Genomic DNA, 56,418 nt, shown 5'->3' on the forward strand with positions numbered 1-56,418 from the left:
CGCCGAACTGCGCGAGCGTGCGTGCGAACGACTCGCTGACCATTGCCGCCTGGCGCAGCGCCAGCATGGTCGCGGCGTTCTCCCGGTAGAAGGTCCAGTACTGCCGGACGTGCCAGCGCACGGCCGCCGGGTCGCTGAAGTCGTTCAGGTGGTCCTCGCTGTCGGCGCTCTCGTCGCCGGACGCCGCGATGTCGGCCATGAGCGCTTCGAGAAGCTCTTCCTTGCCCGCGAAGTGGTTGTAGAACGACCCCGCGGCCCGGCCCGCCTCGGCGGTGATGTCGGTGATCTTCGTGTTCAGGTAGCCCTTCCGGGCGAAGACGCGCTTGGCCGCGGCCTTGAGCGCGACCTCGGTCTCCGCGGCCTTTTCCTTGCGGCTCGTCGCCGTCATCGCCACCTCCCTTGACATAGGACGCTAGCAGCGTCATTCTGAATCTAGATTCACTGAACTTAAATTCACTGGGAGGGCGACATGGACACACGGGTGCTGATCGCGGGAGCGGGACCGACCGGGCTGACACTGGCCATCGAGCTGGCGCGGCGCGACGTCGCCGTGCGGATCATCGACAAGGCCGAGACGTACTTCGTGGGCTCGCGCGGCGACGGGATGCAGCCGCGCACGCTGGAGGTGTTCGAGGACCTGGGCGTGCTCGACGCGGTGCTGGCCGCGGGCATGGCCCCGGTGCCGATGAAGATCCACCTCGGCGGCGAGGTGGTGGGCGAGCGGATGATGTTCGACCCCGTCGAGCCGACGCCGTCGCGGCCGTACGCGACCGGCTGGTTCCTGGGCCAGTCGCAGACCGAGGGCATCCTGCGCGACCGGCTGGCCGAGTACGGCGTGCGGGTCGAGCTCGCGACCGCGCTGACCGGCTTCGCCCAGGACGCCGACGGCGTCACGGCGACGTTGAGCACGGGCGAAACCGTCCGCGCGGAGTACCTGGTCGGCGCGGACGGCGGCAAGAGCTTCGTGCGCAAGACGCTGGGGATCGCGTTCGAGGGCACGACCGACGAGTCGATCCGGATGCTGCTCGGCGACGTCCGGGCCGAGGGGCTCGACCGGAACTACGGCCACTGGTTCGCGACCCCGGACGAGCCGATGAGCGGCATGATGTTCAGCCCGCTGCCGGGTACGCCGCACTTCCAGTTCGGCGCCTCCCTCGGCGACGGCGAGACCGACGTCGAGACGGCGTTGCCCGCGGTCCAGGCCCGGCTCGACACGCTGAGCGGCGGCACGGTCAAGCTGTCCGACCTGGTCTGGTCGACGGTGTGGCGGCCGAACATCCGCTTGGCGGCCCGCTTCCGCGACGGCCGGGTGTTCCTGGCCGGGGACGCGGCGCACGTCCACCCGCCGACCGGCGGGCAGGGGCTGAACACCGGTGTCCAGGACGGCTACAACCTGGGCTGGAAGCTCGCGGACGGGGCACCGGAGCTGCTGGACAGCTACGAGATCGAGCGGCGCACGGTCGCGGCCCGGGTGCTCGGGGTGACGGCCGGGATCCTGCAGAAGTACGTCGACGGGGACGACGACGCCCACCACCGCGGCGAAGAGACGAACCAGCTGAACATCACCTACCGCGGCGGCCCGCTGTCACCGGCCGGGACGGGCGCGCTGCGGCCGGGCGACCGGGCGCCGGACGCCCCGCTGGCCGACGCGAACGGCAAGCGGGTGCGGCTGTTCGAGCTGTTCCGCGGCCCGCACGCGACGGAGCTGCTGTTCGGGGCGGGCGAGACGCCGGGGTACCGGATCCTGCCGGCGGGGAGCGTGGCCACGGGAATGGACCTGGTCGACGACGGCGGCCACGCCTACGCGGCCTACGAGGCTTCGGATGGCTGCCGGGTGCTCATCCGGCCGGACGGATACGTCTGGTCGATGTCCTGAGACTCACCGGCCGGAACGCAGTGAATGACTCATTCCTGGCGTCGGATGCAAGGAATGAGTCATTCAAGACGTTGCCGGGGTGCGGCTCAGGCGTGGAGGGCCTTGGCGGCGGAGTCCACCGCGGCCCAGGAGGCGCGCCAGGTCGCGCGGGCCTCGGCGCGGCGGCTCAGCTCGCGCTCGGCGATGCGGCCCGCGACGAACCCCATCGGGCCGTCCGCCGACTCCAGGATCGTGCGCATCCGCTCGGCCGCGATCACCGCGTCCTGGTGCTCGCCGAGCACGGTCTGGAAGTCCTTCGTCGCCTTGAGCAGCTGCTTGATCTTCGCCGTCTGCTTCTTCTTCACCGACGTCTGGGCCAGCTCGGCCGCGTAACGCAGCTTCTTGCCGTGGATGCGCAGCGCGTGCAGGTCGTCGTCCGGCGGGTCGGCGGGCAGGGCGCGGACGGCCTTGGCGAGCTTGCGGTGCGGCTTCGCCAGCCCGGTGATCAGGTCGTGCGGCCGGGTGACGGCCGGGGCGGACTCCGCCCGGGTCAGCAGGCTCACCTCGCGCAGCAACGTCGAGTACCGGGCACTCGACAGCGCCCGCGTCAGGCGGCGCTTCGCCGTGGCTCGCTCGGTGACGAACTTCGACACCAGGCGACGGCCCGCCGCCTGGTCGCGGACCTCGAAGCCGGCGATGACCTCGCGCAGGTGCCCGATCAGCACGTCGTAGTCGCGCACCTCGCCGAGGGACTGGCCGAGCCAGCCCAGCTCCGCGCGCACCGGTTCGGCGCCGTCGCCGACCAGCTCGCCGGACAGCTTCAGCACGCTGCGCATCCGCCGCAGGGCGACGCGCATCTGGTGCAGGTCTTCCGGGTCCACGCCGGAGCGCGTGCCGGGTTCGTGCGCGAGCAGCGCGCGGATCTCCCGGTCGAGCTTGGCGCGGACGTGGTGGACCGCCGGGTCGGCCGGACGCGCTTCGACGGGCGCGTCCGGCAGGCCCAGCTCAGCCGGCGTCCGGCGGAACGATTCGGTGGTCACCCCTGGATGGTAGGTGACCGATCGCCCTCAGTCGTTGGCGTGCAGCGCCGCGTTCAGTTCGACGCCGGAGCCGGTCCGCGGCACGACCTCGACCGCGCCGTTCGCGGAGTTGCGGCGGAACACCGCGCCCGAAATGCCGTTGAGCTCGCGGGCCTTGACGACCTTGCCCTCGACGAGGACCTTCGTGCCCGCCGTGACGTACAGGCCCGCCTCGACGACCGAGTCGTCACCCAGCGAGATGCCCACGCCGCCGTTCGCGCCGATCAGGCAGCGCTCGCCCAGGGAGATCGTTTCCTTGCCGCCGCCGGACAGCGTGCCCATGATCGACGCGCCGCCGCCGACATCCGAGCCGTCGCCCACGACCACGCCGGCCGAAATCCGGCCCTCGACCATCGACGCGCCGAGCGTGCCGGCGTTGAAGTTGACGAAGCCCTCGTGCATCACGGTCGTGCCGGAGGCCAGGTGCGCGCCCAGCCGGACGCGGTCGGCGTCGCCGATCCGGACCCCCGAGGGCAGGACGTAGTCGACCATGCGCGGGAACTTGTCGACGCTGTAGACGGTCACCGGGCCGCGCGCCCGCAGCCGCAGCCGGGTCGTCTCGAAGCCTTCGACCGGGCACGGGCCGTGGTTGGTCCACACGACGTTGGCCAGCAGGCCGAACATGCCGTCGAGGTTCTGGCCGTGCGGGCGGACCAGCCGGTGCGAGAGCAGGTGCAGCCGCAGGTACATGTCGTGGGTGTCCGCGGGCGCGTCGGCGAGCCTGCCGATCGTGGTGCGCACGGCGACGACCTCGACCCCGCGGTCGGTGTCCGGGCCGAGCAGCGCCGCGGCGGCCTCGCCGAGCAGCTCCTTCGCCTCGTCCGCGCCGAGTCGCTCGGTGCCGGCGGTGCCACCGTCGGTCAGCTTCGGGTGCGGGTACCAGGTGTCGAGGACCGTCCCGTCGGTGGTGACGGTGGCCAGCCCGACGCCGCTGGCGCCGGTCGTTTCGGGGTTCGGGCTCTGCTCGCTCACGACCTTCACCGTAGTGGAGTGACGCGGATCAACCACTCGTGGGCCGGGCGTCTACCTGCTTCTTCAGGCCCGCGAGGGCGCCGGCGATGTCGACGAGCGCCTGCGAGCAGGGACCGCCCGCGGCCGGGACCGTGGTGCAGCCCGCGCCCCGGAACGACCCGACGGCCTGCTCCAGCTTGCCGGCCTCGGCGACCAGCTGCGGGTCGCGGTCGTCCGCGCGCTTGCGGGCCGCGCCCGGCACGTTGGCGACCTCCGTGACGTACTTCTCACAGCCCTTCGGCAGCTGGGTGCGCGGGCTGGCGTAGCACTGGTCGACGGTCAGCGCGTCCAGCTTGGTCGGGAGCGCGTCCGGCCCGGGCTCCCCGGCCCGGGGCCGGGGCGCCGGGCCGGCCTCGTTCCCGCAGCCCGACAGGACCAGGACCAGCAACGCGCCGCCCACGGCGACCGGGAACTTAGGCACACCCCCACGGTAGCGTGCGGGGCATGAGCCTCGACCTGCACGCCGACCCGGTGGACCTGACCGCAGCGCTGGTGGACATCTTCAGCGTGTCCGGCGCCGAGGCCGAGATCGCGACCGCGGTGCAGGACGCGTTGCGGGCGCAGGCCCCGCACCTCGAGGTCGTCCGCAACGGCGACACCGTCCTCGCGCGGACCAGCCTCGGCCGCGCGTCGCGGGTCGTGCTCGCCGGGCACCTGGACACCGTGCCCGAAAACGGCAACCTGCCTTCGCGGCGTGAAGGCACCGGGGACGAAGAGATCCTGCACGGCCTCGGCACGGTCGACATGAAGGGTGGCGACGCGGTCTTCCTGCACCTGGCGGCCACGCTGCCCGCGCCCAAGCACGACGTCACCTTCGTGTTCTACGACAACGAAGAGGTCGAAGCGGTCAAGAACGGCCTCGGCCGGATCGAGCGCGAGCTGCCGGAGTGGCTGGCCGGCGACCTGGCGATCGTCGGTGAGCCGTCGAACGGCGTGATCGAGGCCGGCTGCCAGGGCACCATGCGCGTCGAGCTGCGGCTGGCGGGGAAGCGGGCGCACACCGCCCGGGCGTGGATGGGCGAGAACGCGATCCACGCGCTCGCCGAGCCGCTGCGCCGGCTGGCGGAGTACACCCCGCGGATCGTCGACATCGACGGCCTGACCTACCGCGAAGGCCTCCAGGCGACGGCGATCAGCGGCGGCGTGGCGGGCAACGTGGTCCCGGACGCGGCGGTGCTGACGGTGAACCACCGCTTCGCCCCGGACCGCGACCCGGCGGCGGCAGAGCGTCACCTGCGCGAGGTTTTCGACGGTTTCGAACTGTCCGTTGTGGACCTTTCCCCGGGCGCGCTGCCGGGCCTGTCGGCCCCGGCGGCGGCGGAACTGGTGACGGCGGCGGGCGGCCGCGCGGCGGCCAAGCTGGGCTGGACCGACGTGGCGCGCTTCGCGGCACGCGGCATGCCGGCGGTGAACTTCGGCCCGGGCAACCCGACGTTGGCGCACACGAAGCAGGAGAACGTCCGGACGGCGGAGATCCGCCAGGTGACCGAGGTGCTCCGCAAGTTCCTGGCCTGAGTTCCCGGCGCGCGATACACCGAACGTCGCAGCCGGTGCTGTGGTCGTGGTCACAGTCGCGGCGCCGACCTGCGGTGACGCTCCGCCACCGCAGGTCACCGCAACTTTTCCCGCTCGCGGCCCGTATGTCTTTCTGAAGCCGCACCCCGGGAGGACCCATGCCGAAAACCGCGAGACGAGCCGCGGCGGTGGCCGTGCTCGCCCTGGCGGTGGGTGCGGGGGTGGCCGCCTGCGGGGAAGGGCAGCCCGTGGCCGCGCCGGCGGCCGGGCCGATCCGCACCGCCATCGGGGACGCCACCTCGATCCCGCCGCCGCCGGCCGAGCGGGAGCCCGTGACGCAGAGCGCGCCCGTCGCCGAGGCCGCCATCACCTTCCCGCGGACCGGGTCCGGGCAGTGGATGTTCACCCCCGGCAACGACGAGGTCGCCGGGACGTCCGGCCGGCTGATGCGCTACCGGATCGCCGTCGAGACCGACATCGACGGCGTCGGGCCCGCCGAGTTCGCCAAGGACATCCGCACCATCCTCGGCGACCCGCGCGGCTGGACCGCCGGCGGCCAGTGGCGGCTGCAGCAGGTCGGGCCGGCCGACATGGCCGACTTCACCATCTACCTCGCCACCCCGGCCAGCCGCGACAGGCTGTGCGGCGGCACGCCGGACAGCTACACCTCCTGCCGCAACGGCAGCAACGTCGTGCTCAACGTCGCCCGCTGGGCCAACGCCGTCCCGAACTACGGCGCCCCGCTCGAGGCCTACCGGCAGTACATGGTCACCCACGAGACCGGGCACCGGCTCGGCCAGGGCCACGAGCTGTGCCCGGGCCCGGGCCGGCCGGCGCCGGTGATGGAGCAGCAGACGCTCGGGCTGCACGGCTGCGTCCCGAACCCGTGGCCGTTCCCGGACGGCGGCGGCCGCGAATACGCCGGCCCGCCGGGCGAGTACGACGACCCGATCCCGGCCGGCGACTCCTAGCGGCCCTGCAGGGACTTGACGTTGTCGCCGAACGTCCAGCCCTTCGAGCCGTCCCAGTTGATCGACCAGTCCATCAGGCCCTTGAGGCCCGGAACCGACCGCCACGCCTGGGAAACCAGGCTCGGCGACAGGTACCCGCCGCCCGCGCCCGGCTGGGCGGGCAGGCCCGGCACCTGCTTGTCGTAGGGCACGCGGATCGTCGTGCCCTGCACGACCAGGCCCTGGTTCAGGCACTGCGTCTGCACGGTGAAGCCCTGCACGGTCCCGGCCTGGTAGGAATCGCCGGAGCAGCCGTACATGGATCCGTTGTAGTACTGCATGTTCAGCCACCACAGGCGGCCGTTGTCCGCGTACTTCTTGATGATCGGCAGGTACGCGCCCCAGATCGAGCCGTAGGCGACGCTGCCGCCGGTCACGTACGCGGTCTCGGGCGCCATCGTGAGCCCGAAGTTCGACGGCATCCGCGCGAGCACGCCGTCGATGATGCGGATCAGGTTCGACTGCGACGCCGAGAGCGTCTTGATGTTCCCGCTGTTCGTCAGGCCGGTCTCGATGTCGATGTCGATCCCGTCGAAGTTGTACTGCTTCAGGATCGGCACGACCGTGGCGACGAACCGGTCGGCCACCGCCGACGACGAGAGGTCGATCCCGGCGGCCGCGCCGCCGATGGACAGCAGGATCGTCGCGCCCGCGGCCTTCGCCGCGCACATCTCGGCGGGCGTCGACACCTTCACGCCGGCGTCCATCCCGTTCTCCCACAACACCGTGCCGTCGGAGCGGATCACCGGGAAGGCGGCGTTGACGACGTTGTAGCCGTGCTGCGCCATGCGGCTGTCGGTGATCGGGACCCAGCCCAGCCCGGGGTGGACGCCGTTCGCGGCGCCGTCCCAGTTTTCCCAGTACCCCTGGAGGACCTTGCCCGTGGGCCGCGATTTCACCGCGCACGTGTCGGCCTGCACCGCCCCCTGCGCGGGGGCCGGCACGAGCAGCGGGACGGCCAGCACCGCGGCCAGAAGGGTTCCGAACAAGCGGGTTCTGCGACCGGACATACCGGCTCCCATCGTCGTTGAGGGGCGTACGCGGCGTGTCCGTCCACGATAGGGACCGCGGGAAAGGGCTGACTACCTGCGAACGGGTGGTCTAGACAACTCGGGGGCGCCCCGTGCGGGACGCCCCCGAGTGAACGGTCAGACGGTCAGCGTCCAGGAGGACAGGTAACCGGTGTCGGCCGGGCCGACGTCCTTGATGCGGAGCTGCCACGCACCGTTCGCGGCCTCCGAAGAGGCGTTGACGGTGTAGGTGGCGTCGAGGTTCGGCGTCGAGTCGCTGCTGGAGTTCTTCAGCCGGTACGCCGTGCCGTCCGGAGCGACCAGGTCGAGGACCAGGTCACCGCGGTAGGTGTGGGTGATGTGCACCTCGACCTTGGTGGCGTTCGACGCGTTGCGCGCGCAGCCGCCGACGGTCGCCGGGCTGTTCACCGCGGCACCCGGGTAGTCCGGGATGTCCAGCCGCGTCGAGTTGGTCACCGGCGCGCAGGACGAGCTGCCGACGCCGAGCGAGAACGTCGCCGTGTGGTCGGCGTTCGCGCCGTCCGCGGTGACCGTGATCGGGAAGGTGCCGGTCGGCGTCGACGCGGACGTCGTGATGGTCAGCGTCGAACTGCCGCCCGAGGAGATGGTGGCCGGGCTGAACGACGCCGTCGCGCCCGCGGGCAGGCCGGAGGCGGACAGCGAAATCGACTGCGCCGAGCCGGAAGTCGTCGCGGTGCCGACGGCGACCTGCAACGACTGTCCGGGTTGGACAGTGCCGGACGCCGGGTTCAGCGAGACGGAGAAGTCGTTGCCCTGGGTGGTGGCGACGGCCAGCTTCCACAGCGCGTACCCGATCGCGTCGCTGTTCTTCTCCAGCGGCGGGTCCGGGATGTTCGCCGTCGTGTCACAGGCGCGGTGGTAGCAGTTGTCGAACGGCGAACCGGCGGTGCCGCCCCACTTCTGCGCCTGCGCCGAGCTCTTGATGTCGCCGGCGCCGGTGGCCAGGCCGCCGACCGGGATGCCCGCGCTCTTGAAGGACGCGTGGTCGGACCGGCCGTCGCCTTCGCTGTCGCCCTCGGTCTGGATGCCGATGGAGGCGAAGTACTCGTCGAAGATCGCCTTGACCGAAGCGACGTCGTCGTAGACGAAGTAGCCCCAGTTCTTCGACCCGATCATGTCGAAGTTGAGGTAGGTCTTGATCTTCGTGCGCTCACTGCTGGGCAGGTTGTTGACGTAGTACTTCGAACCGATCAGGCCGGACTCTTCGTCGGCCCACCAGCCGAACCGGACGCGCTTGGCCATCGCCGGGTTGGTCCGGGCGAGCGTCAGCGCGACCTCGAGGATCGACGCGCTGCCCGAGCCGTTGTCGTTGATGCCGGGGCCGGCGCTGACGGAGTCGAGGTGCGCACCGAGCATGATGACCTGGCTCGCGTCGCCCTGCGGCCACTCCGCGATGAGGTTCTGCGACTGCCCGAGGCAGCTGGTGCAGGTCTGGCGGGTCGTGGTGTACCCGGCGTTCTTGAGCAGGTTTTCCACGTAGGACACCGACGCCGCGTACCCGCCGCCGCGCGCCGAGCGGGTGCCGCCGTTGTTGTTGGCGATGGTCTGCAGCTGGTTGAGGTGGCCCTTGATGTTGGCCAGCGAGATGTCCGGTGCGGCGAGGGTCGTGGCGGCGGTGGCTGTGGCGCCACCGGGCGCACTGACCACACCCAAGACGGCGGCGAGGGCGGTGACCCCGGCGCCGAGTCGTGTCTTCCACTTCATGGCGGTGAATTCCTTCGGTGGGGGTTGGGGACAACGACCGTGAAGGCCGCACCTGGCTGGTGCGGCCTTCACGGGGTCGGGGGTGCTACACGGTCAACGTCCAGGAGGACAGGTAACCGGTGTCGGCCGGGCCGACGTCCTTGATCTGCAGCTTCCACGCGCCGTTCGCGGCTTCCGAAGAAGCGTTGACGGTGTAGGTGGTGTTGATGTTCGGCGTCGAGCTGCTGCTGGAGTTCTTCATGCGGTAGCTGGTGCCGTCCGGAGCGACCAGGTCGAGGACCAGGTCACCGCTGTAGGTGTGGGTGATGTGCACCTCGACCTTGGTGGTGCCGGACGCGTTGCGCGCGCAGCCGGCCACGGTGCTGGTGCTGCTGACCGCGGCACCCGGGTAGTCCGGGATGTCCAGCCGGGTCGAGTTGGTCACCGGGGCGCACGACGACGTGGTCCCGACCGTCAGGGCGTACGTCGCGGTGTGGTCGGTGCTGGCCCCGTCGGCGGTGATGGTGATCGGGAAGCTGCCGGTCGGGGTCGACGACGTCGTCGCGATGGTCAGCGTCGAGCTGCCACCGGAGGAGATGGTGGCGGGGCTGAACGTCGCGGTCGCGCCGGCGGGCAGGCCCGAGGCGGACAGCGTGATCGACTGGGCCGCGCCCGAGGTGATCGCGGTGCTGATCGTGGTGGTCGCCGAGGCGCCCGGCTGCACGGAACCCGAAGCCGGGTTCAGCGCGACGGAGAAGTCCGGGCCACCGCCGCTGCACGACGTCGGCTCACCGCTGGCGGTGGTGACGGAGACGGCGTCCCACGCGGCCTTGGTGGCGTTGTACTCGGTGCAGCTGCCCGGGAAGAGCGCGATCGCGGCTTCGAGGGTCGCCTTGCGGGCGGCCTTGTGGTTCCACGACGAGGTCTTCTTCAGCAGGCCGTTGTAGAAGATCTTGCCGGCCTTCTGGATGCCGATGCCGGTGACCGACGAGCTGTTGCAGGTCGGGCTGGCGGGCTTGCCGCCGCCCGGGTTCGAGCCCTCGGCCAGCAGGTAGAACCAGTGGTTCTGCGGGCCCGCCGCCGCGTGCACCTCGGTGCTCGGGATCGACGACGAGTAGCAGTTCGGGTCCCCGACCTTGGACGGCTGGTACATGTAGCGGATCGGGCCCTGGCCGACCAGGTTGACGCCCTCGCCGACCTCGTAGTCCGGGGTGTCCTTGGCGTTGTTCGCGTACGCCTCGGTCAGCGCGCCGAAGATGTCACCGGTCGACTCGTTCATGCCGCCGTTCTCGTTGCCGGAACCGGCACCGCCCGGCGTGAACTGGAAGACGCCGTGGCCGAACTCGTGGCCGACGACGTCCATCGAAGTGGCCTGGCGCTGGTTGTCCTGCGAGTGCCCGAAGTGCGTCGACGAGCCGTTCCAGTAGGCGTTGACGTCGGACAGGCCGACGCTGGCGGGGTAGCCGGTGCCGCTGCCGTTGATGCCGTTGCGGCCGAGCCAGTCGGCGAGCATCTTCCACTCGGTCTGGACGCTGTAGAGGACGTCGACGCAGCCGGTCTCGAGGTCCGTGCCGGAGCCGTTGCCCCAGTTGTTGTCCGGTCCACTGTAGACGGAGCCGCCCTCGCGGCCGCAGCTGATGCCGGTGCGGCCCGGGTCACGCATCGTGTAGGTGCTGCCGGACTGCGTCGTGTCGATGGCGACGTTCCCGACGTAGTAGCTGTTGCCCGTGCCGGCGACGTTCACCGTGGCGGGCTGCGCCTGGCCCTTCGCCCCGGAGGCGAACGTCCGCACGTCGTCCCGCTTGTCGAGCACCGCACCGGTCGCCGCGTCGACGAACACGTGCAGGTTGCTCGGTGCCGTGGCGGTGCGCCCGGCGACGACGACTTCGTAGGCCAGCTTCGGGCTCGTCCCGGCCAGCACCACCTTCTCCGGCGTGCTCACACTGTCCACAGTGGGCAGTTGGGCGCGGGCGGTGGCGGCGGCCTTCGCCGCGTCGACCAGGGCTTGGGTCCCGACGGTGATGGCCGCGGTCTCGGCCGCACTGGTGCCGCGGACGCGCCCGGCGCCGTCCGCGACGACCACCGCGTCCCCGCCCACGACCCGGAGGCCCTGGTAAGTGCGCTGGTAGGCGCCGTAGAAGAGGCCACCGCCCCCGGCGGTGAGGCCGATCCGCTGGAACGATTCGGCCGGGCCGCGGCGCAGGGCGTCGAGACCGCTGGCGGCCGCCTGGTCGGCGGCGCGGGCGGCGGCCGCTTCGGGAGCGGCGGGCTGGGCTTGGGAAGCTGCGTTCGCCGGGGTCACCGGTAACGCGAGCGTCATGGCGAGCCCGGCGGCAGCCGCCAAGCCCGTGCTGAACCCACGATGGGTCATCGAGGTCTTCCTTCCATGAAGGCAGAATCGAGGTCCGGTAAGGGAAAGGGAGAGGTGTCCGGCGTGCTAACAGGAGGTATGCGTCCGGACGCATCCGAGTAAAGGATCAGCGGATCGGGGCGTCAATGCGCCGAACGGACCAACGGCACGTTCCGGATTATCGAATCAATTCGTACAAACCCCGCCGCAGCAGGGGATTCGCCCCGCGTTCCGCGTCGGAACGACTTTCGTAGGGATTGTCGGCGACACCATCCGAACGCCGGATGATCTCGATCAACGGGATTCGTTAGTACCGCTCAGAATCGCTTCAGCCGTCTTCCGCGCCCAGTGCGATGAGCCCGTTCCGCAGCACGTCCGCCGCCTCCGCCTGCTTCCCGGTCTCGCCGAGCAGTTCGCTCAACGGCCGCAGCGCGCGGACCAGCACCCCGCGCGCACCCAGGCCGGTGGCCAGCTCGACGGCGGCCCGCAGGTCCTCGGCCGCACGCCGCGCGTCGCCGCGGGCCCTGGCCAGCGAACCCAGCTGCAGCCGCAGCTCCGCGGCCAGCGCCGTACCCGCCACGATCGCCGGGCGGACCTGGTCGAGCAGCGTCGCCGCCGTCTCCAGCCGGCCCGCCGCGAGGTATTCCGCGGCCAGCTCGACGGTGATGGCCGGGACGTCGTCCGGCCACGCCGTCTCCCGCGCCGCCCCGAGGTCGGCCAGCGCGCCCTCGACGTCACCCGACCGGCCGCGGACCCGGGCCCTGGCCAGCAGGCAGTACGCCATCGCCGGGTGCAGCGCCCGTTCCTGCATCAGGTCGTAGGCCGCGGCGACCGACGCGGCCGCGTCGGCGAACCGGTCCGCCGCCAGGTGGCTGCGGCACACCTCGACGTGACTGCGGGTCAGCTCCGCGAGCACCGCCGGGCCGCCCCGGGCGAGCCGCAACGCCGAGCCGGCGTACTCGGCCGCCCGCTCCAGGTCGCCCTGGCGCAGGTGCCGCTCGGCCAGGCAGGCCCGCAGCGTCAGCAGCATCGACGGCTGCGGGTAGCCGTCGCGCAGCAGCTCGGCGTGGCAGGTTTCCAGCAGGTGCACCGAATACTGCACCTCACCCCATCCGGTGAGCACCGCCGCGCGCAGCGGCACGACCATCGCCCGCACGGGTGGCGGCTCGCCCGACAGGGCCGTCTCGGCATCCGCGACGTACTTGGTGCGGACGTCGCCGGTCGAGTACCCGGCCAGCCAGAGCAACGCGATCCCCACCTGCCGCGGCCGGTCGAGGCGCTCGGCACGGCGCCGGATCCGCTGCATCCGCGGGGTCGCGCGGCGGGCGTCGCCGGCCAGGAACCGGTCCGCCGTCTCGATCAGCTCGAGGTCGAGCTCGATCAGCTCCCGCGGCGACCGGCCGCCGAGCAGTTCGCCCGCGTCGATGCCGAGTTGCTGGGCGAAGAACCGCAGCGCGTCTCCCGACGGAGTCCGCGCGCCGGTCTCGACCGACGACACGTACGCCGCGGAGTACTGCGGCCCGGCGAGTTCGCGCTGCGTGAGCCCGCGTTCGGTGCGCAGCTCACGCAGGCGTTCGCCGACGCTCTCGCTCACACAGGTGCCTTTCCGCCGTGGAGGTCCAGGGTAAGCCGCGCGGTGGTGGCGTCCACCACCGCGCGGCGTGGATCAGCAGGCGCCGCTGTCGCTCCAGACGGCCCAGGAGCCGGGCGCGCCGGGCTCGGCCCCGGTCGAGTACCACAGCGACGTCCACTTGTGACCGTTGTGGCCCACGACGTCGTTCGGCACGTACGCCTTGGCGGAGTCCCACTCGGCGAGGCCGTCGCAGCCCGTCGGCGGCGGGGTGCCGGTGCCGACGGTGAGCGAGAACTGCGCGGTGTGGTCGGCGTCGGTGCCGTCGCCGGTGACCGTCACCTGGCTGGTGCCCTCCGGCGTGGTCGCCGAGGTGGTGATGGTCAGCGTCGACGTGCCGCCGGACTGGACGCTCGCCGGGCTGAAGGTCGCCTTCGCTCCCTCGGGCAGGCCGGTGGCCAGCAGCTGCACGGTCTGCGCGGAGCCCGAGGTGACCCGGGTGGTCACCGTGGTGGTCGCCGTCTGTCCGGGTTGGACGGACGCCGACGTCGGCGACAGCGTCAGCGAGTAGTCGTTGCCCGCGGGCGGCTGGCCGCTGCAGGTCGGCTCACCGCTGACGGCCGGGACGCTCACCGCGTCCCAGGCGGCCTTGGTGGCGGCGAACTCGGTGCAGCTGCCCGGGAACAGCGCGACCGCGGCTTCCAGGGTGGCCTTGCGGGCCGCGCGGTGGTTCCACGACGACGTCTTCTTCAGCAGGCCGTTGTAGAAGATCTTGCCGGCCTTCTGGATGCCGATGCCGGTCACCGTCGAGCTGTTGCACGTCGGGCTGGCGCCGCTGCCCTGGGAAAGGAGGTAGAACCAGTGGTTCTGCGGGCCCGCGGCGGCGTGCACCTCGGTGCTCGGGATCGAGGCCGAGTAGCAGTTCGGGTCGCCGACCTTCGACGGGTTGTCCATGTAGCGGATCGGGCCCTGGCCGACGAGGTTGACGCCCTCGCCGACGGAGAAGTCCGGCCGGTCCACCGGGTTGTTGGCGTAGTACTCGGTCAGCGCGCCGAAGATGTCGCCGGTGGACTCGTTGAGCCCGCCGTTCTCGTAGCCCGAGCCGGCGCCGCCGGGGGTGGTCTGGAAGATCGCGTGGCCGAACTCGTGGCCGACGACGTCCATCGGCGTCGCTTGGCGGCGGTTGTCCTGCGAGTGCCCGAAGTGCGTCGAGGAGCCGTCCCAGTACGCGTTGACGTCGTTGAGGCCGACGCTCGCGCGGAACCCGCCGCCGGCGCCGTCGATGCCGTTGCGGCCGAGCCAGTCGGCGAGCATCTTCCACTCGGTCTGGACGCTGTAGAGGACGTCGACGCAGCCGGTCTCGAGGTCCGTGCCGGAGCCGTTGCCCCAGGTGTTGCTGTTCTTCGTGAAGATCGAGCCGCCCTCGCGGCCGCAGGCGATGCCGCGGCGGCCGGGGTCGGTCATCGAGTACGAGCTGCCGGAGCCGGAGGTGTCGATCGAGACGGTGCCGGCGTAGTAGGAGTTGCCGGTACCGGCTTCGCGGACGTCGTCGCGGGTGTCGAGGATCTTTCCCGTGGTGCTGTCGACGAAGACGTGCAGGTGGGTGGGCTTGCCGTGGTCGCGGCCGCTGACGACGACCTCGTAGGCGAGCGCCGGTGCGTCCCCGGCCAGCACGACGAGCTTCGGGGTGTCCACCCTGTCCACTGTCGACACCTTGGCGGCGGCGGCCTTCGTCGCTTGCTCGGCCTTCAGGGCGGCCCGCGTGCCGACGGTGATCGGGGCGGTGTGCGCGGCTTCGGTGCCGCGCACGCGCCCGGCGCCGTCGGCGACGACCACCGCGTCGCCGCCGATGACCGGCAGGCCGTGGTAAGTGCGCTGGTAGGAGGCGAAGTAGAGCCCGCCGCCACCCGGGGTGACCCCGGTGCGGACGAAGGCCTCCCCGGCGCCCTTCGCGAGCCGGTCGGCGCCGTTGAGGGCGGCCTGGTCGGCGGCGCGGGCGGCGAGCGCCTCGGGCGGGGTGGCGGCGGGAGGTGCGGGAGCGGCGGCGGCCGGGATCGCCGGCACCGCGAACGTCAAGGCCAGGCCGGCGATCGCCGCCAGCCCACGTGGGGATCTCATGGGGAACCTTTCCGGGGACCGTGAGGAATGTGCCCTGCGGAATAACTGGTGTTATTGCGCCGGACGCGTCCGAGTAAAGGTTCCGTCCGCGGACGGGTCAATGGGCCGAACGGAGCAGTGCGGCCCGGTAGTGATCAGGTGGACTCGGGTAAAACCGCAGGTGGCAGCCTCTTCGGAGACTGGTCTGAACCAATTAACAGACTTTCGTAGGAAAGTGCTGTTGGTCCGGACCACCGAGCCCGCAGGTCCGTTACGTGTCGGTGCCGGCGGCCGAATCCAGGCCGCGGCGGTAGGCCTCGACGGCTTCGTCGAGATGACCGCGTTGCCGGAGCGTGTCGCCGAGCCGCAGGGCCGTCGACACCGCGGCGCCGTGGAGAGCCGCCCGCGTCTGGATCTCGAAAGCCTGCCGCAGCAGCCCGGTCGCCGTCTCCGGCTCGCCCCGGACCGCGGCGATCTGGCCCAGCAGGCTCGTCGCCTCGCCCAGCGACTCGACGTCCCGGGACAACAACTCGCGGACCTCGGAAACCAGCGTCGCGGCCTCCTCCGGCGCGCCCTGCCGGAGCCGGACCTCGGCGAGCTCGAGCGTCGCCCCGGCGAAGCCTTCGTCCGCGCCGATCGCCGCCAGCTGGTCGCGGGCCGCCGTCAGTTCCGCGCGGGCTTCGTCGAGGCGGCCGAGGTGGCGCAGGAGGTAGCCGCGCGCCCAGCGGCAGCGGGCCGCGTCGCGGTCGAACCCGACCGACGCGAACAGCCGGCACGCTTCGGTCAGGTCCTCGTCCGCCCGGTCCGCGCGGCCGGTCGCCTGCCACACCTGCGACGCCTGCCGGTGGAACCGCGCGACGAAGTCCGGCCGGGTCGCCGCCCGCGCCAGCCGCCGGCCGTCCTCGGCCGCGCGGCGGGCCCGGTGCAGGCCGCCCATCTCCATCAGCGGGTGGATCAACGCGGTGAGCAGGCACAGCTCGGCGTCCGGGTCCGGCGGCCGGGTCGCCAGTTCGGCCTCGACCCGGGCGATCGCCGGTCCGGCGTCGCCGCTCTGGAACCGGCAGCCCGACCACCGGTGCACGATCATCGCCCGCAGCCACGGCGGGGCCGCGCCGGCCAGTTCTTCCGCGTGCTCCAGCGCCCGCTGCGCCCCCGCGACGTCGAAGAGCTGCCACCGCACCTCGGCCTGGCAGAACCGCGCGTAGCACTCGACGTCGTCCAGGTGGTAGCCCGCCGCCTGCTTGCCCACGGCGGCGAACCGCTCCTCCGCGTCGGCGATGCGGCCCTGCTCCAGGTCGCGGTACCCCTCGTCCAGCGCCGCGCGCAGCTCGGCGGCGACGCCGGGCGGGCGGCCGAACCGCAGCTCGTCGACGGTCAGCCCGAGCCGCTGCGCCAGGTAGGCCAGCATCTCCTCCGACGGCGGCCGGCTGCCGGTCTCGACCTTCGCCAGGAAACCCCGGTCGTAGCCCGGCTCGGCCAGCTCGCGCTGGGTCCAGCCGCGGCCGGTGCGCAGCCGCCGGATCCGCGCTCCGAGCGGTTCGGCGGGGGCACTGGTCATCTCCCCACGGTAGGTCATCGGCGCGGTGGCCGGGGAAACGGACATATTGCCGCTTCCGGCCGCTCCGGGTCGGCTCGCGCTGGGCGAGGCGAAGCACGCGTACCTGCTCGGCGGCGCGCAAGGCGCGTTCACCGTCGTCGACGAACGCGGCCCCACCGTCCGCGAAGACCGCACCGGCGCGAGCCTCGGCACCTGGAACGCGCGCTACCCGGCGGTGTCCGACCTCGATCTGTCCACTTTGGAGAGACCCGGCACGTACCGGGCCGAGGCCTCGGGCACCTCGACCGCAAGCCGTCGCACCTCCGATCGGACGGCAACCCTCGATGCGGAAACGAAGTTCACCTCCAACACCGCGTATTCGCCGGCCGAACTCGGTTTCGCGCTGCGTGAGGACCCCGATCTCGTGCTGGCGAAGGAAGTCCGCCCCGGCCTCGACTGGCTCGACAAGGTGTGGGACGGCCGCACCCGGACCCTCTACGCCCAGGCCGGCATCGGCACTGCCAGCGAGGAGTTCGGCTTCCTCGGCGACCACGACGTCCGGCGCCCGCGGCGTTCGCGCTCGGCGCACAGGTGCAGGCCCACCGGGACCCGCGGCGCGACGCAGCCGGCGCCGGCCGCCGACCTCCGCCGCCAGCTCGACTCCGGCGTCGCGTCGGCGAAGGCGAGTCCATTCGGGACGGGGGTGGACGTCACCGATTTCGACGCGGCCGGCAAGAGCTTCGCCGCGACCGCGCGGCTCTACGAGCGCGTCACCGGCGACCGCCGGTACGCCGCGCTCGGCGCGCGGCAACGGCGCGGGCGACTTCGCCGACCTGCCGTTCGCGGTGGGCGCCCGGCAGTGCACCCGTCCGTATGAACCGTTCGACGGCCGGGGAAGCCGCTACGCCGACGACTTGAGTTCATGGCCCGGCAACGAGCCCGCCATCGACTTCACCGCCACGGCGCTGCCGGCATTTTCGCTGCGGTGACATGTGGGGCCGAGCCCCCACGCCCCGCCGGGGGCGCCGCCCCCGGACCCCCGGAAAGAAGGGGGGTAGGCCGTAGCATGGCGTAGTGAGTGAACAGTCTGAATGGCCGGACGGCCAGTACCCCGAACGCCCGGTGGAGCGGCACAAGGGCCCGGTCGTGCTGCGCCGCGACCGCCGCGACCAGGGTAGCACCACCGACCAGCGGCTCCTGGACTCGCGCGGCCCCAGCGACTGGGTGCACACCGACCCGTGGCGCGTGCTGCGCATCCAGGCCGAGTTCGTCGAGGGCTTCGGCGCACTCGCCGAGGTTCCGCGCGCGGTCACGGTGTTCGGCTCGGCCCGCACCAAGCGCGACGACCCGGAGTACGAGCTGGGCCGCAAGATCGGCGGGGCGCTGGCCAACGCCGGCTTCGCGGTGATGACCGGCGGCGGCCCGGGCGCGATGGAGGCGGTCAACCGCGGCGCGGCCGAGGCCGGCGGCTTCTCCGTCGGGCTCGGCATCGAGCTGCCGTTCGAGCAGGGCCTGAACCCGTGGGTCGACCTCGGCGTCAACTTCCGCTACTTCTTCGCCCGCAAGACGATGTTCATCAAGTATTCGCAGGCCTTCATCTGCCTGCCCGGCGGCTTCGGCACGCTCGACGAGCTGTTCGAGGCGCTGACCCTGGTGCAGACGAAGAAGGTCACGAAGTTCCCGGTGGTGCTGTTCGGCAGCGACTACTGGGGCGGCCTCTACGACTGGATCGCCAAGACCGTGCAGGCCCAGGGCAAGATCAGCCCGCACGACCTGGACCTGCTGCACGTCACCGACGACATCGACGACGCCGTCCGCGTGGTGCAGGAGTCCTACCAGGCGTGGGAGGACACGCACTGATGCGGCGGATCTGTGTCTTCTGCGGGTCGTCGATGGGCTTCTCGCCGCGGTACGCCGAGCAGGCGGCGGCGCTCGGGAAGCTGCTGGCCCAGCGGGGCATCGGCCTGGTCTACGGCGGGGCGAGCGTCGGCACGATGGGCGTGGTCGCCGACGCCGCGCTGGCCGCGGGCGGCGAGGTGATCGGCGTCATCCCGGAGGCGCTCTCCAGCGTCGAGATCGCGCACGCCGGGCTGACCGAGCTGCACGTCGTCGCGGACATGCACGAGCGCAAGGCCAAGATGGCGGCCCTCTCCGACGGCTTCGTCGCGCTGCCGGGCGGCGCGGGCACCCTGGAAGAGCTGTTCGAGGTCTGGACGTGGGCCCAGCTCGGCCTGCACGGCAAGCCGATCGGCCTGGTCGACGTCGACGGGTACTACGCGCCCCTGATGACGTTCGCCGACCACATGGTCGCCGAGGGCTTCCTCAAGGACGGCTACCGGCAGCTCCTGCTCGCCGACGCCGACCCGGCCGCCTTGCTCGACCGGTTCGAGACGTACGAGCCGCCCGCGCCGCCGAAGTGGACGAAGGAAGCGCCGGGGATCTGACGGACGTGGCCGGCGTCACCGGCCGCGCCGGAACCGGAGGTCTCCGGGCCGGTCGCGGCGGGCGACGGCGGCGGCGGTGATTCGCCGAGGTTGCCATCGTGTTTCGGCAACGGTGTTGTGCAATTCGTACGCTTTAAATCTGCGTAAGTTGTCCTACGGCAACAAAGTGCCCGGCCCGGGGGCCGCGGTGCGCCGGCCGGTGGCGCATCGGGTCCCGGCACCCTCGGGTCCGGGCGAGCGGCCTCCTCCCCACCTGCGGATGCCGGGGGTGACGGCGCCGGGTGGACGTGCTCAGGCCCCCTGGTTCGGCAGCCGGAAACGAGACGTCCGTCGATTCCGGTAACATCTCCCTGGTTTGGTGAGCTGAATCCCTGTCACCCTGCGCAACGGGAACCCGCGTGCAGATGGGTGACTTTTGACCCCTATAGTGTGGTTCTGCGTAGCGCCGTCGGGGGTCAGTTCGGCGCTTGCCCGAAGCCGGAGAACCGATTTCGGCCAGCTTCGTGGAGCAGCAATGTTTCGTGGTTGGTCAGAGCTTTCCGAAAGGGAAACAGACTGATGGGGCGGGCGTGAGTAGCGATTTGCTGGCTGAGACCTTCGAAGTTGTCGAAGACCGTGGGGTGGGTCTCGTCGGGGACGGCGCCCTCGACGAGCGTGAGCGCCGCCTGGTCATCGGCGCGGCCAACTACCACGCCTTGGTGCGACGCGGCGCGACACTGCGCCTGACCGTCGTCCGGGCGCTGCACCTGGGCTACCCGTCGCTGACCGACGAGCGCTGCCTGCACATCGGCTGGACCCAGGACCGCGAGTCGGTCGGGTCCGTCGTGGTGCGCAGCCTGGTCGCTCCCGAAGCCGGCGCACCGGCGCCGAGCGGGACGCAGGACCTCGTCATCGACGTCGGCGGCAAGCCGATCGTGCAGAACAGCTACCAGCAGCTCAGCGGCCCGGTCGGCAAGGCCAAGAAGCTGCTCCGGTCGCGGGTCCCGTTCCAGTACGACCACCTGCGTCAGCTGCGGACCGACGTCGTCGAGCGGCGCATGCGCTCGGTGCAGCTGCCGCGGCGCCTGCCGGTCGCCGGCAACACGAACTACCGCCGCCAGGTCAGCACCGCCCGGCCCGCCATCCTGTTCGGCCTGCACTGGCTCGAGCTCGGCGGCGCGGAGCGCTGGGCACTGGACTGCATCCAGCTGGCCAAGGAAGCCGGCTTCGTCCCGATCGTCATCACCGACCGGGAATCGGCCCACCCGTGGATCACGCGGCCCGAATTCGACGACACGGTGATCATCCCGCTGACCCACCCGATCAAGCTGGGCACCGATTCCGCGTTGTTCAGCGGGCTGTTCTCGGCCTTCGACGTCCGCGGCATCCACGTGCACCACAACACCTGGCTCTACGACCGGCTGTCCTGGGTGAAGTCGGTCTGGCCGGACGTCCCGGTCGTCGATTCGCAGCACGTCCTGGAGTGGCGGACCGGCGGTTTCGTCGACCACGCCGTCCAGGTGTCGGCGATGATCGACCAGCACCACGTGATCTCCCCGCAGCTGCGCGACTACCTCGTCCACCGGCAGGGCATCGCCGCGGACAAGGTGGTCCTGGCCACCCTCGCGAACGCCACCACCGCCGGGATCACCCCGGACGCCCCCGAAGCCGAGGGGAAGTCCACGCCGTTCACGGTGACCTACATCGGGCGCTTCCACCAGCAGAAGCGGCCGCAGGTCTTCCTGAAGCTCGCCGCCGAGCTCAAGAAGTCCTCGCCGGTCCCGGTGCGGTTCATCGTCCAGGGCGACGGTGAGCTCGCGGACGAGGTGCACGGCCTGCGCGGCAGGCTGGGCCTGACCGACGTGCTCGAGGTCCGCGCGGCGGACCACCCGGTCAAGGACACGCTGGCCGAGTCCGACGTCCTGGTGGTCACCTCGGAGAACGAGGGCCTGACCTTGACGACCTTCGAGGCCACGGCCGCCGGGATCCCGGTGCTTTCGGCCGACGTGGGTTCGCAGGCTTCGGTGGTCCCCGACGGGCTCCTGTGCCCGCGGCACCCGTACGCTTTCGTCCGCCAGGCGGCGGAGAAGATCCGGACCATGATGTCTTCGCCGGAGCAGCGCAAGCGCTGGTTCGAGGAACAGGCCGCCAAGAACGAGGCCTTCGCCAAACTGCCCAAGGCCAGCGCCTGGGCCACGGAGCTGTACCAAGGGTGGATGAAGCAGTGAACAAGGTCGCCGCGGTCGTCGTCACCTACAACCGCAAGGACAAGCTCCGCAAGGTGCTCGACCACGTCCTCGCCCAGAGCCATGCGCCCGAGTGGGTCGTGGTCGTCGACAACGCGTCGACCGACGGCACCGACGCACTGCTCGCGTCGTACGCGACCGACTCGCGGGTCACCGTGCTGAGCCTGTCCGAGAACACCGGCGGCGCCGGCGGCTTCTCGGCGGGCATGGCCAAGGGCTACGAGCTGGGTGCCGACTTCCTCTGGATCATGGACGACGACTGCTACCCGCGGCCGGACGCCCTCGAAGAGCTGGTCAACGGGCTCGACAAGGCCGAACAGACCCTCGGCCACCAGATGCCCTTCGCCTGTTCCGTGGTGAAGTGGACCGACGGTGGCATCTGCGAGATGAACAACCCCGGCACGACCTGGGACTGGGGGCGGCTGCTCTCGCTCGGGCAGCAGGCGGTGCTCGTCAACCACTGCTCGTTCGTGTCCGTGCTGGTCCCGCGCTGGGCGCTGGCCCGCTTCGGGCTGCCGCTGACCGAGTACTTCATCTGGTTCGACGACATGGAGTACACCCTGCGCATCTCGAAGGCCGCGCCCGGCGTCCAGGTGCTGACCAGCGTCGTCGTGCACGACCTCCCGGAGAACCGCGGGGTGAACTTCGGCCAGATCAACCACCAGAACGTCTGGAAGTACGAGTACGGCGCCCGCAACGAGCTCTCGTACCGGCTGCACCACGAGAACCCGTTCGCGGCCGCCGGGTTCGCCGTCCGCGTGCTCCGGGGCATGGCGCAGGGACACGTTTCCCGCGCGCTGCGGCTGCGCATCGTGAAGAGCCTGCTGCGCGGTGTGAAGTTCGACCCGAAGCCGAAGCTGCCGCGCTCGGTGCTCTGACGCCCCAGCCCGGATCCGCCACCGCGGCCGTTGTCGCGCCAGCCGTACCGTCGTTCAGGAGAACCTCGATGAAAGACCTGGTCAAGGACCCGGAGCCGGTGACCGGCCAGGGCACCGAGCCGGCCGGCGAGGAAGCAGCCGGCGACACCCGGCCGCGCAAGCTCGGTGACCGGTTCCGCGCCTGGCGTCTCGTGGTCGAGGCCCCCTCGCGGGCCACGCTCCTGATCAGCGGGCTGCTCACCATCTTCACCTGGCAGCTGCCGGCGTTCTCGCCCATCGAACCCAAGGGCGACTACGACTACGGGCTCCTGATCGCGCTGGCGCGGCACCTCGGCCTGAGCTTCGGCGACCGGATCGCGACGACCTACGGGCCGCTGTACTTCCTGGCGATCCCGTCCACCATCGTCCGGGCCGAGGTGGCCGTCGGGTTCCTCTTCTGGTTCGTGTTCGTGACCGGCTGCATCGCCGCCTGCTTCCAGGCGTTCCAGGGCCGGATCGGCACCCGGTGGGCGTGGGTGGCCTGCGGGGCGCTCGCGGCGAGCTTCAGCATCGTGCCCCTCACCAGCGTCATCACCGCCACACCCGGGTTCGTCGCGGTGCTGGCCGTCTGCCACGCCGCCGGCTTGCTGCCGAAGTGGGCGGAACGCGCGTTCCCGGTGGTGATGGGCCTGGTGGTCGCCGCCATGCTGCTGACCAAGTTCTCGGTCGGGCTGATGTGCGGCCCCATCGTGCTGGGTGCGGTGCTCGTCCGGCCCGGCAGGCGGCTGCGGGAGTTCGCGGAGTTCGCGGTGTCCGGGTTGGTCGGCCTGGTCCTGCTCTGGATCGTCGCGGGGCAGCCGCCGACGCAGGTGGTGCAGTACGTCGTCCGCGCGCTTTCGGTCGGCAGCGGGCACGCGCAGTCGATGGGCCTGGAGCCGACGAACGCCGCTTGGGAGTACCTGGTCGCCGCCGCGGTGACGATCGCGCTGGCCGTCGGCCTGGCCCGGATCAAGGTGGACGGCTGGCGCTGGACGCTGTGGCTGGGCCTGCTCGCCGCCGGCTGGCTGCTGTTCAAGCAGGGTTTCGTGCGGCACGATTCGCACTCCGCGCAGTACTTCGCCGTGCTGTTCGCGCTGGCCGTGCTGGTCGCCGTGCTGCGGCGCAGCGCCGTGCTGGCGATGGTCGCGGTCGTCTCGCTGCTGGCCCAGGCGGCCAGCTTCGGCGGCGGCCTGTGGACGATCGACCCGGTCCGTTCGCTGCACATCTTCGGCGAGGGCGCCACCATCGTCGCGTCGGGCTCGCACCGGGACGCCGTCCAGGAGGAGGCGCGGGCGGAGCTGCGCAAGCGCACCGACATCCCGCAGCGGTTCCTGACCCGGATCGGCACGCAGCCGGTCCGCGCCGAACCGTTCGACCAGGCCATCTCCTGGACCTACGGGCTGACCCCGGCGATCCCGCCGACGCTGCTGAACTACGGCGCCTACACCGAGCTGCTCGACAAGATGAACGAGTCCTGGATCGCCGACGACGTCAACGCCCCCCGGTTCATCATCCGCGAGAACACCAGGATCACGCTGGACGGCCGGTTCGCGCTCTGGGACCCGCCCCGGACCGAGCTCGCCGAGACCTGCCGGTACACCTTGGCGGACTCCACGGACAAATGGCAGCTGCTCGAGCGCGGCCCGAACCGGTGCGGTGCCGAGCGGGAGCTGTCCAGCACGCAGCTGGCCGCCGGGCAGTCCGTCCCGGTGCCCACGGCCGCCGACGGCGTGGTCGTCGCCCGCGTGTACCCGGAGCAGTCGCTGCCCGAGCGCGTGTGGGGATTCCTCTTCAAGCCGGACGACCTGAAGGTCAACCTCGACGGCGAGTCCCTCCGCCTGCCCTGGACGCACGGTGACGCGCCCCTGATGGTCTCGGCGCCGCAGGAACCGTCCCTCATGCTGGCCGGCCGGCCGCTGCAGGCGACGAGCCTGTCGATGAGCGCCCCGGGCCGCGTGGTGTTCTCCGTGGTCGGGCGGAAGTGACCCGGCCCGGCTCGCCGGCCCGGATCGAAAACCCCGAAGGCGGAGGAAGCCCGACGATGGACGCAGACAACGGCCGTGTGCTGACCGTGTCCCCGCCCGGGGCCACTCCGGTCGCCGACGTCACCGACGGGGCCGCCCCGCCGAAGACCGCCGCGAAGCCGGTGCGGTCCGCGACGGGTGTGCACATCGGCCAGCTCACCGGCATCCGCGCGGTGGCCGCGGTGTGGGTGCTCGCCTTCCACTTCCGGCCGGAGCTGCTGAAGGCGTTCGGGTTCCTGTACCCGCTGGTCCCGATCTTCAACGTGGGCTACCTCGGGGTGGACCTGTTCTTCGTGCTCAGCGGCTTCATCCTGACGTTCACCCACCTCGACCGGATGGCCGAGAACTGGGGACCGAAGAAGATGGCCGGCTTCCTGTGGCTGCGGCTGTCCCGGATCTGGCCGGTGCTGTTCTTCATGCTGCTGGTGTGGGGCGCGTACCACGCCTTCTCGGTGGAGGCGAACAACGACGGCCGGCTGCAGGCCGCGCTGGACCCGTCCCGCTTCCTGGAGCACGTGTTCCTGGTGCACGCCTGGAGCACGGCCCACCACGACTGGAACCCGGTCGACTGGTCGCTGAGCGCCGAATGGCTGGCCTACCTGGTCTTCACCGTGCTGGTGGTGGTCCTGGCCCGGTTGCTCGTCCACGTCAGCACCCGGGCGCTGCTGGTGGTGGTCGCGGTCCTCGCGGTGCCGATGGTGGTCGTCGGCATGGGCTTCCAGGACGGCAGCGACCTGCTGTGGAACGGCGACACGATCGTCGGGGGGATCGTCCCGTTGCGGGTGCTCACCGAGTTCTTCGCGGGCGCGGTGGTCGCCCTGCTGGTGATGCGCCACGGTGCGACGGTGAAGCTGCCCTGGTTCCTGAAGCCGACCGCGATCCTGGCGACGATCGTCGTGGTCCTCTACGTCGTGCAGCGGTGGGACCCGGCGCCGAGGTTCCGCTTCGACCAGGACTGGCGGATCAACGGCCACCTCATGTGGGGCTCGACCGAGACCGTGGTCGTGGTGCCGCTGTTCCTGCTGCTGATCGGCTCGCTGGCGGTCAGCCGCCGGGACCCCGCGACCAGGCTGCTGGCCAGCCGGGTGCTGGTGTGGGGCGGGAAGGTCTCGTTCGCGCTGTACATGGTGCACTGGCTGTTCCTGGACCTGGCGCGCAAGATGATTTACTCGAAGCTCGCCATCCCCGAACAGCTGTCCGGGTGGCAGAGCTGGTCGTTCCGCCTTACCGTGCTCGTGGCGATCGGGCTGGCGGTGCTGAGTGCCCACCTGGTGTACCGGTTCGTCGAAGAGCCCTGCCGCCGGATCATGCGTACTCTGCTGCCCTCATCGATGAGGGTGTGAGCGTCGGGGGCCAGCCCCGGACGCGGATCGGAAGGACATTGCATGCGCGACCTCATTCGCCGGAGCCTGCGCGCCGACCGGCTTCGCCGTTCCTTGCGTGACAAGGTCGCGCGGGCCGTCGAAGAAGCGGTCGGCCGGCACTTCGCGGAGCAGTCGGCCAGACTGGACGACCTGAGCCGGGAGGTCGCCGAGCTGCGGCGGCAGGTGCCCGCGGAGACCGGCGGCCAGGCCGAGCGGGTGGTCGAGCGGGTGATCGAGCACATCAGCCACGTCGAGCACCGCATCCGCCGTGACCTGGAGTTCGCGGGGGAGACCGAGGCGGCGCAGCGCAGTGCCGCGTTCGTCCGCGACCACATGAAGACCGCCCGTCCGTTCCCGTCGCCGCACAGCACGCTGGAACACGGCCTGTCGCTCGCCCCCGAAGGCGGCCTGGCTCTCGAGTTCGGCGTGTACTCGGGCACCACGTTGAAGATCATCGCCCAGGCCCGCGGCGGCGAGTCGGTGTACGGCTTCGACTCGTTCGAAGGGCTGCCGGAGACCTGGCGCGCGGGCTACCCCGCCGGGACGTTCGACATGGACAGCCTGCCCGACGTGCCGGGCGCCGAGCTGGTCGTCGGCTGGTTCGACGACGTGCTCCCCGGCTTCCTCGAGGCGCACCCCGGTCCGGTGGACCTGCTGCACGTGGACTGCGACCTGTACTCCTCGACGAAGACCGTCCTCGACCTGGTCGGCCCGCGCCTGCGGCCGGGCTCGATCGTGGTGTTCGACGAGTACTTCAACTACTCCGGCTGGCAGGAGCACGAGCACCGGGCGTGGCTGGAGTACGTCGAGCGGGCCGGGCTCAAGTTCGAGTACCTGGCCTACACGGTCGACCACGAGCAGGTCGTCGTGAAGGTGACCGGCTGACGCTCAGGCCACGCCTTCGCTCGGCCGCTTGTGGTAGGTGTCGACGTATTCCTGGCCGGAGAGCTCCAGGATCGCGTACATGACCTCGTCGGTGACCGACCGGCGGATCGCCGGCGCGTAGTCCTGGCCTTCGTAGCGCGAGAAGTCCAGGGGCTTGCCGAAGGTGATGCCGATCTTCGCCAGGCGCGGGATGCGGGCGCCCTTCGGCTGGAGCTGCTCGGTGCCGGTCAGCGCGACCGGCACCACCTTCGCGCCGGTCGCCAGGGCCAGCGCCCCGACCCCGGTGTGGCCGCGGTGCAGCCGGCCGTCCAATGAGCGGGTGCCCTCGGGGTAGATCGCGAAGACGCCGCCCGCGTCGAGCACCTTGCGGGCGGCCTCCAGGGCCGCGAGCCCGGCCTGGGCGTTGCCGCGCTCGACGGGGACGTAGCCGAGGCCGCCGAGGAACCCGGCCAGCGCCTTGCCCTTGAGGCCCTTGCCGGCGAAGTACTCCGCCTTGCCGAGGAACTTGACCTGCCGCGGGGTCGCGAAGGTGATCACGCCGGTGTCGAGGGCGGCGCGGTGGTTGGCCGCCAGGAGCACCGGTCCGCTGAGCGGCACGTTCTCCACGCCGTGGACCTCGGGCCGGTACACCGCCCTGACGAGCGGTCCCAGCACGAACCGGACAAGCAGCGCGATCAAGTGGTCCTCCTCTTCGGTGGCGGTGCCCCCAGCATGGCACGATCGTTACTCGTGAGTTGGTTCGAGCGGCGTACGTGGCAGGAGCCCGGGTGGACGCCCGCGGACATCGTGGCCGCGAAGGGTGACCGGACGGTGTCGGTGGTGCTACCGGCACTGGACGAAGAGCGGACCGTGGGTGACGTCGTCGCGTCGATCCGCCCGCTCGTCGGCTCGGTCGTCGACGAGCTGATCGTCGTGGACTCGGGTTCCACGGACGCGACCGCCGAAACCGCCGAGGCCGCCGGGGCGCGGGTGGTCCGCCGCGAGGACGTCCTGCCGGACCTGCCGCCGGTGCCGGGCAAGGGCGAGGTGCTCTGGCGTTCGCTGGCCGCGACCAGCGGCGACCTCGTCGTCTTCCTCGACTCCGACCTGGTCGACCCGGACCCGGCGTTCGTGCCGTCGCTGCTCGGGCCGCTGGTCGCCGAACGCGGTGTCCACCTGGTCAAGGGCTTCTACCGCCGTCCGCTGCGGCTGGAGAGCACCGGTGGCGGGCGCGTCACCGAGCTCCTGGCGCGGCCGGTGCTCTCGGCGTTGCGGCCCGCTCTCGGCGGGCTGATCCAGCCGCTCGGCGGCGAGTACGCGGGCACGCGCGAGTTTCTCGAGTCGGTACCGTTCGCCGCCGGCTACGGCGTCGAAATCGGGCTGCTGCTCGACGCCGAGGCGCGGTACGGCCTCGACGGGCTCGCGCAGGTCAACCTGGGCGTCCGCAAGCACCGGAACCGCTCGCTGCACCAGCTCGGGGTGATGTCCCGCCAGATCCTCGGCACGGCCCTGGACCGCTGCGGCGTCCCGGCCGCGAACGCGCCTTTCACGCAGTTCGTGCCGGTGGACGGGGAGTGGCTGCCGGACGTCACGGACGTCCGCGTCGCCGACCGGCCGCCGATGCGGGAAGTGCTCGCCCGTCCTCGAGGGTGATGACCTCGTCGAAGCCGTCGAGGTGCTCGGGCCGGTGGGTGACGAGGACCACGCTGCCGTTCGCCTTCGCGAGGACGCGCTTCAAAACGGCGTCGCCGTGGGCGGGATCGAGGCCTTCGACGGGCTCGTCGAGCACGAGGACCGCCGGTGCGGCCAGGACGGCTCGGGCGAGGATCAGCCGCTGGCGCTGACCACCGGACAGCGCGGCGCCGTCCGGACCGGTTTCGCGGTCGAGGGCCAGGTCGAACCCGGCGGTTCCGCAGGCGGCCGCCAGTTCTTCGTCGGTCGCGTCCGGGGCGGCGAGCAGGAGGTTCTCGCGGACGGTCGTGTGGAAGACGTGGGCGTCGGCCTCGGCGCCCGAGATGATCTCCGGCAGGTCGGCGTACTCGCCGAGCGGGTGGCCGTCGAGGGTCACCCGGCCTTCGGTGGGGGCCTGGCTGCCGAGCAGGAGGCGCAGGAGGGTCGTCTTCCCGGCACCGCTGGGGCCGAGGATCCCGACGCGCTTGCCGGGCGGCAGGTCGAGGTCGACGTCCTGGAGGGCGGGGGCCCGCCCGGGGTGGCGCACGCCGGCTTTCTCCAGCCGGAAGTGGCCGGTCCGGGCGGTGCGGGTGCCGCCCGGGACGGCGGGTTCGTCCAGGACGGCGCGCACCCGGGAGGCGGCGGCGCGGATCTCCGGAACCCGCCGGGCGGCCCCGATCAGCGGGAGGACGACCTCGAAGGCCGTCACGGCGGCCAGGGTGAGCGCGGCGGTCCAGGGCACGGAGGCCCGGCAGAGCACCCCGACGCCGACGGCGGTGACCAGCTGGACGAGCACCCCGGCGCCGGTGAGCAGGGCGGTCCTGCCGGAGGCCGCCCGCTCACCGGCGGTGATCCGGTGGACGACGTCCGCGGCGCTCCGCTGGTGTTCTTCGAGCGCCCCGGCGGCGAGGAGCTCCCGGTGCCCGGTGACGAGCTCGACGGCCCGTTCGGCGAGTTCGGCCCGGTCCGGGGCGCTTTCCCGGGCGGCATCGGCGGTGCGGCGGATGACCAGCCACGGGAGGAGGCCCCCGGCGGCGAGCAGCCCGGCGGCGAGCGTGCCGGCGGCCGGCATCGACGCGGTGGCGGTGACGGCGACCGCGGCGGTCCCCACGATCGCGGCGACCCCGGCGGGCAGGAACCACCGCAGGACGGCGTCCTGCAGAGCGTCCACATCGGACACGAGCCGGGTGACGAGGTCGCCGCCGGAATACCGGGTGCCGGGCACGAGGGCTCGGTAGACGCGGGTCCGCAGCGAGCCGAGCCACCGGAGGACGACGTCGTGCCCGGCGAGCCGTTCGGCGTACCGCAGGCCACCGCGGAGGAGAGCGAGGGCACGGACGGCGACGATGGCGACGGTGAGGGCGGTGAGTGGGGGTCGTTCGGCGGCGCGGAGCAGTAGCCAGGCGGCGGTGGCCATGAGTGCGAGGGCGGCGAGTTCGGCGGCGGCGCCGAGAAGGGCGGCGCGGAGCAGGCGGATCAGGTCCTTGGTGGAGAGGGCCCAGGTGTTCACGCGGCCACCTCCGGGCGAACCCGGCCACCGCGGAGTTCGATCACCCGGTCCGCCAGCGAGAGCATCGCCGGGCGGTGGGCCACCAGCACCGCCGTCCGGCCCGGCAGCAGCCGCCGGGTGGCCGACAGGACGGCGTCCTCGGTCCGGGCATCCAGCCGGGCGGTCGGCTCGTCCAGCAGCACCAGCCCCGCCGAGGTCCGCGCCAGCGCGCGGGCCAAGCCGACGCGCTGGCGCTGCCCGGCCGACAGCACTTCGCCCAGCTCGCCAACCGGCGTCTCGAACCCCTGCGGCAACCCGGCCGCCACGGAGTCCAGCGCCGCCGCGCGGGCCGCGAACGGGACGTCCGCCGACGGCGGGCCCAGTGCGATGTTCGAAGCCAGCGACCCCCGGAACAACGTCGGCCGCTGCGGGACCCACGCGATCTCGGCCAGCCACGGCGCCGGTGCCAGCGACCGCAGGTCCACCCCGTCCACCAGCACCCGGCCCGAAGCCGGCGGCACGAAGCCCAGCAGCACCGCCAGCAGCGTGCTCTTGCCCGACCCGCTCGGCCCCACCACCGCGAGCCGCGCTCCGGCGGGCAGCGTCAAGTCCACTTCGGACAACGCGGGAACACCTCCGTAGGAAACCGAGACCCGGTCCAAGACCAGGGAAGGCGCACCCCGCCGCCGCGTGAAAACCCCGGAACGCGGTGAAACCACCGGACCGGACAACGCCTCCCGCAAGGCCGTCAGCCCCTCCGCCGCCGCGTGGAACTTCGCGCCCGCCGCCCGCAGCGGCAGGTACGCCTCCGGCGTCAGCAGCAGGATCAGCAGCGCGGTGCGCGCGTCCAGCCCGCCCGCGAGCAGCCGGAACCCGATCGGCACCGCGACCAGCGCGACCGAAAGCGTCGCCACCAGCTCCAGCACCAGCGCCGAAAGGAACGCCACCCGCAGCGTCTTCATGGTCGCGTCCGCGTGGGCGGCCGCCATGGACCGGACCGTCGAAGCCTGCGCGGCCGCCCGGCCGAACACCCTCAACGTCCCGAGCCCGCGGACGACGTCCAGGAAGTGCCCGCCCAGCTTCGTCAGCAGCTCCCACTGGACCGCCGCTTTCGCCTGCTTCCCGATCAGGACGGCGAACACCGGAACCAGCGGCAAGGTGACGACCACGACGAGCGCGGAGACCAGGTCCGCGGTGAACAGCCGCACGATCACCGCGGCCGGCACCACCACCGACACGACCAGCGACGGCAGGTACCCGGTCAGGTAGCTGTCCGTGGCGTCGACACCGCGCGTCACCTGGGTCGCGACGACGCCCGCACGGTCCGAGGCGGACCTGAGCAACCGCCGCCGCAGGGCATCGCGGACCGACGCCGCAAACCGTCCACCGAGGACACCGTGACCCCAGGTCAGCCCGGCTCGGGCGGCGATGGCGACGATCAGGACCAGGGAAACCCCGCCGCCGGTGAGCAGCGTGGCCAGCCCTTCGGCTTGGAGGAGCACGGAAAACGCGGTGAGCACGCCGAGCAGGCCCAGCGCGCAGAGGTACCGCCGGAGTCCGGGTAGTGCAGGCACGACGTCCCCCTAGAAGTGCAGCAGCGAGCGCTGGTCGACGGGACGGCGGTGCGCACGCCAGGTCAGCCACTGCACCACCAGCAGCACCAGCACCGCGGGTGGCGCGAACCAGGCCAGCACCGCGAACGTCTCCGGCGCCGTCGCCGCCTCACCGACCGTCAGCGCGTACCCCGGAGCGGCCAGCACGGCCGGGAACCGCAGGGTCCCGGCGAGCAGTGCCGGACAGGCCGAAAGCACCATCGACCCGACGAGCGCGACCCGGTACCGCCGCGCCGCCAGCCCGAGCCGGGCGACGGCGAAAGCCCCGAAGGCCAGCCCGGCCACGGTCGCGCCGAACGCGGGAACGCCGTCCAGTGCGAAGACACCCCACGCCGAGGCGATCACCAGGAACGCGAACACCGGTGCCGAGAACGCGCGGGCCAGCCGCACCGCGCGGCCGGTCAGCTCGGCCGGCCCCCGCACCGCCAGGAAAGCCGCGCCCTGCCAGCAGAACAGCGCGACGAACCCGAGTCCCCACAGCACCGCGTAGGGCGAGAACAACGCGAGCACGTCCCCCGAAGGCGAGCCGTCGGGCGACAGCGGCAGCCCGAGCACCAGGTTGCCGAGGAACAGGCCCCACGACAGCGCCGTCACCAGCGCGCCGCCGACGATGCCCGCCGTCCAGGCGCCGCGGCGCGCGTCCGGGCGGCGGCTGCGCAGCTGCATCGACGCCGTGAACGTCGTCAGGCCGAGCAGCAGGGTCACCACCAGGACGTACGCCCCGGCGAACACCTTGCCCTCCAGGTGCGGGAACGCACCGAAGAGCAGGCCGACGGCCGCCACCAGCCACACCTCGTTGGCCAGGAAGAACGGCCCGAGCGCCCCGAGGGTTTGCCGCCGTCGCCGCTCGCCGGCCTCGAAGCCGGGCAGGAGCATGCCGACGCCGTAGTCGTACCCCGCGAGCGCGAAGTACCCGCAGGTCAGCAGGCCCAGCACGCACCACCAGAAGGTCGCCATCGGTCAGACTCCGCTCAGGACGGGCAGTTCGGCGGGCGCTTCGGCCGGCTCCGGGCCGCGCTTGGCGACCCGCGCCATGAGCACCCAGTCGGCCACCGCGAGCGCGGCGAACAGCAGCGAGAAAGCGATGAAGGAGAACAGGATCTGGCCGGCGGGGACGTCCGCGATCGCGTCGGCGGTGCGCAGCTTCCCCCAGACCAGCCACGGCTGGCGGCCGAGCTCGCGCACCAGCCAGCCGAGGATCGCCGCGGCGAACGGCAGCGGGATCGCCGCGACCATCAGGTAGTGCAGGAACCGGGCCCGCGTCACCCAGTTCCGGATCAGCAGGACCGTGCCGATGATCGCGCAGAGGAACATGAGGAACCCGAGCCCGATCATGGCGCCCAGCGGCGCGCCGACGGCACCCGTGCCGAGCTTGTCCGGCTGGTACTTCGCGAGCTCGCCGAACTGCGCGAACCCCTGGTTGACCACGAAGACCGACCCGGCGAGCGCCGCCACCACGCCGACGCGCATCGAGCGGCGGAAGAACTCGACCTCGTCGGTGCGCTTGAGGAAGTGCCACGCGCTGACGCCGGCGACGAAGAACCCGCCGGTCACCAGCGCGGCGCCGAGCACGTGCGGCAAGGACGCGGCCAGTGCCGGGTTGGCGAACAGCGCGCCGAAGTCGTCGAGGCGCAGGGTGCCGTCCTCGACGTGGCTGCCGACCGGGTTCTGCAGGAACGAGTTGGCCAGCATGATGAACAGCGCCGACGCGTACGCGGTCAGCGTGACCAGCCAGATCAGCGTCAGGTGCAGCCATCGCGGCAGCCGGCCGAAGCCGAAGATCCACAGGCCGAGGAAGGTCGACTCGAGGAAGAACGCGACCAGGGCCTCGATGGCCAGCGGTGCGCCGAAGACGTCGCCGGCGAAGGCGGAGAGCCCGGTCCAGGTCAGCCCGAACTGGAACTCCATCACGATCCCGGTGACGATCCCGAGCGCGTAGTTGATCACGTACAGGCGGCCCCAGAACCGCGTCATCCGCAGGAGCTCGGGCTTGCCACCGAGCGTCCAGCGCGTCTGCATCACGGCCACCAGCGTGACCAGCCCCAGCGTGAGCAGCACGAACAGGAAGTGGAACGAGGTCGTCGTCGCGAACTGGAGTCTCGCGACCGGAAGTGCGTTCATGTAGACAGGCTACACATAGCCTGCCTACATGTAGCCAGTCGACGTGTAGACTGCTTACCCATGAAGGCGGACACCCTGCGCGGACACCTCGACGCGTTGCTGCTGGCCGTGCTCGACGGCCGGAAACTGCACGGCTACGCGATCATCGAGGCGCTCCAGCTGCGCAGCGACGGCGCGCTCGACCTGCCGACCGGCACCGTGTACCCGGCCCTGCGCCGGCTCGAGCGGGCCGGCTGGCTGGCCAGCGAATGGGACGTCGTGTCCGGCCGCAAGCGGCGGACCTACCGGCTCACCCGCTCCGGCGAGCAGGCCCTGCAGGCCGAACGCGTGGAGTGGCGGGAGTTCACCGCGGTCATCGGGGGAGTGCTGGAAGCATGATCGACGAATACCTGGGGGAGCTGGACCGCAGGCTGCACGGCTGCGGCCGGTTCAAGACCGACCTGCTGGAGGAGGCCCGCGACGGGCTGCACGACGCCGCCGACGCCTACCGCGCGGGCGGCTGGAGCGACGAGGACGCGCAGCGCCGGGCGGTCGCCGACTTCGGCCCGGCGGCCGTCGTCGCCCGCGACTACCAGGCCGAACTGGGCATGCTCAGCGGCGTCCGGACGCTGTGGAAGCTCGTGCTGGGCGTCCCGGCGATGCAGATCGCCTGGGACTACGCGCGGATCCTCACCTTCGGCGAGTGGACGAAGCTGTCGACGCCGTCCCCCGAGTGGTACATGGTCATCACGCGCGTCTCCCACGGCGCGGTGTTCCTCGTTCCGGTGATCGGCCTGCTCGCGCTGCTCGGTATCCGCTGGCTGAGCCGCCGCCTCGACGGCACCAGGCTCGCCCGGTTCTGCGGGAGCCTCATCGCGCTCGCGGTCGGCGTCAATCTCGGCTCCCTCGGCCTGCTCATCGCCGCGACCGGCGTCGTCGACGTTTCGCGCCTGTTCCTGAGCGTCCCGTGCGCGCTGCTGATGTTCGCCTGGGTGGCGCTTTCCGTCCGGCTCGTCGTGCTCGCGAGACGTTCCTGGGGTGGGTATGCCACGATCGTCGCGTGACGACCGCGCTGATCTACCTCGTAGTCATGCTGCTGGTGGCGGCCGTGGTGTTCCTGCTCGCCGCGGTGGTGTTCGGCCGGGGTGAGGAGCTCGCCCCGCTGCCGCCGGGCAGCTCGCCCACGCGGCTGCCCGCCGAGGACATCACCGGCGAGGACCTGGCCGAAGTCCGCTTCCAGCTGGTGCTGCGCGGGTACAAGATGTCCGAAGTGGACTGGGTGATGCGGCGCCTCGGCGTCGAGCTCGACGAGCTGCGCGCCCGGGTCGCCGAGCTGGAGCAGCGCGAACGCGAGCGGGAGCGGGAGAGTTCGCCCGAGGCCTCCCCGTGACGGACCTGATTCTCTCGGTCGACGTCCGCGCCCCGGCGGGGACGACCTGGCTCGCGCTGACGGACTGGGCGCGCCAGGGCGAGTGGATGCTCGGCACCGAGGTCGAGGTGATCGAGGGCAACGGCCGCAGCGTCGGGTCGCGGTTGTCGGCGTTCACCGGGGTGGCCGGCCTCGGCTTCACCGACACCATGGAGATCACCAGCTGGGAGCCGCCGGTCCGGTGCGGGGTCCGGCACCTCGGCAGCTTCGTGGCCGGCACCGGCGTGTTCCAGGTGGTGCCGAAGGGTGCGACGCGCTCGACGTTCGTCTGGGCCGAGCACCTGCGCCTGCCGTTCGGGCCGCTGGGCCGGCTCGGCTGGCCGGTCGTGCGGCCGGCGTTCGCGCTGGGGGTGCGCCAGTCGCTGCGGCGGTTCGCGCGGTTCGCGGAGAACTATTCGGTGGGTGGGGATGAGTGAGCTGATCGGCGCCGACGGCGTCTCGCGGTGCGGCTGGGGCAATTCGACCCCGGACTACGCCGACTACCACGACAAGGAGTGGGGCGTCCCGCTCCACGGCCAGGACGAACTGTACGAGCGGCTCTGCCTCGAGTCGTTCCAGTCGGGCCTGTCGTGGATCACCATCCTGCGCAAGCGCGAAGGCTTCCGGAAGGCGTTCAAGCAGTTCAAGCCGGTGAAGGTGGCGAAGTTCGGCGACGCCGACGTCGAGCGGCTGATGCAGGACGCCTCGATCGTCCGGAACCGGGCGAAGATCCTGGCCGCGATCAAGAACGCGCAGGCCATCGCCGCCCTGGACGAGCCGCTGGACGACCTGCTCTGGTCGTTCGCGCCCGCCTCGCACGAGCGCCCCGCGTCGATGTCCGACGTCCCGGCCATCACCGAGGAGTCCAAGGCGATGGCGAAGGAGCTGAAGAAGCGCGGCTTCGTCTTCCTCGGCCCGACGACCTGCTACGCGCTGATGCAGGCCACCGGCATGGTCGACGACCACGTCGCCGGCTGCTTCCGGGCGGTCTGAGCCCGGAAGCAGCCGCGGCGTCACTTGCCCTGGAAGGCCGGCTTGCGCTTGCCGACGAAGGCCTCGACGGCCTCGGCGTGGTCGGCGGTCGCGCCGAGCGCCGTCTGGGCGGCGTCCTCGGCGTCGAGCGCCTCTTCGAACGTCGACTGCGCGGCCAGGGTGAGCACGCCCTTGATCTTCGCGTAGGCCACCGTCGGCCCGTTCGCCAGCTTGGCCGCGATCTTCTGGGCGCGGGCCGGCAGTTCTTCGTCCGGCACGACCTCGCCGACCAGGCCGAGCCGCAGCGCCTCGGCCGCGTCGACGGTCCGGGCCAGCAGCATCAGCTCGGCGGCCCGGCCGTAGCCGACCAGCCGCTGCAGCGTCCACGACGCACCCGAGTCCGGGCCCAGCCCGACGTTGGCGAAGGCCATCAGGAACGACGACGACTCGGCGGCGATCCGCAGGTCACTGGCGTAGGCGAAGGCGGCCCCGGCGCCGGCGGCGGTGCCGTTGACCGCCGCGATCACCGGCTTCGGCATCGCCACGATCGTCTTGACGATCGGGTTGTAATGCTCCTTCACGGTGTGTAGCGGGGCGGGGTCACCCGCTTGCAGCAGCCCCACGTGTTCCTTCAAATCCTGCCCGGCGCAGAACGCCTTGCCCGACCCGGTCAGCACGACCGCGCGGACCGCGTTGTCGTCCGCCGCCTCGCGCAGCGCCGCGAGCAGTGCTTCCTTCAGCTCGACGGTCAGCGAGTTGTACGCCTGCGGCCGCTTGAGGGTCAGGGTGCGCACCCCGTCGGCGTCGGCGGTCAACAGGACGTCGGATGTGGTCACGTCTTCTCCTTGCGCGGAAAACTTCGGTCGGCCGAGAGTCTTTCACCTCGCGCGGGCCGCATACCAGCACCGATACGGCGGCAAAAGATCCCCTCCGCTGATGCGCCCGGCCGCTGATGAGGGACAATGGACAGCAGACCCGGCTGGCTTTCACGCGAGCGCGACCCGGGCGCGCCGGTTGAGACGGAGGGAGCACGCTATGGCGGCCATGAAGCCCCGGACCGGAGATGGTCCCCTCGAAGTGACTAAGGAGGGGCGGGGCCTCGTGATGCGCGTACCGCTCGAGGGTGGTGGGCGACTCGTCGTCGAACTTTCCGCGGAAGAAGCGAAGGACCTCGGCGCCGCTTTGGCGGAGGTCACCGGCTGAGCCGACTCCCTCGATCCGTCCTTCCGTCGCACCCCGGTCTCCCTTCGGAGGCCGGGGTCGCGGTTCCTCTGCGTCCGAAGGTTGCTCACTGTGCGTAATCCGCTACCGCCCGTTCCGGCTACTCTGCTCGACATCGAAGTCGCGGGGGAGCTCCGCCGCGGCGTCCCGACGGCCCGGCTGGTGGCCGCGCCCGACAACGATGACGTCGAGCCGTTGGAGATCGAGGGCGTCCGGATCACCGGCAAGGCGGGCGACGTGCAGACGGTGCCCGGCGACGGGCCCCGCTGGATCGCGGGACTCGGCGGCGGCGAGCCGAAGGAGTACCGCAGGACCGGTGCGGCGCTGGCCCGCGCGGTGAACGCGGGGCTGGCCGAGGACGTCGAACACGGCGGCAAGGCGTTCCGCGCGGTGCAGCTGGCGCTGCCCGAAGAGGCTTCCGCCGAGCACGTCACCGAGCTCGCGCTGGGCCTCCTGCTGGGCGGCTACCGGTACAAGGTGTCCGGCGACGACCCGAAGCCGTCGGTGCGGACGGTCCGGCTCGTGGGGGAGGACCCCGCGCTGCCCGAGCTGGTCGCTCGCGCCTCGGTGCTGGCCGCGGCGACGGCGCTGACCCGCGACCTCGCGAACACGCCGTCCAACGTGAAGACGCCCGCCTGGCTGGCGGACACGGCCGCGCGCGTGGCCGGCCCGCGCGTCGAGGTGACGGTGCGGGACGAGAAGTGGCTCGCGGCGGAGGGCTTCGGCGGCGTCCTGGCGGTCGGCGGCGGTTCCGCGCGGCCGCCGCGGCTGATCGAGATGGCGTACAAGCCGTCGGGGACCGCGCCGCACCTGCTCCTGGTCGGCAAGGGCATCACGTTCGACACGGGCGGCCTGTCGATCAAGCCGGCCGACGGGATGCACCTGATGCGCACGGACATGGCGGGCGGCGCGGCGGTGATCGCGGCGATCCGCGCCGTCGCGGCACTGGGCCTGCCGGTCCGCGTGACGGCACTGGTCCCGTGCGCGGAAAACCACGTGTCGGGCTCGTCGTACCGCCCGGGCGACATCGTCCGGCACTACGGCGGCAAGACCACCGAGGTCGGCAACACCGACGCGGAAGGCCGGATGGTCCTCGCGGACGCGCTGACCTACGGGATCCGCCGGTTCGCGCCGGACTACGTGGTCGACGCGGCGACGCTGACGGGCGCGATGAAGGTCTCGCTGGGCCTGCGCACGGGCGGCTTGTTCGCCTCGGACGACGCGCTGGCGGACGCGGTCGTCGCGGCCGGCTCGCGGGTGGGCGAGGCGTGGTGGCGGATGCCGCTGGTGGAGGACTACGCGGAGAACGTCCGCGGCGAGTTCGGCGACGTCCGCCAGACCCCGGGCGGCCCGGGTGGCATCACGGCGGCGCTGTTCCTGCGGGAGTTCACGTCGGGCCTGCCGTGGGCGCACCTGGACATCGCCGGACCGGCCCGGTCGGAGAAGAACTACGACGAAGTGGTCCCGGGGGCGACCGGGTTCGCGGCGCGGACGCTGGTGGAGCTGGCGGCTTCGCTGGGCTGACGGCTCGCGAGGACGTGCTCGCGGAAGCCGGTGACCGCCGGGGTCATCGGCTCGTCCGTCCGCCACGCCAGCCCGATCGTCCGGAACGGCGGCGGCGACAACGGCACCTCCGCCACCCCCGCCGGCGTGCCCGGCCCGAACCGCGGCAGCAACGCCACCCCCAGCCCCGCCGCCACCAGGCCGCGGACGGTGTCCGACTCCTGGCCCTCGAACGCGATCCGCGGCGCGAAGCCCGCCGCCGCGCAGAGCTCGTCCGTGAGCGTCCGGACCCCGTACCCCGGCTCGAGCAGCACGAACTCTTCGTCCGCCAGCTCGGCCACCCGCACCGACGCCCTCCCGGCCAGCCGGTGCCCGGCCGGGACCGACAGCAGGATCTCCTCGTCCACCAGGCCGGCGCAGGCCAGCGCCGGGACGTCGGGCAGCGGTGCCAGCAGCGCCAGGTCCAGCTCGCCGCCCGCCAGCCGGTCGACCATGTCCTGCCGCGAACCCTGCACCAGCGTGAACCGCACCCCCGGGTACCGCGCCCGGTGGCCGCGCAGCAGCGAAGGCACCAGCGACCGCCCGAGCAGGTGCAGGAAGCCCAGCACCACGTGCCCCGACTCCGGCGAGACCTCCTCGCGCGCCAGCCGGACGCCGGTGTCGAGCGCCGCCAGCCCGCGCTCGGCCGCCTCGGCCAGGAGTTCCGCCGCGCGCGTGAGCCGGATGCCGCGGCCGTCCGGGACCGTCAGCGGGGCGCCCAGCGCGTCCGCCAGCGCCGCGAGCCGCCGGCTCACCGTCGGCTGCGGCACGCCCAGCCGTTCGGCCGCGCGTGTGACGTTCCTCGTCTCCCGGAGGGCGGCGAGCAACGGCAGGTGCGGCGCGACCTGCGCGGACAGCGAGTCATACGTCACCGCATCGATTCTGCCAGTTCAGTGCATTGGACGTATTGGTTAGTGGTGCTTACTTTCAGGGCGTGACTTCCACCCGCCGAGTCAAGACCGCCGTCGCCGCGGCCGGCATCTCCTCGTTCGCCCTGCTCTACGCGCCACAGCCGGTGCTGCCGCAGCTGGCGGCGCAGTACCACCTCGACCCCGGCGGCGCGGCGCTCGCGGTCAGCGTCGCGACCGGGGCGCTGGCCATCGCGGTCCTGCCGATCGCGGCGCTGTCCGAAGTGGTCGGCCGCCGTCCGGTGATCCTGACGTCGGTCGTCGCTTCGGTCGTGTTCGGCCTGCTGCTCCCGCTGATGCCGACGTACCCGGCACTGCTGGTCGTGCGCGCGCTGCAGGGCATCGCGATCGCCGGGTTCCCCGGGGTGGCGGCCGCCTACCTGGCCGAGCGCCTCGGCCGCGCGGGCGTCGCGGCGGCGGTCGGCGCGATGATCGCCGGCAACACGGTCGGCGGCATGCTCGGCAGGCTGGCCAGCGGGTTCACGGCCGGCCCGCTCGGCTGGCGCGGCGCGCTGTTCGTCGTCGCGGGAATCGGGGCGGTGTGTTCGGCCGTCACCGTCGTGACGCTGCCGCCGGGCGCTCGTGCCGCCGGGGCCGTCCGGGTCCGCGACGTCACCCGGGGGCTGGTCACGGCGCTGAGCAAGCCGGTGCTGCTCGCCCAGTACGCCGTCGCGCTGCTGGCGATGGGTTCGTTCGTCGCCCTCTACAACGCCGCGGGCTTCCGGCTGACCGGGCAGCCGCTGGACCTGTCGCCGGCGATCGCTTCGCTGGTCTTCCTCGCGTACGCGAGCGGCTCGGTGTCCTCGGCGGCGGCCGGGCGGCTGGTCGCGCGGGTGGGCCGCCGCCGCGCCCTGGTCGGGGCGCTGCTGCTGACGGCGGCCGGCGCGGCGCTGACACTGCCGGACTCGCTGCCGCTGGTCATCGCCGGGTTCCTGGTGCTGACCTGCGCGTTCTTCGCCGCGCACGCGGTCGCGAACGGCTGGGCGGCGGCGGACGCGCCGGAGGGGGCCCGCGGCCAGGTGGGCGGCACGTACACGGCGACGTACTACCTGGGCAGCAGCGTGGGCGGCGCTGCCGGGGCGTGGGTGTACGGGCACGCCGGGTGGTCGTGGCTGATCGTGGTGGTGGCGGGGTGGCTGCTGCTCGCGGTGGCGGCGGTGGGTGCCGGGACGCGGGTCCGGGCCGGGCGGCTCGAGCTGGTGAGCGCGGGCCGGTGAATCAGGTGGCCGCGGCGACCAGGAGGCCGCCGCCCACCGGCAGGCCGCCGCCCACCGGCAGGTGGGCTGGGGTCAGGGCTCGGGCTGGGGAGTGCGGACCGGTGATGACGTGGCTGCGACGATCGGTGGGCCGCCGTCCGCTGGCTGGAGGCGGGGGCCCAGGAGCCGCGCTGGTGAGTGCGGGGCGGTCATCGGATGCCCGCAGCACCGGCAGGCCGCCGCACACCGGCAACAGGCCGGGGGCTCGAGCTGGCGAGCGCGGGCCGGTGAATCAGGTGGCCGCGGCGACCAGCAGGCCGCCGCCCACCGGCAGCAACGCCGGGACCAGGCGTTCGTCCTCCCGGAACGCCCGCGCCACCTCGCGCAGCGCCAACGTCTCGGGATCCCGGTGGGCCGGGTCGATCACCCGGCCGCCGGCGAGCACGTTGTGGAACGCGATGATCCCGCCGCGCCGCAGCAGCGACACGCCCAGCTCGTAGCAGCCGGGGTACTCGATGTGCGCGGAATCGACGAACACCAGGTCGTAGCCGCCCGGCGTGAGCCGCTGGAGCACGTCCAGCGCGCGCCCGATGATCAAGCGCGTGCGGCCCGGCGCGAAGCCGGCCTCCCGGAACGTCGCGCGCGCCGCCCGCTGGTACTCCGGTTCCACGTCGATCGAGGTCAGCACACCGTCGGGGGCCATCCCGCGCAGCAGGCTGAGCCCGCTCACCCCCGCGCCGGTGCCGACCTCGACGACGGCCTTCGCGCACAGCGTCGCGGCCAGGAAACGCAGCGTCGCTCCCGCACCCGCGCTGAGCGGGGTGCAGCCCAGGTCTTCGGCCCGTGCCCGCGCCGAAGACAGCACCTCGTCGTCGGGCAGGTACCCGTCGACGAACCCGGAATCGGCCGGTGCGGCCGCAGGGGTGGGCGTGTTCACGCACGGAGGTTAGCGTTGGTTGTCGATAAATCCGCGCAGGCTCCCTGGTAAGCACCCGTGAAGAAGTTCTCAGCCTGCTCTCAGTCCAGTCTCACTAGAACCATAAGGAACCCGGAGAGACTGAAATCCGGACACACGGGAACACCGTGCCGAGGACCCGCGTTGGGTGGAGCAGACAGGAGAAACGCTGATGGAGGTGCCTGCTCCCGCGATGCAGAACGCCGTTGCCGACACCGGGGCCAAGCCCGTGACCTTGGACGAGGCGGCTTGGACGCCGCCGTCCTGGGACGAGGTCGTGCGCGAACACGGCGACCGAGTCTACCGGCTCGCCTACCGCCTGACCGGCAACACCCACGACGCCGAGGACCTCACGCAGGAGACCTTCATCCGGGTCTTCCGCTCGCTGGCGTCCTACAAGCCCGGCACGTTCGAGGGCTGGCTGCACCGGATCACCACCAACCTGTTCCTGGACATGGCCCGCCGCCGCTCGCGCGTGCGGATGGAAGGCCTGCCGGAGGACACCGACCGCATCGTGGGCGACGACCCGAGCCCCGAGCAGGTCTACTCGGACACGCACCTGGACCCGGACCTGCAGGCGGCGCTCGACGAGCTGCCCCCGGAGTTCCGCGCCGCCGTGGTGCTGTGTGACGTCGAAGGGCTGTCGTACGAGGAGATCGGCGCGACCCTGAACGTCAAGCTGGGCACGGTCCGCAGCCGCATCCACCGCGGGCGTCAGGCGCTGCGCGCGTCGCTCGAGCGTCGTCGCACTCACGCACCGCAGTCTGCGAAGGTGACGGTATGACCGCACCGCGAGGCTGGGCACTTCCCGAGTCGCACCTGTTGCCGGACGTCGTGGTGGCGTTCGTCGACGGCGAGCTTTCCCACGGCGCCCGCGACCGCGCGGCGTCGCACATCACCCGCTGCGCGGCGTGCGCGGCCGAGGTGCGCGCCCAGCGTCAGACGATGGAGGCGATCCGCCACGCGGGGGCGCCGTCGATGTCGGCGGGCTTCCTGGCGAGCCTCCAGTCCATCCCGCAGCACACGGAGCTGCCGAGCACCCCGGACAACCTGGCGATCACGGCGGACGGCCAGCTGGTCGCGGTCCAGCGCCCGGACCGGGTCGCGGGCCTGCGCGATTCGGGCGTCTTGGGCGGGGTGGCGCCGTTGGGCTCATCGGCCCCGCTGGGCCAGTCCCCGAACGTCCTCGGCGGCGGCCGCTTCAAGCGCCGCGCGGCACAGGGGGCGGGCGTGGTGGTCTCGGGCCTGGTGCTGAGCGCGCTGGCCCTGGTGGGGACCTCGGCGGACGGCGGCGACGGCTCCCCGGAGACGGGCGGCGGAGCCCCGCAGCCGGCGAACCTCCTGCCGGCCCAGATGGCGGTACCCCAGCAGCCCACCCCGGTTTCGACCCCGGCGAGCAAGACACCGGTGGCGGTGCCGGCGGGCATCCGCTGAGAGGACTTTGAAGGCCGCTGCGAATCGTTGTTCGCGGCGGCCTTCGGTGTGTCCGGCCTCGCCGCGGCGGGCCTTGGGATGGGCGGCGGCCTGCGCAGTCCGGTGAGCAGGTTCGGCTGTGGAGTGGCTCGGAGCCGGGTGGGCATGGTCCAGGGCCTGAGCTCTGGCTCGCTCGGCTGGAGGCCCGATTGATCTTGCGGCAGGAAAGCGAGCCTCACCCGGCCCCGCCCTCCCTGGGGGGCCGTGCCCTTGTCCAGCTTATCGCCACCCCCGGACGAAAAGCCCCGTTCAAGGCCCCTCCCGGCCGTTTTGTCCACATCACCTGGCCCCTGTGGACAAGTGGCCCAAGAAACAGCCACTTCACCCCTGGACCGGCAGACTCGAAGCACTGGGCTTGGGTATCGTCACGCCCAGCCACCTGATCTTCTGCACCGGGGAATGATGACCGAGCCGAACGTGAATCCCGAGCAGCCCGGCGCACGCGAAGCCGAAGCCAGGACCGAAGCCAGGACCGAAGTCCAGGCCGGCTCCCAGGCCGAAGCCGCGGCCCGGGCCGAGGCCGACCGGCTGGGTCCGCGGCCGCTCGCGCGGCCGGCCGTCGATCCGGCGCAGGCCGCCGTGTTCGGCAGGCCGCAGGGTGTCGATGGTGCGTTCGACCAGCTCTACTCCCCGCAGAAGACCAACGGCGTCAACCTCGCCCCGCCCGCGCCCGAGTCGCTCGCCGAGGCCTTCCGGCGGCCGCCCGGGGCCGAAGGTGTGCTGCTCGAACGGCCGCGGGAAGCCACCGGTGAGGTGCCGGACGCCGAACCGCCCCTGTGGACCGGCACCCGGGATCCCTGGCGTGATCCCGGAGCCGCCGCGGTGCTCGCCGGGCCCGCCGTGGCCGCCGAGGACGAGGCGAAGCCCGCCAAGCGGCCGCCCGGCGCGCTGCTCAGCCTGCCCGAGGTGCTCTTCGGACGGCGGGTGCAGCCGAAAGCGCTCGTCCTGCTGGGCGTTGTCGCGCTGCTCGTCGGCGCCGCCGGCGGCCTGGTCGGCTGGTGGGTCGCCGACACCGGGACCGAGCTCACCGGCTCCGCCACCATCGCCGAAGCCGAGGCCGGCAAGGAACGCCCCGCCGGGTCCGTCGCCGAGATCGCCAAGCGCGTCGCGCCCGCCGTCGTCTCGCTCGAGGTGTTCAAGCCCGGCGCCGAGTCCGGCGAGCAGGGCTCCGGCGTCATGATCGACCCGCAGGGCTACATCCTCACCAACGAACACGTCATCGCCTCCGCCGCCGCGGACCCGGGCGTCAAGGTCACGGCCGTCTTCATCGACGGCACCCGCACCGAAGCCAAGCTCGTCGGGGCCGACCAGAAGACCGACCTCGCCGTCGTGAAGGTCAACGTCACCAACCCGACCGTGCTGCAGGTCGGCAAGTCCGCGGACCTGCAGGTCGGCGACACCGTGATGGCGATCGGCTCGCCGCTGGCGCTGCAGAACTCGGTGACCGCCGGCATCGTCAGCGCGCTGAACCGGCCGATCACCGCGGGCGGCGACAACGGCGCCCCGCCGGTCACCTACGAGGCCATCCAGACCGACGCCGCGATCAACCACGGCAACTCGGGCGGCGCGCTCGTCGACTCCACCGGTGCGCTGGTCGGCATCAACTCGTCGATCCGCTCGGCGGGCGCGGACGGCGGCAGCATCGGCATCGGCTTCGCCATCCCGAGCGACTACGCGATCAAGATCGCGAAGGCGCTGATCAAGGACGGCAAGGTCCAGCACGCCGACATCGGCATCAACGCCTCCTCGACGGTCGCCGGCTCGTCCACGATGGGGGCCCAGGTGAAGAACGTCGCGCCCGGCGGCCCGGCCGCGAACGCCGGCATCAAGGAGGGCGACGTGATCACGAAGATCGGCAACCGGCTCGTCCGCGACTCCGCGGAATTGACGGTCGCGGTCCGCGCGCACGACGTCGGCGAAGTGGTCCCGGTGTCGCTGGCGCGCGACGGCGCCGGCTTCGTCGTGGACGTAACCCTGGCTTCCGACTGAGTTCCCGCGTTCGGCCTGCCGGAGCACGGCGGGTGGCGGGTACCCTGGGCGGGTAGGTTCCGAGTGGAGGTAGACGGGTGTTCGACAGTGTCGGATGGGGGGAAATCCTCGTCCTCATCATCGCCGGTCTGTTCATCCTCGGCCCGGAACGGCTTCCCGAAGCGGCGTCCTGGCTCGCGAAGAGCGTGAAGAAGGTCCGCGACTTCGCGACCGGCGCGAAGGAGCAGCTCCGCGAGGAGATGGGCCCGGAGTTCGACCAGCTCCGCAAGCCGCTGGAAGACCTGCGCGGGCTGCGCAACTTCGACCCGAAGCGGGTCGTGACGCAGCACCTCTTCGACGGCGACGCCGACCCGCTCGGCCTGAAGGGCATCACGAACGGCAGCAGCACGCCGGCCAACGGGACCAACGGTTCGAACGGCTACCTGGCCGGCCAGACCCAGTCCGCGCCGGAGCCGCTCAAGCCCGGCGAGCGCCCGCCGATCGACCCGGACGCGACCTAGCCGGCATCGGTTTCCCGACCGAATCCGACCGCGCCCGTCGACAAGCAGGCGCGGCAACGGCCATTCCGGGCTCTTACCGGAAGCCGCCGATTTGCCGGACAAGGGCGGGGCGGCCTGCTGTCCGCGGCGCACGGATGTCCGTTTCCGGGGGTTTCCCTAGTCCCGAGCCCGAACCCCGGCCGCCTGATCGCTTTCTCCCTACGGTCGAGCGGGGGCGGCCGTCCGCCGTCCGCCGGCGAAGGGGAGAACCATGAAACGCGGATCGCTGGGCTGCGCCCTGCTCGCGCTGGGCCTGCTGGGATCAAGCCAAGCCGCCGAAGCCGGCACGAAAACCGCCGCCTGCACCTGGTCCGCCACCGCTCTCGGTGCCGGCACCTCCGTCAGCGCCGGGGTCACCGCCACCGACGGCCGGGGCAACTTCGCCGGCTGGGCCCTCCCGACCGGCCAGTCCGGCGACACCGCCCGGGCCGCGGCCTGGACGAACGGGACCTACACCGACCTCGGGACGGCCGGGACCACCGGGGCCGCTGTCACCGCGGAGAACCGTTCGGGCGCCGTCGCCGGGACCGCCCTCCGCACGATCTTCGGGACCGGGATCGTCATCGAAAAGGCCTTCAAGAGCTCCGGCGGGACACTGGTGCAGCTGCCCTTCCCGACGTCGAGCCAGCTGCCCGCCGGCTACACGCGCTCCGCCGCCGTCGGCATCACCGACTCCGGTGACGTCATCGGCGTCGTGCGCAAGCAGGACGGGTCCGGCCTGACCGCCGTCCGCTGGCCCGCCGACCGGCCGGCCACCGTGACCCTGCTGACCGGCGCACCCTCGTCCGGCATCGGCCCGGTCGCCGTCGACACCGATGGCTCGATCCTGCTGAACAGCTCCGAAATCTGGCGCGACGGCACGCTGACCCGGCTCGGCACCCTGCCCGGCCTCGAGTACGCCTGGCCCGACGCCATCAGGAACGGCCACGTCGTCGGCTACGGCGTCTACCACGGCAAGAACGTCGGCGTCTACTGGGACCAGCAGCACGCGGCCCACATCCTGCCGAATTCCAGCTACAACCTGTCCAACACCAATCCGGGGTTCTCGGTCAGCTCCACCGGCCTGATCACCGGCCGTCTCGACGAGGCGAACGGCGGCAACGACCTGGCGGGCACCGGCTACGGCCTCTGGGACCGAGGCACCTTCGTCGCGAAGTTCGGCGACCTCAAGGCCGACCTGCCGGTCGTCGCCGGCGACAACGGCACCGTGGGCGGCTACCGCTACGACTCCGCCACGCGGCGCTCGACCGCCTACGTCTGGCGCTGCTCCCGGTAACGCTCAGCGGCCGGCCGGGGTCACGTTCAGCATCATCCCGGCCAGCCCGCGCGCCCGGACCGACAGCTTCTTCGCCACGTCGCTCAGCACCACCGAGGCCGGTGCGTCCGGCTCGGACAGCACGATCGGCGTGCCCGCGTCGCCCTGGGTGACCACCCTGGGGTCCATCGGGACCTGGCCCAGCAGCGGCACCTCCGACCCGATCGACTTCGACAGCGACTCGGCCACCGTCTTGCCGCCACCGGAGCCGAAGAGCTCCATGCGTTCGCCCGAAGGCGTCTCCAGCCAGGACATGTTCTCGATGACACCCGCCACGCGCTGGCGCGTCTGCAGCGCGATCGCGCCCGCTCGCTCGGCCACTTCGGCCGCCGCCTGCTGGGGGGTGGTCACCACCAGGATCTCCGCGTTCGGGATCAGCTGGGCCACCGAAATCGCGATGTCGCCCGTGCCCGGGGGGAGGTCCAGCAGCAGGATGTCCAGGTCGCCCCAGAACACGTCCGCCAGGAACTGCTGCAGCGCCCGGTGCAGCATCGGGCCGCGCCAGATCACCGGGGTGTTGCCCGGGGTGAACATGCCGATCGAGATCACCTTCACGCCGTGGGACTGCGGCGGCATGATCATCGTGTCGACCTTGGTCGGCTTCTCGCGCGCGCCCAGCATGCGGGGGATCGAGTGGCCGTAGATGTCCGCGTCCACGACACCCACCGACAGCCCGCGCGCGGCCATCGCCGCCGCCAGGTTCACCGTCACCGACGACTTGCCCACGCCGCCCTTGCCCGACGCCACGCAGTACACCCGGGTCATCGAGCCCGGCTGGGCGAACGGGATCACCGGCTCCGCGGCGTCGCCGCGCAGGGACTTGCGCAGCTCCGTGCGCTGCTCGTCGCTCATCACGTCCAGCTCGACGCGGACGTCGGACACGCCCGGGAGCTTGGAGACGGCCGCCTTCGTGTCGTTCGTCAGCGTCGCCTTCAGCGGACAGCCCGCCACCGTCAGGTAGATCCCGACCGTGACGACGCCGTCGTCACCGACGGCCACGTCCTTGACCATCCCCAGGTCCGTGATGGGTTTCCGGATCTCGGGGTCTTGCACGCTCTTCAGCGCGCTGCGGACGTCGTCGACGCTGGGGAGCTGCTGGGTGCTGGTCACCCCGTCCATGTTACGAGCCAGTAGAGCTGCGGGACTTCCTGGGCTGGATGGACAGGTCCTCGCGGAGCCGGTCGAGCTCGCTGCGCAGGTAGTCCCGCGTCGCCACCTCGCCGATCGCCAGCCGCAGCGCCGCCAGCTCCCTGGCCAGGTACTCCGTGTCGGCCTTCGTCTGCAGAGCCCGGTTCCGGTCCTCCTCCAGGGAGACGCGGTCGCGGTCGTCCTGCCGGTTCTGCGCCAGCAGGATCAGCGGCGCCGCGTACGCCGCCTGCGTCGAAAAGGCCAGGTTGAGCAGGATGAACGGGTACGGGTCCCACTGCAGCGACACCGCCGTGATGTTCAGCACGACCCAGACGACGACGAGCAGCGTCTGCCAGAACAGGTACTTCCCGGTCCCGAGGAACCGCGCCAGCCGTTCGGACAGCCGGCCGAAGGTGTCCGGGTCGATGTTCAGCCTGAACCGGTTCTGGCCGCGGGGCTGGTCGAGCCGCCGTCCCGAAGTCAGCTCAGGCACGGTCGTCCTCCAAGGTGTCGTGCAGTCCGGTCTCGCGCCAGTCTTCGGGCAGCAGGTGGTCGAGGATGTCGTCGACGGTCACCGCGCCGATCAGGTGGTCCTCGGCGTCGATGACCGGCCCGCAGGTCAGGTTGTAGGCCGCGAAGTAGCGGGTGACCGCGGCCAGCGACGCGCCCGGTTTCAGCGGTGGCAGCCCGGTGTCCACGGCGCTGGCGACCAGCTCCGCCGGCGGCTCCCGCAGCAGCCGCTGGAAGTGGACCACGCCGACGTAGCGCCCGGTCGGCGTCGCGGTCGGCGGGCGGCAGACGAACACCATGCTGGCCAGCGCCGGCGGCAGCTCGGCGTTGCGGATGTGCGCGAGGGCCTCGGCGATCGTCGTGTCCGGGGTCAGCACCACCGGCTCCGGGGTCATCAGGCCGCCCGCGGTGTCCGACGAGTACTCCAGCAGCCGCCTGACCGGCGCGGACTCCTCCGGCTCCATCAGCTCCAGCAGCCGGCTCTGGTCGGCCGGCGCGAGCTCGGCCAGCAGGTCGGCGGCGTCGTCGGGGTTCATCGCCTCCAGGACGTCGGCCGCGCGCTCCTCGGCGAGGTAGGCCAGCAGTTCCTTCTGGTCGTCGTCCGGCAGTTCCTCGATGACGTCGGCGAGGCGCTCGTCGTCCATCGCGTCGGCGACCTCGTGCCGCCGCTTGAGCGGCAGGTCTCGCACGGTCGCGGCGATGTCGGCCGGGCGCATCGTGTCGAAGAGCATGAGCAGCTGGCCGGCGCCCTGGGGCTGGACGGCGAGGTCGCTCAGGCCGAGCCCGGCCACCTCCGACCACGGCAGCACCTGCATCGCCGCCCGGCGGCGGCCCAGCCCCACCCGCCGCTCCCGGATGGCGAGCTTGGCCAGCACCCAGTCGCGGGTGCGGGTCGGCTCCATCCCGGCGTCGACGACGGTGACCCGGGTGTCCGACCCGGCGAGGGTGGCGTGCGCGTCGAGCAGCTGGCCGAGCACCAGGACCTCGTTGGGCCGCTGGTTGAACTGGCGCATGTTGACCGAGCCGGTGGCCAGCGTCACGGCGGACGGTTCGATGGAGGTGACGCGCAGCATCGGGACGAAGACCCGCCGCCGGGTGCTCAGCTCGACGACCAGGCCGAGGATCCGCGGCGGCTGCGCGTCCAGGCGCAGCCCGGCGACCAGGTCGCGGACGCGGCCGATCGACTCGCCGTCCGGGCCGAACACCGGCAACCCGGACAGCTGAGCTGCGAAAACCCTGTTGACCCCGGCCATGCCGGTGACACTATCGGCTGGCCGCCCAGGGGGCGATTTCCGCCACTGTGAGAAAGGCCGGGTCGTCGCTGTTCTCGCCCGATTCGAGCTGCTCCTCGAGCATCCAGATCCAGTTCTGCACCGCCCGCACGAGCGTCCAGGCCCGGGCCTTCGCGGCGTCCAGCTCGTGCGAAGCGACGATCAGCGCGAACCGATCGTCCAGTGTGGACTCGGCGAAGCGGTTCCAGAACAGCGGGATGACGCCCCACTCGAGGTCGCCGGCGAGGGGCTTCGGGTCGATCACCAGCCACGGCTCCCGCGTACCGGCGAGGACGTTCTGGAAGTGCAGGTCCTCGTTCACCAGCAGTTCACCGGCCGACGGCCCGAGCTCGCGGCAGATCGCGACGGCGTCGGCGACCAGCCGCTTGTCGAACGGTTCGCCGAGTTCGGCCCAGCGGCGGGGGAGTTCTTCGGTCAGCCGCGCCGCCTCGGCGCGCAGCCGCCGCCTCATCGACACCGGTGCGGGAACGGCCAGGCGCTGCGCCAGGCCGCCGATGAGCGGGATCGCCGTACGCAGCGGGAGGTCGTCGAGGGTGCGCCCGGCGTCGAGCCGTTCGAGCAGCAGGACGCCGTCGTCCGGCGCGGAATCCAGCAGCAGCACCGCACCCCGACCGGCCCATGTGGACAGTGCGAGCGGCTCGCCGGCGGATTCGGCGTCCCGCCAGCCCAGTTTCAGCACCACCGGCGTGCCGTCGGGCCGCCGCGCGGGCTGCGCCACGCCGACGTAGCCGTGCATCGCCTCGCCCTCGAACGTCAAGCCCCACTTCCGGGCGTACTCCGCGGCGAGCGACGGCAGGGCGGCCAGCCACGGGACGGCCTCGTCGCCGAGCACCCGGGGCGCGCGGGCGGCGAACAGTGGGGGGATGCGGAGGTCGGTCACCACCCCAGCCTGGCCGCCGTGTCCAGCGCGTTTCGTCGTGGTCGACACGGGCGTACGCTGGGCTTTCAAGGGGAAAACGCAACCCCGGGAGCAGTCATGCTGGTGGAGATCTTCAGCGCCGTCGTCCTCGCGGGCGGAGTCTGGCTCGCGTCGAGCGTGCGCGTCGTGAAGCAGTACGAACGCGGTCTGGTCTTCCGGTTCGGCCGGGTGCGGTCGCGGGTCGCGGAACCCGGCCTCAAGGTGCTGGTGCCCTTCGCGGACCGGCTCCAGAAGGTCAACATGCAGATCGTGACCATGCCGATCCCCGCCCAGGACGGCATCACGCGCGACAACGTCACGGTCCGCGTCGACGCCGTCGTCTACTTCAAGGTCATCGACCCGGTCGTCGCGGCGGTCAACGTGCAGGACTACCGGTCGGCGGTCGGCCAGGTCGCGCAGACGTCGCTGCGCTCGATCATCGGCAAGAGCGAGCTCGACGACCTGCTGTCCAACCGCGAGCGCCTCAACGAAGGCCTGGAGCTGATGATCGACAGCCCGGCGCTGGACTGGGGCATCCACATCGACCGCGTCGAGATCAAGGACGTCGCGCTGCCGGAGACGATGAAGCGCTCGATGTCTCGGCAGGCCGAGGCGGAGCGGGAACGGCGCGCGCGGGTCATCTCCGCCGACGGTGAGCTGCAGGCGTCGTACAAGCTCTCGCAGGCGGCCGCGCAGATGGCCGACACGCCGGCGGCGCTGCAGCTGCGGCTGCTCGAGACGGTGGTGCAGGTGGCGGCGGAGAAGAACTCGACGCTGGTGCTGCCGTTCCCGGTGGAGCTGCTGCGGTTCCTCGACGCGCAGACGCCGAAGCCGGCCGCCCCGGCTCCGAAACCCGGGGCCGAGCCGGAAGCGGCCGAGGCGAAGCCGGAGGTGAACGGCCACGCGACGCCGTCGCCGCGCAGCCCCGGCGACGCGGTGCTGCCGTCGGCGGACTAGCTCAGGTCGCCGTTCGTGCCGAGGATGATCAGAGTGGTGAAGAAGCCGACCCAGAGCGCGATCACGACGTAGCCGACGATCACGGCGGCCGTGGCCAGCCCGCGGCCGCCCGCTTCGCCGCGGTTGGTCTTGCTCAGCGCGATGTGGCCCATGACGAGCCCGGCGAGCGCGGTGATGCCGGAGCAGAAGCCGAGGATCGAGCACACGAGTGCGCCGATCGCGAGCGCGTTGTCCTGCGCGTGCGGCTGCCCCGGGTACGGCTGCCCGAACGGCGCGGGCGGGGCGTACGGGCGCCCGTAGCCCGATGGGTAAGGCTGCTGGTAGGGCTGCTGGAACGCGGGCTGGTACACCGGCTGCGGCTCGCCCGGGGCGGCGAACGGCGTGCCGGGGATGTAAGCGGCCGGGGTTTCGTACGCGCCGGGCGGTAGCCGGCCGGGTTGCTCGGCGGCGACGGTCGTGTCCGCGGCGGCCGGGGTTTCGTGAGTCCCGGGCGGCAGCTGAGCGGGCTGCTCGGCGGCGACGGTCGTGTCTGCGGCGGCCGAAGGCTCGGCGGCCGGGGCCTCGGTGGTCGAAGTCCCGGCGGCCGTCGTGTCCGCGGTGTCCGGTGTCGCCGCGGCGATGGTGGCGTCGGGCGAGGGCGGGTCGTACCTCTCCGGCTCGTACGGCGCCTGATCCGCCGCCGGCGGGTCGTACGCCACGGTCGGGTCGGCGGCCGGGCGGTCCTTGTCCCCGGACGGATCGGTCATGACGGGTCCCCTCGGTGCGGGCCGGGCACCGGCTCGGCGCTCAGTGGAAGGCGCCGTTGGCGGCGGCGATCGAGATGAACAGGATGGTGAGGCCGATGCCGAGGGCGATCCCGATGTACCCGATGACGATCGCCGCCATCGCGACGCCCTGCCCCTCGGCCTCGCCGCGTTTGGCCTTGCCGTAGGCGATGTGGCCCATGATGATGCCCGCGATGGTCACGAGCACGCACAGGAAGATGCCGAGGATCGAGCAGACCAGCGCGCCGACCGCGAGGCCCGAACCTTCCCGCGGCGGGCCCTGCATCCCGGGGTAGCCCGGGTACTGCGGGTAGCCGCCGCTCGGGTACTGCTGGCCGTAACCGGGCTGCTGGTAGCCGCCCGAAGGCGGGTACTGCTGGCCGTACGGGTTGTTCGGGTCCTGCGGGTAAGTCATGATCTCTCCCCTCCCCGCCGCACTTTACGGGGCCGGACCCGCTGAGCGTGAGCGCCCTCATAGCAGGGTGACGGCTTTCGGGTCATACTCACCGGTAACCCAGCGCCGGGAGCGGCGTCCTACTCCGGAAAGGGAGCCGTGATGGCCCGTCTCGCCCAGACCGCCGGCCTGACCGACGTGCAGTCGGAGATCCTCGCGACCGTCCGCCAGTTCGTGGACAAGGAGGTCATCCCGCACGCGCAGGAGCTCGAGCACGCCGACACCTACCCCGCCGACATCGTCGCGGGCATGAAGGAGATGGGCCTGTTCGGGATCACCATCCCGGAGTCCTACGGCGGGCTCGGCGAGTCGCTGCTGACCTACGCGCTGGTCGTCGAGGAGATCGCGCGGGGCTGGATGAGCGTGTCCGGCGTGATCAACACCCACTTCATCGTGGCGCACATGATCTCCCGCCACGGCACCGAGGCGCAGAAGCAGCACTTCCTGCCGCGGATGGCCACCGGCGAGGTCCGCGGCTCGTTCTCGATGTCGGAACCCGACCTCGGGTCGGACGTCGCCGCCATCAAGACCAAGGCGAAGAAGACCGATGACGGCTACGTCATCGACGGCTCGAAGATGTGGCTGACGAACGGCGGCTCGTCCAACCTGATCGCGCTGCTGGTCAAGACCGACGAGGGCGCGGAGAAGCCCCACCAGAACCTGACGACGTTCCTGGTCGAGAAGCCGGAGGGCTTCGGCGAGGTGGCGCCCGGGCTCACCATCCCCGGCAAGATCGACAAGATGGGCTACAAGGGCGTCGACACGACCGAAGCGGTCTTCGACGGCTACCGGATCGGCGCCGACATGGTGCTCGGCGAGGCGCCGGGCAAGGGCTTCGCGTACATGATGGACGGTGTCGAGGTCGGCCGCGTCAACGTCGCGGCGCGCGCCTGCGGCATCGCGATCCGGGCGTTCGAGCTCGCGGTGGAGTACGCCCAGCAGCGCAAGACCTTCGGCAAGGCGATCGCCGAGCACCAGGCCGTCGCGTTCAAGCTGGCCGAAATGGCGACCAAGGTCGAGGCGGCGCACCTGATGATGGTGAACGCGGCCCGCCTCAAGGACTCCGGCGCGCGCAACGACGTCGAGGCCGGGATGGCGAAGCTGATCGCGTCGGAGTACTGCGCGGAGGTCACGCAGGACTCGTTCCGCATCCACGGCGGCTACGGGTACTCGAAGGAGTACGAGATCGAGCGGCTGATGCGCGAGGCGCCGTTCCTGTTGATCGGCGAAGGCACCAGCGAGATCCAGAAGACCATCATCAGCCGGGGGCTGCTGCGGGAGTACAAGTCCCGCTCCTGAGCAGGATTGTCGCTCTGTCGACAAATCTTCGCCGGTCGCCGGTGCAGTGAATGACTCATTCCTGTCGTCCGACGACAGGAATGAGTCATTCACTGCGGTGGACGAGCCCGCGCGCGTGCCGGCGACCTTCGCGCCCGGCCTTTCGGGGTAAGCGGCTCGCACGGTCCGGGTGTTCTTGACAAGATGGACGCCCGGACCCACGAGTGCGCAGGTGATGATGGTGAGTAGTCCCTTTGGTGAGGGGCGGGCGCCCGGTGGCCTCCCGCGGCTGCCGACCCCGCCGACCGGCTGGCCGATCGGGTCGTACGCGACCTACGGCGAGGCGCAGAAGGCGGTCGATTTCCTCGCGGACAGCGAGTTCGCCGTCGGCGACGTCACGATCGTCGGGGTCGACCTGATGCTCGTCGAGCGCGTGATCGGCAAGCTCAGCTGGGGCCGCGTGCTCGGCACCGGTGCGATGTCCGGGGCCTGGTTCGGCCTGTTCGCGGGGCTGCTGCTCGGGTTGTTCGTCAACCAGGGGTTCGTGCTGCAGGTGCTCACCGGGCTGGTGCTCGGGGTGCTGTCCGGGCTGATGTTCGCCGCGATCGGGTACAGCACGTCGCGGGGCCGCCGCCGGGACTTCTCCTCGGCGAGCCAGCTCGTCGCCGGTCGCTACGACGTCCTGTGCCAGCCGCGCTCGGCCGAACAGGGCCGGGAACTGCTGGCCAAGCTGGCGCTGAAGCCGCCGTCGGGCAACCCCTGAAAAACCCCACCTCTACCAGGGAAAAATCACGATTCGACGCGCGGTGGGCTGAATCGTTACCGATACTGCTTGCGGGGTGTGATCGCCCGGCATAAGTTGGCCGACACCAGTCGGGCGGCCTCGCCCCACCAGCGCGGCGGCCCGAGCACTAGCACGTCGGGGTGCTGGCGCGGTTTCGCCTCATCGCGTCGCGGTGCCCACCGGGTGCCGCGGTAACCGGCGTGCACGCGGGTGAGGAGGCCTTATGGGGAAGAGGATCGGCGCGGGCAAACGAGGACGTTCGCCCGGCCGCACCGCCGTCCTGCTGGGGGCAGGGGCATTGGTGACCGGCATGCTGGCCGGGTGCGGGACGAGTTCCGGACTGAAGATCAACATCTACATGTCGCCCGAGGACAACTTCCAGAAAGTCGTCGACGCCTGCAACGTGAAGGCGGCCGGCAAGTACGAAATCATCTACAACAAGCTGCAGCGCGGGTCGGACGACCAGCGGCTGCAGATGGCGCGCCGGCTGGCCGCGGGCGACACCGCCATGGACATCCTGGGGCTCGACGTCACGTGGGTTTCGGAGTTCGCCGAAGCCGGCTGGGCCGAGGAATGGACCGGCGCGAACAAGGCGGAGGCGTCCCAAGGCGTGCTGCCCGGGCCGCTCGACACCGCGACCCACAACGGGAAGCTGTACGCGGCCACGAAGAACACCAACGTGCAGCTGCTCTGGTACGACGACCGGGTGACGCCGAAGCCGCCGGCGACCTGGGACGAAATGCTGCGGAAGTCCCAGGAGCTCAAGGGGCAGGGCAAGCCCTACGAAATCGTGTTCACCGGCGCGCAGTACGAAGGCCTGGTCGTCTTCTACAACACGCTGGTGGCGTCGATGGGTGGGCACATCCTGTCCGACGACGGCAAGTCCGTGGTGATGGACGAAGGCGCCGTGAAGGCGTTGGAACTGCTCAAGAATGTCTCGACCTCGGGGCTCACCGACCCGTCGCTGAGCAACATGAAGGAAGACGACATCCGGCAGGCGTTCCAGCGCGGCCAGGCCGCGTTCCAGCTCAACTGGCCGTACGTCTACGCCGCCTACGCCAAGGACAAGAAGGCGGACCTCCCGCACTTCAAGTGGGCGGTCTACCCGGCGGCCGCGCCCGGCATGCCCGCCCGGACCACGATCGGCGGGTTCGACCTGGCGGTGAGCACCTATTCGGAGCACAAGCCGGAGGCGTTCGAGGCGGCGCTGTGCCTGCGCAGCCCGGAAAGCCAGAAGATCTCCGCGATCAACGACGGTGTGCCGCCGAGCATCGAATCGGTGTACCACAACGACGTCCCGCTCGATCCGGGGAAGCCGGCGTCGGCGGACAACCCGAACATGGCGAGCCAGTACCCGATGCGCGAAGCGATCCTCGCCGCGCTCAA

Annotated in this window: 53 protein-coding genes (2 of these 53 only partly in view); 29 read left to right on the forward strand and 24 right to left on the reverse strand. The window is 71.7% G+C overall.

Annotated features, from left to right (window positions below; genetic code table 11):
* Window positions 1-388 carry the 5' portion of a TetR/AcrR family transcriptional regulator gene (locus AB0F52_RS20455; protein ID WP_360172961.1) on the reverse strand. Its footprint begins 230 nt before the window's first position, so only the first 388 of its 618 coding nucleotides appear in the window; the start codon lies at window positions 386-388; the stop codon falls past the left edge of the window.
* Between the two features lie 81 nt (window positions 389-469).
* Between AB0F52_RS20455 and AB0F52_RS20460 the strand changes: the two genes are divergently transcribed.
* Window positions 470-1,876, forward strand: coding sequence for an FAD-dependent monooxygenase (locus AB0F52_RS20460; RefSeq protein ID WP_360172964.1), 1,407 nt, complete (start codon window positions 470-472; stop codon window positions 1,874-1,876).
* An 86-nt stretch (window positions 1,877-1,962) separates the two neighbouring features.
* Here the strand turns inward: AB0F52_RS20460 and AB0F52_RS20465 are convergent, their stop codons facing one another.
* The 3 genes from AB0F52_RS20465 to AB0F52_RS20475 are packed head-to-tail and all read right to left on the reverse strand — an operon-like array spanning window position 1,963 to window position 4,345.
* Complete coding sequence (locus tag AB0F52_RS20465; RefSeq protein WP_360172967.1) at window positions 1,963-2,895, reverse strand: CHAD domain-containing protein; 933 nt, start codon at window positions 2,893-2,895, stop codon at window positions 1,963-1,965.
* 27 nt (window positions 2,896-2,922) lie between these two features.
* A complete protein-coding gene (gene dapD, locus AB0F52_RS20470; protein WP_360172970.1) occupies window positions 2,923-3,906 on the reverse strand; it encodes a 2,3,4,5-tetrahydropyridine-2,6-dicarboxylate N-succinyltransferase in 984 nt (327 codons plus the stop codon).
* A 28-nt stretch (window positions 3,907-3,934) separates the two neighbouring features.
* Complete coding sequence (locus tag AB0F52_RS20475) at window positions 3,935-4,345, reverse strand: hypothetical protein (protein WP_360173226.1); 411 nt, start codon at window positions 4,343-4,345, stop codon at window positions 3,935-3,937.
* 44 nt (window positions 4,346-4,389) lie between these two features.
* Here AB0F52_RS20475 and dapE point away from each other — a divergent pair, with 44 nt between their 5' ends.
* Complete coding sequence (gene dapE / locus AB0F52_RS20480; protein ID WP_360172973.1) at window positions 4,390-5,460, forward strand: succinyl-diaminopimelate desuccinylase; 1,071 nt, start codon at window positions 4,390-4,392, stop codon at window positions 5,458-5,460.
* Between the two features lie 158 nt (window positions 5,461-5,618).
* Complete coding sequence (locus tag AB0F52_RS20485) at window positions 5,619-6,431, forward strand: DUF3152 domain-containing protein (protein ID WP_360172976.1); 813 nt, start codon at window positions 5,619-5,621, stop codon at window positions 6,429-6,431.
* On the opposite strand, the gene AB0F52_RS20490 is transcribed toward AB0F52_RS20485, so the two are convergent.
* From AB0F52_RS20490 to AB0F52_RS20515, 6 genes are all read right to left on the reverse strand, one after another.
* Window positions 6,428-7,480 (reverse strand): chitinase, encoded by a 1,053-nt coding sequence (locus AB0F52_RS20490; protein ID WP_360172979.1) that lies wholly within the window; start codon window positions 7,478-7,480, stop codon window positions 6,428-6,430. The genes AB0F52_RS20485 and AB0F52_RS20490 overlap by 4 nt on opposite strands.
* Window positions 7,481-7,618: 138 nt before the next feature.
* Complete coding sequence (locus tag AB0F52_RS20495; protein ID WP_360172982.1) at window positions 7,619-9,226, reverse strand: M28 family peptidase; 1,608 nt, start codon at window positions 9,224-9,226, stop codon at window positions 7,619-7,621.
* Window positions 9,227-9,311: 85 nt separating this feature from the next.
* Entirely contained in the window at window positions 9,312-11,576 is a 2,265-nt protein-coding gene (locus AB0F52_RS20500) for a M4 family metallopeptidase (protein ID WP_360172985.1), read from the reverse strand.
* A 307-nt stretch (window positions 11,577-11,883) separates the two neighbouring features.
* Window positions 11,884-13,149: a helix-turn-helix transcriptional regulator gene (locus tag AB0F52_RS20505; protein WP_360172988.1), complete on the reverse strand. Its 1,266-nt coding sequence runs from the start codon at window positions 13,147-13,149 to the stop codon at window positions 11,884-11,886.
* 72 nt (window positions 13,150-13,221) lie between these two features.
* Complete coding sequence (locus AB0F52_RS20510; protein WP_360172991.1) at window positions 13,222-15,243, reverse strand: M4 family metallopeptidase; 2,022 nt, start codon at window positions 15,241-15,243, stop codon at window positions 13,222-13,224.
* A gap of 250 nt (window positions 15,244-15,493) precedes the next feature.
* Entirely contained in the window at window positions 15,494-16,780 is a 1,287-nt protein-coding gene (locus AB0F52_RS20515) for a helix-turn-helix domain-containing protein (RefSeq protein WP_360172994.1), read from the reverse strand.
* 25 nt (window positions 16,781-16,805) lie between these two features.
* Here AB0F52_RS20515 and AB0F52_RS20520 point away from each other — a divergent pair, with 25 nt between their 5' ends.
* The 8 genes from AB0F52_RS20520 (at window position 16,806) to AB0F52_RS20555 (ending at window position 26,597) form a co-directional block, all read left to right on the forward strand.
* Window positions 16,806-17,636: a hypothetical protein gene (locus AB0F52_RS20520; protein ID WP_360172997.1), complete on the forward strand. Its 831-nt coding sequence runs from the start codon at window positions 16,806-16,808 to the stop codon at window positions 17,634-17,636.
* 197 nt (window positions 17,637-17,833) lie between these two features.
* On the forward strand, window positions 17,834-18,619 hold the full coding sequence (locus AB0F52_RS20525; protein WP_360173000.1) for a TIGR00730 family Rossman fold protein: 786 nt from the start codon (window positions 17,834-17,836) through the stop codon (window positions 18,617-18,619).
* Window positions 18,619-19,203 carry a TIGR00730 family Rossman fold protein gene (locus AB0F52_RS20530; protein WP_360173003.1) on the forward strand — a complete coding sequence of 195 codons (585 nt, stop codon included), beginning with the start codon at window positions 18,619-18,621 and terminating at the stop codon, window positions 19,201-19,203. The genes AB0F52_RS20525 and AB0F52_RS20530 overlap by 1 nt, the downstream gene beginning before the upstream one ends.
* Before the next feature lie 569 nt (window positions 19,204-19,772).
* Window positions 19,773-21,410, forward strand: a complete 1,638-nt coding sequence (locus AB0F52_RS20535) for a glycosyltransferase family 4 protein (RefSeq protein WP_360173006.1) — start codon at window positions 19,773-19,775, stop codon at window positions 21,408-21,410.
* Window positions 21,395-22,306 carry a glycosyltransferase family 2 protein gene (locus AB0F52_RS20540; RefSeq protein ID WP_360173009.1) on the forward strand — a complete coding sequence of 304 codons (912 nt, stop codon included), beginning with the start codon at window positions 21,395-21,397 and terminating at the stop codon, window positions 22,304-22,306. The genes AB0F52_RS20535 and AB0F52_RS20540 overlap by 16 nt, the downstream gene beginning before the upstream one ends.
* Window positions 22,307-22,374: 68 nt before the next feature.
* Window positions 22,375-24,309 (forward strand): hypothetical protein, encoded by a 1,935-nt coding sequence (locus tag AB0F52_RS20545; RefSeq protein ID WP_360173012.1) that lies wholly within the window; start codon window positions 22,375-22,377, stop codon window positions 24,307-24,309.
* A 56-nt stretch (window positions 24,310-24,365) separates the two neighbouring features.
* The gene (locus AB0F52_RS20550) at window positions 24,366-25,691 is read left to right on the forward strand and encodes an acyltransferase (protein ID WP_360173015.1); all 1,326 of its coding nucleotides are present in this window, start codon (window positions 24,366-24,368) and stop codon (window positions 25,689-25,691) included.
* A 42-nt stretch (window positions 25,692-25,733) separates the two neighbouring features.
* Window positions 25,734-26,597 carry a class I SAM-dependent methyltransferase gene (locus AB0F52_RS20555; RefSeq protein ID WP_360173018.1) on the forward strand — a complete coding sequence of 288 codons (864 nt, stop codon included), beginning with the start codon at window positions 25,734-25,736 and terminating at the stop codon, window positions 26,595-26,597.
* Window positions 26,598-26,600: 3 nt separating this feature from the next.
* Here the strand turns inward: AB0F52_RS20555 and AB0F52_RS20560 are convergent, their stop codons facing one another.
* Window positions 26,601-27,275 carry a lysophospholipid acyltransferase family protein gene (locus tag AB0F52_RS20560; RefSeq protein ID WP_360173021.1) on the reverse strand — a complete coding sequence of 225 codons (675 nt, stop codon included), beginning with the start codon at window positions 27,273-27,275 and terminating at the stop codon, window positions 26,601-26,603.
* A 51-nt stretch (window positions 27,276-27,326) separates the two neighbouring features.
* Between AB0F52_RS20560 and AB0F52_RS20565 the strand changes: the two genes are divergently transcribed.
* On the forward strand, window positions 27,327-28,229 hold the full coding sequence (locus tag AB0F52_RS20565) for a glucosyl-3-phosphoglycerate synthase (RefSeq protein ID WP_360173024.1): 903 nt from the start codon (window positions 27,327-27,329) through the stop codon (window positions 28,227-28,229).
* On the opposite strand, the gene cydC is transcribed toward AB0F52_RS20565, so the two are convergent.
* From cydC to AB0F52_RS20585, 4 genes are read right to left on the reverse strand one after another with little or no spacing between them, the layout of a single operon-like run.
* The gene (gene cydC / locus AB0F52_RS20570) at window positions 28,165-29,757 is read right to left on the reverse strand and encodes a thiol reductant ABC exporter subunit CydC (RefSeq protein WP_360173027.1); all 1,593 of its coding nucleotides are present in this window, start codon (window positions 29,755-29,757) and stop codon (window positions 28,165-28,167) included. The genes AB0F52_RS20565 and cydC overlap by 65 nt on opposite strands.
* Window positions 29,754-31,310: a thiol reductant ABC exporter subunit CydD gene (gene cydD / locus AB0F52_RS20575; RefSeq protein WP_360173030.1), complete on the reverse strand. Its 1,557-nt coding sequence runs from the start codon at window positions 31,308-31,310 to the stop codon at window positions 29,754-29,756. Before cydD ends, cydC begins: the two co-directional genes overlap by 4 nt.
* Window positions 31,311-31,319: 9 nt before the next feature.
* Window positions 31,320-32,306, reverse strand: a complete 987-nt coding sequence (locus tag AB0F52_RS20580) for a cytochrome d ubiquinol oxidase subunit II (RefSeq protein WP_360173033.1) — start codon at window positions 32,304-32,306, stop codon at window positions 31,320-31,322.
* 3 nt (window positions 32,307-32,309) lie between these two features.
* The gene (locus AB0F52_RS20585; protein ID WP_360173036.1) at window positions 32,310-33,470 is read right to left on the reverse strand and encodes a cytochrome ubiquinol oxidase subunit I; all 1,161 of its coding nucleotides are present in this window, start codon (window positions 33,468-33,470) and stop codon (window positions 32,310-32,312) included.
* A gap of 60 nt (window positions 33,471-33,530) precedes the next feature.
* Between AB0F52_RS20585 and AB0F52_RS20590 the strand changes: the two genes are divergently transcribed.
* From AB0F52_RS20590 to AB0F52_RS20610, 5 genes are read left to right on the forward strand one after another with little or no spacing between them, the layout of a single operon-like run.
* Window positions 33,531-33,848, forward strand: coding sequence for a helix-turn-helix transcriptional regulator (locus tag AB0F52_RS20590; RefSeq protein ID WP_103341434.1), 318 nt, complete (start codon window positions 33,531-33,533; stop codon window positions 33,846-33,848).
* On the forward strand, window positions 33,845-34,513 hold the full coding sequence (locus tag AB0F52_RS20595) for a permease prefix domain 1-containing protein (protein WP_360173039.1): 669 nt from the start codon (window positions 33,845-33,847) through the stop codon (window positions 34,511-34,513). The genes AB0F52_RS20590 and AB0F52_RS20595 overlap by 4 nt, the downstream gene beginning before the upstream one ends.
* Entirely contained in the window at window positions 34,510-34,839 is a 330-nt protein-coding gene (locus AB0F52_RS20600; protein WP_360173042.1) for a DivIVA domain-containing protein, read from the forward strand. The genes AB0F52_RS20595 and AB0F52_RS20600 overlap by 4 nt, the downstream gene beginning before the upstream one ends.
* A complete protein-coding gene (locus AB0F52_RS20605; protein ID WP_360173045.1) occupies window positions 34,836-35,294 on the forward strand; it encodes an SRPBCC family protein in 459 nt (152 codons plus the stop codon). The genes AB0F52_RS20600 and AB0F52_RS20605 overlap by 4 nt, the downstream gene beginning before the upstream one ends.
* The gene (locus tag AB0F52_RS20610; RefSeq protein WP_360173048.1) at window positions 35,287-35,850 is read left to right on the forward strand and encodes a DNA-3-methyladenine glycosylase I; all 564 of its coding nucleotides are present in this window, start codon (window positions 35,287-35,289) and stop codon (window positions 35,848-35,850) included. Before AB0F52_RS20605 ends, AB0F52_RS20610 begins: the two co-directional genes overlap by 8 nt.
* Window positions 35,851-35,870: 20 nt before the next feature.
* Here the strand turns inward: AB0F52_RS20610 and AB0F52_RS20615 are convergent, their stop codons facing one another.
* Complete coding sequence (locus AB0F52_RS20615) at window positions 35,871-36,665, reverse strand: enoyl-CoA hydratase-related protein (protein ID WP_360173051.1); 795 nt, start codon at window positions 36,663-36,665, stop codon at window positions 35,871-35,873.
* A 199-nt stretch (window positions 36,666-36,864) separates the two neighbouring features.
* On the opposite strand from AB0F52_RS20615, the gene AB0F52_RS20620 reads away from it, so the two are divergent.
* Both AB0F52_RS20620 and AB0F52_RS20625 read left to right on the forward strand, forming a co-directional pair.
* Complete coding sequence (locus AB0F52_RS20620; protein ID WP_013222969.1) at window positions 36,865-37,032, forward strand: DUF3117 domain-containing protein; 168 nt, start codon at window positions 36,865-36,867, stop codon at window positions 37,030-37,032.
* Between the two features lie 90 nt (window positions 37,033-37,122).
* The gene (locus AB0F52_RS20625; protein WP_360173055.1) at window positions 37,123-38,574 is read left to right on the forward strand and encodes a leucyl aminopeptidase family protein; all 1,452 of its coding nucleotides are present in this window, start codon (window positions 37,123-37,125) and stop codon (window positions 38,572-38,574) included.
* Here AB0F52_RS20625 and AB0F52_RS20630 read toward each other — a convergent pair.
* The gene (locus AB0F52_RS20630; RefSeq protein WP_360173058.1) at window positions 38,499-39,464 is read right to left on the reverse strand and encodes a LysR family transcriptional regulator; all 966 of its coding nucleotides are present in this window, start codon (window positions 39,462-39,464) and stop codon (window positions 38,499-38,501) included. The genes AB0F52_RS20625 and AB0F52_RS20630 overlap by 76 nt on opposite strands.
* A gap of 62 nt (window positions 39,465-39,526) precedes the next feature.
* Between AB0F52_RS20630 and AB0F52_RS20635 the strand changes: the two genes are divergently transcribed.
* Entirely contained in the window at window positions 39,527-40,717 is a 1,191-nt protein-coding gene (locus AB0F52_RS20635; RefSeq protein ID WP_360173061.1) for an MFS transporter, read from the forward strand.
* Between the two features lie 271 nt (window positions 40,718-40,988).
* On the opposite strand, the gene AB0F52_RS20640 is transcribed toward AB0F52_RS20635, so the two are convergent.
* Window positions 40,989-41,633 carry an O-methyltransferase gene (locus tag AB0F52_RS20640; RefSeq protein ID WP_103341441.1) on the reverse strand — a complete coding sequence of 215 codons (645 nt, stop codon included), beginning with the start codon at window positions 41,631-41,633 and terminating at the stop codon, window positions 40,989-40,991.
* A gap of 211 nt (window positions 41,634-41,844) precedes the next feature.
* Here AB0F52_RS20640 and sigE point away from each other — a divergent pair, with 211 nt between their 5' ends.
* From sigE to AB0F52_RS20665, 5 genes are all read left to right on the forward strand, one after another.
* Window positions 41,845-42,435: an RNA polymerase sigma factor SigE gene (gene sigE / locus AB0F52_RS20645; protein ID WP_360173229.1), complete on the forward strand. Its 591-nt coding sequence runs from the start codon at window positions 41,845-41,847 to the stop codon at window positions 42,433-42,435.
* On the forward strand, window positions 42,432-43,085 hold the full coding sequence (locus tag AB0F52_RS20650) for a zf-HC2 domain-containing protein (RefSeq protein ID WP_360173064.1): 654 nt from the start codon (window positions 42,432-42,434) through the stop codon (window positions 43,083-43,085). Before sigE ends, AB0F52_RS20650 begins: the two co-directional genes overlap by 4 nt.
* Before the next feature lie 441 nt (window positions 43,086-43,526).
* Window positions 43,527-45,113 carry a trypsin-like peptidase domain-containing protein gene (locus tag AB0F52_RS20655; RefSeq protein WP_360173067.1) on the forward strand — a complete coding sequence of 529 codons (1,587 nt, stop codon included), beginning with the start codon at window positions 43,527-43,529 and terminating at the stop codon, window positions 45,111-45,113.
* 77 nt (window positions 45,114-45,190) lie between these two features.
* Complete coding sequence (gene tatB, locus AB0F52_RS20660; protein ID WP_285988441.1) at window positions 45,191-45,613, forward strand: Sec-independent protein translocase protein TatB; 423 nt, start codon at window positions 45,191-45,193, stop codon at window positions 45,611-45,613.
* Between the two features lie 250 nt (window positions 45,614-45,863).
* Window positions 45,864-46,928: a hypothetical protein gene (locus tag AB0F52_RS20665; RefSeq protein WP_360173070.1), complete on the forward strand. Its 1,065-nt coding sequence runs from the start codon at window positions 45,864-45,866 to the stop codon at window positions 46,926-46,928.
* Window positions 46,929-46,931: 3 nt separating this feature from the next.
* On the opposite strand, the gene AB0F52_RS20670 is transcribed toward AB0F52_RS20665, so the two are convergent.
* From AB0F52_RS20670 to AB0F52_RS20685, 4 genes are read right to left on the reverse strand one after another with little or no spacing between them, the layout of a single operon-like run.
* Entirely contained in the window at window positions 46,932-48,077 is a 1,146-nt protein-coding gene (locus AB0F52_RS20670; RefSeq protein ID WP_360173073.1) for an Mrp/NBP35 family ATP-binding protein, read from the reverse strand.
* Window positions 48,078-48,087: 10 nt separating this feature from the next.
* Complete coding sequence (locus AB0F52_RS20675; RefSeq protein WP_360173076.1) at window positions 48,088-48,588, reverse strand: DUF1003 domain-containing protein; 501 nt, start codon at window positions 48,586-48,588, stop codon at window positions 48,088-48,090.
* A complete protein-coding gene (locus tag AB0F52_RS20680) occupies window positions 48,581-49,858 on the reverse strand; it encodes a CBS domain-containing protein (protein WP_360173079.1) in 1,278 nt (425 codons plus the stop codon). The genes AB0F52_RS20675 and AB0F52_RS20680 overlap by 8 nt, the downstream gene beginning before the upstream one ends.
* Window positions 49,859-49,868: 10 nt before the next feature.
* Complete coding sequence (locus tag AB0F52_RS20685; protein WP_360173232.1) at window positions 49,869-50,780, reverse strand: aminoglycoside phosphotransferase family protein; 912 nt, start codon at window positions 50,778-50,780, stop codon at window positions 49,869-49,871.
* Window positions 50,781-50,873: 93 nt separating this feature from the next.
* Here AB0F52_RS20685 and AB0F52_RS20690 point away from each other — a divergent pair, with 93 nt between their 5' ends.
* Entirely contained in the window at window positions 50,874-51,752 is an 879-nt protein-coding gene (locus AB0F52_RS20690; RefSeq protein WP_360173082.1) for an SPFH domain-containing protein, read from the forward strand.
* On the opposite strand, the gene AB0F52_RS20695 is transcribed toward AB0F52_RS20690, so the two are convergent.
* Window positions 51,749-52,498 carry a DUF4190 domain-containing protein gene (locus AB0F52_RS20695; protein WP_360173085.1) on the reverse strand — a complete coding sequence of 250 codons (750 nt, stop codon included), beginning with the start codon at window positions 52,496-52,498 and terminating at the stop codon, window positions 51,749-51,751. The genes AB0F52_RS20690 and AB0F52_RS20695 overlap by 4 nt on opposite strands.
* A 40-nt stretch (window positions 52,499-52,538) precedes the next feature.
* Window positions 52,539-52,931: a DUF4190 domain-containing protein gene (locus AB0F52_RS20700; protein ID WP_360173088.1), complete on the reverse strand. Its 393-nt coding sequence runs from the start codon at window positions 52,929-52,931 to the stop codon at window positions 52,539-52,541.
* 141 nt (window positions 52,932-53,072) lie between these two features.
* Here AB0F52_RS20700 and AB0F52_RS20705 point away from each other — a divergent pair, with 141 nt between their 5' ends.
* The 3 genes from AB0F52_RS20705 to AB0F52_RS20715 all read left to right on the forward strand — a co-directional run.
* On the forward strand, window positions 53,073-54,269 hold the full coding sequence (locus AB0F52_RS20705; RefSeq protein WP_360173091.1) for an acyl-CoA dehydrogenase family protein: 1,197 nt from the start codon (window positions 53,073-53,075) through the stop codon (window positions 54,267-54,269).
* A 214-nt stretch (window positions 54,270-54,483) separates the two neighbouring features.
* Window positions 54,484-55,011, forward strand: a complete 528-nt coding sequence (locus AB0F52_RS20710) for a general stress protein (RefSeq protein ID WP_360173235.1) — start codon at window positions 54,484-54,486, stop codon at window positions 55,009-55,011.
* Window positions 55,012-55,255: 244 nt separating this feature from the next.
* Window positions 55,256-56,418, forward strand: the 5' portion of a protein-coding gene (locus AB0F52_RS20715) for an ABC transporter substrate-binding protein (RefSeq protein ID WP_360173094.1). 160 nt of this gene lie beyond the right edge of the window; only the first 1,163 of its 1,323 coding nucleotides appear in the window; the start codon lies at window positions 55,256-55,258; its stop codon lies beyond the right edge, outside the window.

Origin of the sequence: Amycolatopsis sp. NPDC024027, assembly GCF_040638975.1 — a bacterium.
Taxonomy (GTDB): Bacteria; Actinomycetota; Actinomycetes; order Mycobacteriales; family Pseudonocardiaceae; genus Amycolatopsis.

Excerpts from the sequence above, each read along its gene's own strand:
- AB0F52_RS20700 (WP_360173088.1), bottom strand. The coding sequence starts at position 52,931 with ATGACTTACCCGCAGGACCCGAACAACCCGTACGGCCAGCAGTACCCG.
- AB0F52_RS20550 (WP_360173015.1), top strand. The coding sequence starts at position 24,366 with ATGGACGCAGACAACGGCCGTGTGCTGACCGTGTCCCCGCCCGGGGCC.
- AB0F52_RS20490 (WP_360172979.1), bottom strand. The coding sequence starts at position 7,480 with ATGTCCGGTCGCAGAACCCGCTTGTTCGGAACCCTTCTGGCCGCGGTG.
- AB0F52_RS20500 (WP_360172985.1), bottom strand. The coding sequence starts at position 11,576 with ATGACCCATCGTGGGTTCAGCACGGGCTTGGCGGCTGCCGCCGGGCTC.
- AB0F52_RS20655 (WP_360173067.1), top strand. The coding sequence starts at position 43,527 with ATGACCGAGCCGAACGTGAATCCCGAGCAGCCCGGCGCACGCGAAGCC.
- AB0F52_RS20495 (WP_360172982.1), bottom strand. The coding sequence starts at position 9,226 with ATGAAGTGGAAGACACGACTCGGCGCCGGGGTCACCGCCCTCGCCGCC.
- AB0F52_RS20610 (WP_360173048.1), top strand. The coding sequence starts at position 35,287 with ATGAGTGAGCTGATCGGCGCCGACGGCGTCTCGCGGTGCGGCTGGGGC.
- AB0F52_RS20680 (WP_360173079.1), bottom strand. The coding sequence starts at position 49,858 with ATGGCCGGGGTCAACAGGGTTTTCGCAGCTCAGCTGTCCGGGTTGCCG.
- AB0F52_RS20620 (WP_013222969.1), top strand. The coding sequence starts at position 36,865 with ATGGCGGCCATGAAGCCCCGGACCGGAGATGGTCCCCTCGAAGTGACT.
- AB0F52_RS20555 (WP_360173018.1), top strand. The coding sequence starts at position 25,734 with ATGCGCGACCTCATTCGCCGGAGCCTGCGCGCCGACCGGCTTCGCCGT.
- AB0F52_RS20580 (WP_360173033.1), bottom strand. The coding sequence starts at position 32,306 with ATGGCGACCTTCTGGTGGTGCGTGCTGGGCCTGCTGACCTGCGGGTAC.
- AB0F52_RS20595 (WP_360173039.1), top strand. The coding sequence starts at position 33,845 with ATGATCGACGAATACCTGGGGGAGCTGGACCGCAGGCTGCACGGCTGC.
- AB0F52_RS20515 (WP_360172994.1), bottom strand. The coding sequence starts at position 16,780 with ATGACCAGTGCCCCCGCCGAACCGCTCGGAGCGCGGATCCGGCGGCTG.
- AB0F52_RS20585 (WP_360173036.1), bottom strand. The coding sequence starts at position 33,470 with ATGAACGCACTTCCGGTCGCGAGACTCCAGTTCGCGACGACGACCTCG.
- AB0F52_RS20530 (WP_360173003.1), top strand. The coding sequence starts at position 18,619 with ATGCGGCGGATCTGTGTCTTCTGCGGGTCGTCGATGGGCTTCTCGCCG.
- AB0F52_RS20650 (WP_360173064.1), top strand. The coding sequence starts at position 42,432 with ATGACCGCACCGCGAGGCTGGGCACTTCCCGAGTCGCACCTGTTGCCG.
- AB0F52_RS20485 (WP_360172976.1), top strand. The coding sequence starts at position 5,619 with ATGCCGAAAACCGCGAGACGAGCCGCGGCGGTGGCCGTGCTCGCCCTG.
- AB0F52_RS20545 (WP_360173012.1), top strand. The coding sequence starts at position 22,375 with ATGAAAGACCTGGTCAAGGACCCGGAGCCGGTGACCGGCCAGGGCACC.
- sigE (WP_360173229.1), top strand. The coding sequence starts at position 41,845 with ATGCAGAACGCCGTTGCCGACACCGGGGCCAAGCCCGTGACCTTGGAC.
- AB0F52_RS20665 (WP_360173070.1), top strand. The coding sequence starts at position 45,864 with ATGAAACGCGGATCGCTGGGCTGCGCCCTGCTCGCGCTGGGCCTGCTG.
- AB0F52_RS20460 (WP_360172964.1), top strand. The coding sequence starts at position 470 with ATGGACACACGGGTGCTGATCGCGGGAGCGGGACCGACCGGGCTGACA.
- AB0F52_RS20590 (WP_103341434.1), top strand. The coding sequence starts at position 33,531 with ATGAAGGCGGACACCCTGCGCGGACACCTCGACGCGTTGCTGCTGGCC.
- AB0F52_RS20705 (WP_360173091.1), top strand. The coding sequence starts at position 53,073 with ATGGCCCGTCTCGCCCAGACCGCCGGCCTGACCGACGTGCAGTCGGAG.
- AB0F52_RS20710 (WP_360173235.1), top strand. The coding sequence starts at position 54,484 with ATGATGGTGAGTAGTCCCTTTGGTGAGGGGCGGGCGCCCGGTGGCCTC.
- AB0F52_RS20510 (WP_360172991.1), bottom strand. The coding sequence starts at position 15,243 with ATGAGATCCCCACGTGGGCTGGCGGCGATCGCCGGCCTGGCCTTGACG.
- AB0F52_RS20690 (WP_360173082.1), top strand. The coding sequence starts at position 50,874 with ATGCTGGTGGAGATCTTCAGCGCCGTCGTCCTCGCGGGCGGAGTCTGG.
- AB0F52_RS20695 (WP_360173085.1), bottom strand. The coding sequence starts at position 52,498 with ATGACCGATCCGTCCGGGGACAAGGACCGCCCGGCCGCCGACCCGACC.
- dapE (WP_360172973.1), top strand. The coding sequence starts at position 4,390 with ATGAGCCTCGACCTGCACGCCGACCCGGTGGACCTGACCGCAGCGCTG.